This window comes from Streptococcus sp. CM6 (assembly GCF_000526095.1).
In the GTDB taxonomy this organism is placed as follows: Bacteria; Bacillota; Bacilli; order Lactobacillales; family Streptococcaceae; genus Streptococcus; species Streptococcus oralis_BW.
This window is the reverse complement of sequence record NZ_JATS01000018.1, coordinates 171,927-229,597: the sequence shown is the minus strand read 5'-3', so window position 1 is coordinate 229,597 and position 57,671 is coordinate 171,927. Positions and strand designations below refer to the sequence as shown.

The following is a 57,671-nucleotide window of genomic DNA, read 5'->3' as shown; positions in this document are numbered from 1 at the left end:
ATCACTACTAAGTTTACTGAGAGGTAGGCTTTTTTTATTTTAAGGATCTTAGTAAGTGAATTGAAGATAAAGTTTTTTGGAAAATGACAGATTTCCTAAGTTAAGAAATCAGTGAAAAATTTTAGTATAATAACTAGATTCTTGTCCCTTGAATCCGCTTTATAACTCTTATTTTGTGGTATAATCATGATAATATAGATTAAAAGGGGTATATATGAAAAATATAATGACGAGGATTCTTAATTTTTTTCTGAATTTCAAACCATTGAAATATTTATTGAAAAGACCATCATGGAGTAGTAATGTTAGAATTGTTGAGTGGTACAAAATATTTATAGCTAGTATATGGGTACTGTATCTTGCACTTGAGATTGAACAATTTAAACGCTTTGCTTTACCTATTTATAAATTTGTATCTAATTATAATTTTTTAAAAGATATTATTTCAATTTTGTATATGAATCGTGTAATAATATTGTTAGTACTGACTATACCAACAATACTATTCTGGTTTTTAAACATAATTTTTAAAAAAGTTAGTTATAAAAAACTGGATCCATATCTATTTCCAGAATATAACTTAGATGAATATCCTTATCAAGCTCATCTGGTGGAGTTTTTAAATAGTCCAGACTCTATTCATAATGTCTTCTGGTTGGATGGTTCTTGGGGGAGCGGGAAAACATTTTTTATAAAGACGTTTTTTGAAAATCAAATTTATAAAAAGAAAGAAATCTACTATATTTCCTGCTTTGGGATAAAAACAAGAGAGCAAGCCGAGAAAATATTGATCAATGAAATAGAAAAGCAATCCATACTCGGAAATTTGGACTTTATTCCACTTGTTGGAGGAGTTTTTAAATGGTTCTTTAAAACAGTTGGAACGGATTTGATGAAGCGAGATTCTATCATTATTTTTGATGACTTTGAACGGGTTTCATATGCGGAAACATCAGATAACCCTTCAGATTACAATGATTTATTGGGTTATATTGACTATCTTTCTGAAAATAAAAAGTTTAAAATTATTGTCATTTTAAATAGTGAGGAAATAGGGGCAGCAAAGAATCTCATTTATAGTAAATTTAAGCTAAATCAAAATAAAATGGTATCTGCAGAAGAAGTCATAGATAGTATTTTGAAAAAGAGTAAATTGAGAGATGATGACTTTGGGAAAATGTTATCATTGATTTTTAAAATTTATTATGTAGATATAGATGAAAAAGTCGTACAAAATAAGAAAAAAAACAGAAAAGTAGAGAAACCAAGTTTAAGAGAGTTCCAGAAGTCATTAGAAGAACTTTCGAATATAATTGAGAATAATCATATAGAGAAGGAAATGCTACCATTGTTTAACAATAATATATACGATTATATCGTTGATTATTTGAATGGTCGTTTGGGAACTGACAATATTATAGCATTATTTTCTGAATTTTTTAGTGATTTTTATGAAGTAGATGAGTATGACAAGTTATTTGAGTCAGATCCATATTTTCATTTTGAAATGTTACAGAAGATTGTAGGATTAAGTTCTGTGTATTCTTTACCTACTTCTGAGGAAGATATGTATTCTAATTTTGATTATTATTACACCAACGTACTTATATATTATTTTCAATTGTTATCGTGTTTATGGGAAGCAAGATTAAGTAATCTATTTATATCAAAAATAGGCAACAAAGTGTATTATGATGATACTGATGTATCTCTTGGAGGCTCAATGGGCTGCTTAGTTAAAATTTACTATGATATTTTGAATGATAGAATAAAAAATAATTATCAAATTGTTAATATAGATGAATTGGCGGAAGCGAGCTATCAGGACTTTATAAAATGCCTACCTTTAGAATCAAAAGGAAAAATTACAATTAATAATATTCCACTAGATAAATTAATACAATAGAGTTTTGAAGTAGATGGCTCTTTGTCTAAATTTCAATAGAAACTCTTCAATTTGGGTTTGTGGAAATCGGTTTTTTATGATAGAATATTAAGGAATGTATGTCATTCGATAAACAAATTTAATGAGGTAAAAACATGGAAATCATGACACTTGCGATTGCTGTTTTTGCCGTCATCATTGGTTTAGTCATTGGATATGTCAGCATCTCAGCTAAGATGAAATCATCTCAAGAGGCTGCAGAGTTGATGCTTCTAAATGCTGAACAAGAAGCAACTAATTTACGAGGACAAGCTGAGCGCGAAGCGGATTTATTGCTAAATGAAGCCAAGAGCGAAAGCAAGTCTCTTAAAAAAGAAGCACTATTGGAGGCCAAAGAGGAAGCCAGAAAATACCGTGAAGAAGTGGACGCTGAATTTAAGTCAGAACGTCAGGAGCTCAAGCAAATTGAAAGTCGTTTGACGGAGAGAGCTACGAGCCTTGACCGTAAGGACGACAATTTGACGAACAAAGAAAAAACACTTGAACAAAAAGAACAAAGTATTTCTGATAGAGCAAAAAACCTTGATGCACGTGAAGAGCAATTAGAGGAAGTCGAAAGACAAAAAGAAGCTGAACTTGAACGTATCGGCTCCCTTTCCCAAACTGAGGCTCGAGATATTATCTTGGCTCAGACAGAGGAAAACTTGACCAAGGAAATTGCTAGCCGCATTCGTGAGGCTGAGCAAGAAGTCAAGGAACGTTCAGACAAGATTGCGAAAGATATCTTGGTTCAGGCTATGCAGCGTATCGCTGGTGAGTATGTAGCGGAGTCAACAAACTCTACAGTTCACCTACCAGATGATACCATGAAGGGACGCATTATCGGACGCGAAGGTCGAAATATTCGTACCTTTGAAAGTTTGACAGGGGTTGATGTCATCATCGATGATACACCGGAAGTGGTAACCTTGTCAGGATTTGATCCGATTCGTCGTGAAATTGCTCGTATGACCATGGAAATGTTGCTCAAGGATGGCCGTATCCACCCAGCTCGTATCGAGGAATTGGTGGAGAAAAACCGTCAGGAGATTGACAATAAAATCCGTGAATACGGTGAGGCTGCTGCCTATGAGATTGGTGCGCCAAACCTCCATCCAGACTTGATGAAGATCATGGGACGTTTGCAGTTCCGTACTTCTTATGGACAAAATGTCTTGCGTCATTCGATTGAGGTTGCTAAGCTATCTGGTATCATCGCCAGTGAACTTGGTGAAAATGCAGCTCTTGCCCGTCGTGCTGGATTCCTTCACGACATTGGGAAAGCTATTGACCGCGAGGTTGAAGGTAGCCACGTTGAGATTGGTACGGAATTGGCTCGTAAGTACAAGGAACACCCAGTTGTGGTGAATACCATTGCTAGCCACCACGGCGATGTCGAAGCCGAAAGCGTCATTGCAGTGATCGTTGCCGCAGCAGATGCCTTGAGTGCAGCGCGTCCAGGTGCTCGTAGTGAATCTCTTGAAAGCTATATCAAACGTCTCCATGATTTGGAAGAAATCGCCAATGGCTTTGAAGGAGTGCAAAATAGCTTTGCTCTTCAAGCAGGACGTGAAATACGTATCATGGTTAATCCAGGACAAATCAAGGACGACAAGGTCACAATCTTGGCTCACAAAGTTCGTGAGAAAATTGAAAATAATCTCGATTACCCAGGAAATATCAAAGTAACCGTGATCCGCGAACTTCGTGCAGTAGATTATGCTAAATAAATAAGAAAGAGCAGTTGAAATATTACTGCTTTTTTGTTACACTAGATAGAAAGACTGTAGAAGGATCACTGACGCTATCATCAGTATCCGAGAGAAATTTTACTTTATTTCACAGACTAACTAAAGGAGACATAATGGCAGACCGAGGCTTGCTAATCGTTTTTTCTGGTCCTTCAGGAGTTGGGAAAGGAACGGTTAGAAGAGAGATTTTTGAGAGTTCTGAGAATCAATTTCAATACTCTGTATCGATGACGACACGTGCGCAACGTCCTGGTGAAGTGGACGGAGTGGACTATTTCTTCCGTACTCGTGAAGAGTTTGAAGAGCTGATCCGTCAAGGCCAGATGTTGGAATATGCAGAATATGTCGGTAACTACTATGGAACTCCTCTGACCTATGTCAACGAAACCCTAGATAAGGGAATCGATGTCTTTCTTGAGATTGAAGTGCAAGGAGCTCTTCAGGTTAAGAAAAAGGTTCCAGACGCTGTCTTTATCTTTCTAACGCCACCAGATTTGGATGAATTGCAAGATCGTTTGGTAGGTCGTGGAACAGATAGCGCTGAAGTGATTGCCCAACGAATCGAAAAAGCCAAGGAAGAAATTGCTCTCATGCGTGAGTATGATTATGCCATTGTCAACGATCAGGTGCCCCTCGCTGCTGAACGTGTCAAGCGTGTGATCGAAGCAGAACACTTCCGTGTGGACCGTGTCATTGGTCACTACCAGGAGATGTTGCCAAAATCTCCAACTACTCGATAAACTATAGGAAATAGGTACAAGCAAATGATGTTAAAACCCTCTATTGATACCTTGCTAGACAAGGTACCATCAAAATATTCACTCGTAATCTTGGAAGCAAAACGTGCCCACGAACTAGAAGCAGGTGCGCCAGCTACTCAAGAGTTTAAGTCTGAAAAATCAACTCTTCGCGCTTTGGAAGAAATCGAGTCTGGAAACGTTACGATTCACCCAGATCCAGAAGGAAAACGTGAAGCGGTTCGTCTCCGTATCGAAGAAGAAAAACGCCGCAGAGAAGAAGAAGAAAAGAAAATCAAAGAGCAAATTGCTAAAGAAAAAGAAGATGGTGAAAAAATTTAAGGTTGGGGGGACTCAATCTTATTTTTTCTATTGCAAGAATTTACTGACAAGGAGGAGGTGAGAAGATGGCTATCGCAAAGATTATCGTGGATGTTCCCCTGATGCAAACGGACCAGCCCTATAGTTATAAGGTTCCAGAGGAATTTGTAGAGATGCTGGAAGTCGGTATGCGGGTCCATGTCCCCTTCGGCAAAGGCAATCGTTTGATACAAGGGATTGTGTTGGGCTTGGAGTCCCAGTCGGATGAAGAAGTGGCTGATCAGGGCTTGAAAGAGATTGCGGAGGTGCTAGACTTTTCTCCCGTCTTGACTCAGGAGCAACTCTGGCTGGCTGAGGAATTACGTAAGTCTGTCTTTTCTTACAAAATCTCCATCCTAAAAGCCATGTTGCCGGGATTTTTAAACTCCAGCTATGATAAGATTCTCTATCCTCTGGAAGGTCTGAGTCAGGCAGACCGAGAGCGTCTGTTTGGTTCAGAAGATTCGCTAGCCTTTTCTTCTCTAGACTTTGCTAAACAGGCAGAAATGATGCGCTTGACCAGAAAAGGGCTGCTCCGCTTAGAATACCAGGCAGTCGATCAAAAGAAGGTCAAGACCCAGTCTTGGTATGAGATTGATGCTACTCGACTAGAGCAGATTGAGATTTCTGCGCGTGCTAAGAAAAAGGCAGAGCTGAGAGACTATTTGCTGTCTCATTCTGAAAGTGCTCCTCTGGCTAGCTTGTTAGAGTCTTATTCGCGGGAGCAAGTCAACTTCTTTGTGGAACAAGGAGCTCTAACCCTAGTCCAAAAGGAAGTGCAACGCTCAGCTGCTTATTTCGAAGGCATTGAGGCCAGTCAGCCTTTGTCTCTGAACCCAGAGCAAAGACAAGCTCGCGATGCCGTTGTCAGTGCTATTGGTAGTCAACAGCCTCCATTCCTCCTTCAAGGGATTACAGGAAGTGGGAAAACGGAGGTTTACTTACAGATCATCCAAGGAGCCTTGGACAAGGGGAAGACAGCTATTTTACTGGTTCCTGAGATTTCTCTGACGCCACAAATGACGGAGCGTTTTATTGCTCGATTTGGTGAGAAAGTGGCTATTCTTCACTCAGGCCTGTCCAATGGTGAAAAGTACGACGAATGGCGCAAGGTTGAGCGTGGCGATGCCCAAGTTGTTGTTGGCGCTCGATCAGCTATCTTTGCTCCTTTGAAAAATCTAGGTGTTATAATTATCGACGAAGAGCATGAAGCTAGCTATAAGCAAGACAGCAATCCCCGTTATCATGCTAGAGAGGTCTCCATTTTACGGGCTCAGTACAATCAAGCAGCCCTAGTCCTTGGTTCGGCAACACCGAGCTTAGAGAGCCGTGCGCGGGCTGGAAAAGGCGTCTATCAACACTTACGTCTGACCCAACGGGCCAATCCTTTAGCCACCATTCCTGAGGTTCAAGTGATTGACTTTCGGGACTATATCGGGCAGAATGAGACGTCAAACTTTACGCCTCCTTTGCTAGAGGCCATCCAAGACCGTTTGGATAAAAAAGAGCAGGTAGTCCTCATGCTCAACCGTCGGGGCTATTCTAGCTTTGTCATGTGTCGGGAGTGTGGGACGGTGGATACTTGTCCCAACTGTGACATTTCTCTGACTCTCCACATGGATACAAAGACCATGAACTGCCATTACTGTGGCTTTTCGAAGGGGATTCCTCGTGTCTGTCCCAACTGTCAGAGTCGCAGTATTCGTTACTACGGGACGGGGACTCAGAAAGCCTACGATGAGCTAGCAGAGCTCTTTCCTCAGGCACGCATTCTACGGATGGATGTGGATACGACTCGCAAGAAAGGCAGTCACCAAGCTCTTCTTGACCAGTTTGGCCAAGGGGAAGCAGATATATTGTTGGGAACTCAGATGATTGCTAAGGGCTTGGATTTTCCAAATGTGACCCTAGTCGGAGTGCTCAATGCGGATACAGCCCTGAACTTGCCTGATTTTCGTTCTTCCGAGAGAACCTTCCAGCTCTTAACTCAGGTGGCAGGCCGTGCAGGTCGTGCAGAAAAGGCTGGGCAGGTCTTGATCCAGTCTTACAATCCTGAGCATTATGCCATTCGTTTTGTCAAAGACCAAGACTATGAAGGTTTTTATGCTTATGAAATGAGTATCAGACGCCAACTCGGCTATCCGCCTTATTATTTCACTATTGGGATTACCCTCTCTCACAAGAACGAAGAAGAGGTTGTCAAACGCGCCTATGAAGTTATGGGAATTTTACGCTCAGGTTTATCGGAAACTAGTAAAATCCTTGGACCAACGCCAAAACCCATCGCCCGTACCCACAACCTTTATCATTACCAGATTTTGATTAAATACCGTTTAGAAGATGAGCTGGGACCAACTCTCAATCGAGTTTTGGCCTTGACTCAAGAACGGGAAAATAGCGAGCTCCGTCTCAGCATTGACCATGAGCCACAGCAATTTTTATAAGAAGGAGAAGAAATGACAAAACTAATCTTTATGGGGACTCCCGATTTTTCAGCGACAGTTTTGAAGGGGTTGTTATCAGACGACCGTTACGAGATCCTAGCTGTTGTGACCCAGCCAGACCGCGCTGTCGGCCGTAAAAAAGTGATCCAAGAAACCCCAGTCAAGCAGGCTGCCAAAGAAGCAGGCCTTCCTATCTACCAACCTGAAAAATTATCTGGAAGTCCAGAGATGGAAGCTATTATGAAGCTAGGAGCAGATGGGATTATCACCGCTGCTTTTGGGCAATTTCTCCCAAGTAAACTCCTTGATAGTATGGATTTTGCGGTCAACGTTCACGCCTCCCTTCTTCCCCAACACCGTGGTGGCGCGCCCATTCATTATGCCTTGATTAAAGGGGATGAGGAAGCTGGTGTGACCATTATGGAAATGGTTAAGGAGATGGATGCAGGGGATATGATTTCCCGTCGCAGCATTCCTATCACAGATGAGGACAATGTCGGCACCTTGTTTGAAAAATTAGCGATTGTTGGTCGCGATTTGCTTTTGGATACGCTACCTGGCTACCTAGCAGGAGAAATCCAACCTGAACCACAAGATCCTAGCCAGGTCACTTTCTCGCCAAATATCAAACCAGAGGAAGAAAAATTGGACTGGAATAAGACTAACCGTCAACTCTTTAACCAAATCAGAGGGATGAATCCATGGCCTGTTGCCCACACTTTCTTTAAAGGCGATCGCTTTAAGATTTATGAAGCCCTTCCAGTAGAAGGTCAGGGAGCTCCAGGGGAGATCCTGTCTATTGGCAAGAAAGAATTGATCGTTGCTACGGCAGAAGGGGCTCTGTCTCTCAAGCAAGTGCAGCCAGCTGGTAAGCCTAAGATGGATATTTCTTCCTTCCTCAACGGTGTTGGACGCACATTGACAGTAGGAGAACGATTTGGTGACTAAAGTAGAAACGGCTAGAAGTCTAGCTCTAGCAGTGCTAGAGGATGTTCTAGTCAACCAAGCATACTCCAATATTGCTTTAAACAAACACCTCAAGGGGAGTCAACTCTCAGTAGCAGATAAGGGTTTGGTGACAGAGATTGTCTACGGTACGGTAGCCCGAAAACTGACTCTGGAATGGTACCTGTCCCACTTTATCGAAGACCGGGATAAGCTAGATAACTGGCTCTATATCCTGCTCCTTCTGAGCGCTTACCAACTTCGGTATCTGGATAAGATTCCTAATCACGCTGTGGTCAATGAAGCAGTGGAACTAGCCAAAGCGCGTAAAAAAGGCAGTGAAAAATTGGTCAACGCCGTCCTTCGTCGTATCTTGCGAGAAGGCTGGCCAGACATTGACAGTATCAAACGCAAAAACAAGCGTGATTCCATTGCTTCTTCTCTCCCAGTTTGGCTAGTATCTAAACTTAAGGAAGAATACGGTGAAGAGCGAGCACAAGCCATCTTTAAAAGTCTCTTGGTGCGCAACAAAGCCAGCATCCGGGTGACCAACTTGAGCCGAAAAGAGGAAATCAAAGCTTTGTTAGAGGCGATCGATTCCCCTTTGGCGGCCACTGGTCTGGTCAAGGAGCAAGGCCACTTTGCAGGCCATGATTTGTTTGCGGATGGAGCCATTACCATCCAAGACGAATCCAGTCAATTGGTTGCTCCGACTCTTGATCTACAAGGTGATGAACAGGTCCTGGATGCCTGTGCCGCTCCGGGTGGGAAAACAGCCCATATGGCTTCGTATCTCAGGACAGGTCAGGTTACTGCTCTGGACTTGTATGACCATAAGTTGGACTTGATCCAAGAAAATGCGGAGCGTTTAGGTGTGGCAGATCGAGTGCAAACGCAAAAATTGGATGCCAGAAAGGTACATGAGTTTTTTGAAAAGGACTCCTTTGATAAGATTTTAGTAGATGCCCCCTGTTCTGGGATTGGACTTTTACGTCGCAAACCAGACATCAAATACAATAAAGAAACAGCAGATTTCACGTCCTTACAGGAAATTCAGCTGGAAATATTAGGTAGTGTTTGTCAAACACTACGTAAAGGTGGTATAATAACGTATAGTACCTGTACTATTGTCTCTGAGGAGAACTTTCAAGTCGTTGAGGCGTTTTTAGAAAGTCATCCCGAGTTCGAGCAGGTTAAACTAGAACACGAATGTAAAGATATCCTGAAAGATGGCTGCATCCTGATCACTCCTGAATTGTATGGAAGTGATGGATTCTTTATCAGCCAATTTCGCAAGATATCAGAATAGGAAGGAACTGACACAATGGAAATAGCATTATTAACAGATGTTGGTCAGAAACGGACAAATAATCAGGACTATGTCAATCACTTTGTCAACCGAGCAGGACGCACTATGATCATCTTGGCTGACGGAATGGGAGGACACCGTGCAGGAAATATCGCTAGTGAGATGGCGGTAACAGACCTCGGTGTGGATTGGGTGGATACCCAAATTGACTCAGTCAATGAAGTTCGTGAGTGGTTTGCCCACTACCTGGAGATTGAAAATCAAAAAATTCATCAACTAGGTCAGGACGAAGCCTACAGAGGCATGGGAACAACGCTAGAAGCTGTTGCGTTTATTGACAACCAAGCCATCTATGCTCACATTGGAGATTCTCGTATCGGTTTGATTCGTGGAGAAGAATACCACCAGTTGACGAGTGACCATTCTTTGGTCAATGAATTGCTCAAGGCTGGTCAATTGACTCCAGAAGAAGCAGAAACTCACCCTCAAAAGAATATCATCACCCAGTCTATCGGACAAAAAGATGAAATCCAGCCAGATTTTGGGATGATTACACTGGAGTCAGGAGATTATCTCTTGCTCAATAGTGATGGTTTGACCAATATGATTTCGGCAAGTGAGATTTATGATATCGTAACTAGCGATATTTCCCTAGCAGACAAGGCGGCAACCCTCATTCGTTTTGCTAACAATGCAGGAGGTTTAGACAACATTACGGTTGCCCTTGTTTACATGAACGAGGAGGCGGCAGAATGATCCAAATCGGCAAGATTTTTGCCGGGCGGTATCGGATTGTCAAGCAGATTGGTCGAGGAGGCATGGCAGATGTTTACTTGGCCAAGGATTTGATCCTAGATGGGGAAGAAGTGGCAGTTAAGGTCCTGAGGACCAACTACCAGACGGACCCGATTGCTGTGGCACGTTTCCAGCGGGAAGCGAGGGCTATGGCGGATCTGGACCATCCTCATATCGTTCGGATAACAGATATCGGTGAGGAAGATGGCCAACAGTACCTAGCTATGGAATACGTAGCAGGACTTGACCTCAAGCGTTATATCAAAGAACACTATCCTCTTTCAAATGAAGAAGCGGTTCGGATTATGGGACAGATTCTTTTGGCTATGCGTTTAGCTCATGCTAGAGGAATTGTTCACCGAGATTTGAAACCTCAAAATATCCTCTTGACGCCAGATGGAACTGCTAAAGTCACGGACTTTGGGATTGCCGTAGCCTTTGCGGAAACCAGCCTGACCCAGACAAACTCAATGTTAGGCTCTGTTCATTATTTGTCACCTGAGCAAGCGCGTGGTTCTAAAGCGACTTTCCAGAGTGATATCTATGCAATGGGGATTATCTTCTATGAGATGCTGACGGGACATATCCCTTATGATGGAGATAGCGCGGTTACGATTGCCCTCCAGCATTTCCAGAAGCCACTTCCGTCCGTCATTGCTGAAAACCCATCTGTCCCTCAGGCTTTGGAAAATGTTGTCATCAAGGCAACTGCTAAGAAATTGTCTGATCGCTATCAGTCTGTTTCAGAAATGTATATGGACTTGTCAACTAGCTTGTCTTATAATCGTCGAAATGAACCGAAACTGATCTTTGATGATGCGAGTAAGGCAGACACGAAGACTTTACCTAAAGTTCCACAAAGTACACTGACCTCGATTCCAAAAGCTCCGGCGCAGGAAGAACGTCCTCAGTCAAAGAAATTAACACCAGAGCAAGCACCTACGCAAAAGCCAACTAAAAAGCGGAAGTTTAAGGCTCGCTATATGATTCTTTTAGCTAGTCTTCTATTAGTTGCAGCCTCTTTGGTCTGGATTTTATCTAGAACACCAGCAACGATTGCTATTCCTGATGTGGCTGGACAAACTGTTGCAGAGGCAAAAGAAGCTCTTAAAAAATCCAAGTTTGAAGCCGGTGAAGAAAAGTCAGAAGCCAGCGACACAGTAGCGGAAGGACGCGTTATTCGAACCGATCCGGAAGCTGGTAGTGGCCGAAAAGAAGGGACCAAGGTCAATTTGATTGTTTCTTCTGGGAAGCAATCCTTCCAATTGAGCAATTACGTCGGACGCAAGTACACGGAAGTTGTAGCCGAACTCAAGGAGAAGAAGGTTCCTGAGAATCTAATCAAGATGGAAGAGGAAGAATCCAGCGAAAGCGAACCTGGAATTATTCTCAGACAAAGTCCTGCGGCAGGTACGACTTATGATCTTTCAAAAGCCAGCACAATTACTTTAACAGTTGCTAAGAGAGTAACAAGTGTTTCTATGCCAAGTTATATTGGTTCAAGTCTCGAATTTACAAAGAATAATTTGACTCAGATTGTCGGTGTAAAAGAGGCCAATATTGAGGTTGTCGAGGTTTCGACTGCTCCTGAAGGAACAGCAGAAGGTACAGTTGTAGATCAAACACCAAAAGCGGGTGAACAGGTTGACCTTGCTAGCACGCGTATCAAACTTTCCATCTACAAACCGAAAACACCACCATCAACTTCATCTTCTAGTTCTGCACAACGTGGGAACCAAGGTTCTTCTACAACTCCAAATCAGGGGAACCAACAAGGAAACACTCCTTCAACTAGTCAATCAAATAGTGAAGGAACCCGTGAAAGTTCTCGAGATTAAACGAATCTTTGTCATGATTTCATGACAAAGATTTTTTTTCATTGATTTTTGTGATAAAATATAGGAAACAGAAAAGGAGGAGAAAATGGACGAATCGAGAGAGTTGAATGCCGTCATTGATGTGATTATGCTAGCTGGAACCATTCTCTTAAAAAGCGGTTCGGAGATTTATCGGGTGGAGGACACCATGATCCGTATCGCTCATTCACAGGGAATAGTGGATTGCAACGTTCTTGCCATGCCAGCAGCTATTTTCTTTTCTATTGAGAATACCAATATTTCTCGTATGAAACGAGTAACTTCTTCCTCCTACAACATCGAAAAAGTCTGCGATGTGAACCAAGTATCACGGGAGCTTGTCGGAGGGCAGATCGATCTCTCTACGGCTTTTGAAAGGCTAAAGGAAATCAGAAATCAAGCTCTTCCTTATACCAAGTTCCAAGTGACTATTGCAGCAACTCTCAGTGCCCCTTTTTTCTCGATTATGTTCGGGGGGAATACCTATGATGCTTTTGGTGCAGCCATTGCGACCTTACTTGGTTTTGCTTTTTCTCTCTATGTAGAGAAGTTTGTCCGCATTCCTTTTGTAACCGCCTTTGCGGGTGCCTTTGTTTTTGGATTGATTGCCCAGTTCTGGGCCCGCTATACAGGATTTCCTTCGACGGCAGACTTGATCATAGCGGGAGCCGTCATGCCTTTTGTTCCAGGGATTGCTCTGACAAATGCAGTTCGGGATATCATGACCAACCATATCAACTCTGGTATGAGCAAGATGTTTGAATCCTTGCTCATTACCCTCGCTTTAGGGGCCGGCACCTCCGTCGCCCTGGTTTTGATGACATAAGATGACTCTAACAAGTATTTTACTCCAAGCAGTGGCGAGTTTACTCGCCATTATCACCTTTCTAATCGTACTAAATGTTCAGCGTTCCATGCTCCTACCTGGTGGTGTTCTGGGAATGGGTGTCTGGCTCCTCTACCTCGTGCTCAAAGAACCAACCAATGTTATTCTTGCGACCTTTATTGCAGCGGTGGTTGGTTCTTGTATCAGCCAAATTTTAAGTATTGTATATAAGACGCCAGCAGTGGTCTTTGTCTTGGCCATTCTTGCCCCCTTGGTGCCCGGTTATCTATCCTATCGAACGACAGCCTTCTTTGTGACAGGCGATTACAGTCATGCCCTTACCAGTGCAACACTAGTAGTTATGTTGGCTCTGGTCATTTCTATCGGGATGGCAAGTGGAACAGTGATTCTGAAACTTTATTACTATATCCGAAAACAGCGAGGCATATCCTCCTAATGCTGTCAAAGCAAAGACTTGATTTGTTGAATCAAGTCTTTTTTCTCTCATTTGTTCCTATTTGTGATAAAATAGAATAGAACGATTTTTTACAATGAATGAAAAAACAGAGGTAAATATGACAATCGGTATTGATAAGATTGGTTTTGCGACCAGTCAATATGTCTTGAAATTACAAGACCTAGCAGAAGCAAGGGGAGTTGACCCCGAAAAATTTAGCAAGGGACTCTTGTTAAACGAAATTAGCATTGCACCATTGACTGAGGATGTTGTCACCTTAGCTGCCAGTGCAAGCAACTCTATTCTAACAGACAAAGAAAAAGAAGAAATCGACATGGTCATCGTGGCGACCGAGTCAGGGATTGACCAGAGTAAGGCGGCGGCGGTCTTTGTTCATGGCCTGTTAGGCATCCAGCCTTTCGCTCGTAGCTTTGAAATCAAAGAAGCCTGCTACGGAGCAACAGCTGCCCTCCATTATGCCAAGTTACATGTGGAAAATTCTCCAAAGTCCAAGGTCTTGGTCATCGCTAGTGATATTGCCAAGTATGGTGTGGGGACTCCGGGTGAGCCAACTCAGGGTGCTGGAAGTGTGGCCATGTTAATCACAAAAAATCCGCGTACCATGGCCTTTAACAATGATAATGTTGCCCAAACGCGTGACATTATGGATTTCTGGCGCCCGAACTATTCAACCACTCCTTATGTAAACGGCTTGTACTCAACTCAGCAATATCTTGACAGTCTTACGACGACTTGGGATGAATACAAGAAACGTTATGATTGGACTATGAATGATTTTGCGGCCATCTGCTTCCACTTACCTTACCCTAAGTTGGCCCTAAAAGGCTTGCGCAAGATGATGGATAAGACTTTGTCTCAGGAAAAAAAGGATAGTCTGCAAGAAAACTTTGACAAATCCATTCTCTACAGTCAGATGATTGGGAATATCTACACAGGTTCCCTCTTCCTTGGGCTTCTCTCCCTTTTGGAAAATGCAGAAAATTTGAAGGCTGGAGATAAAATTGTCCTCTACAGTTACGGAAGTGGAGCGGTTTCAGAGTTCTTTAGTGGAGAACTGGTAGAAGGTTATGAAACTTACCTTGATAAGGATCGCTTGAGCAAACTCAAGCAACGTACAGCATTGTCTGTTGCAGACTATGAAAAAGTCTTCTTCGAAGAGGTGCAGTTGGATGAGTCTGGCTCAGCCCAATTTGCAGGCTATGAACATCAAGACTATGCCTTGGTGGAAATTGTCGACCACCAACGCCGATATAGCAAGGTTGAAAAATAATGAAGATAAGTTGGAATGGATTTTCTAAAAAATCATACCATGAGCGCCTTGAGTTGTTACAAGCTCAGGCGCTCCTTAGTCCTGAAAAGCAAACGAGTCTCGAGCAGGATGAACAAGTCAGCTTGGCAGTTGCAGACCAGCTGAGTGAGAATGTGGTGGGAACTTTTTCTCTGCCTTATTCCATCATTCCAGAGCTTTTGGTGAACGGTCAGGACTACACAGTTCCCTATGTGACAGAAGAACCCTCAGTGGTTGCTGCGGCCAGCTATGCCAGCAAAATCATCAAGCGGTCAGGTGGCTTTACTGCTCAAGTACATGAGCGCCAGATGATCGGTCAAGTAGCCCTTTATCAAGTTGCTGATCCTGAACAAGCGCAAGAGAAGATTGCCAGCAAGAAAGCCGAGCTCTTGGAACTTGCCAATCAAGCCTATCCTTCTATCGTCAAACGTGGTGGTGGGGCGCGTGATTTGCATGTAGAACAGATCAAAGGTGAAACAGACTTTCTCGTTGTCTATCTCCATGTCGATACCCAGGAAGCCATGGGAGCCAATATGCTCAACACCATGCTGGAAGCCTTGAAGCCAGTCTTAGAAGAACTCAGTCAAGGACAGAGTCTCATGGGGATCCTGTCTAACTACGCGACAGATTCTCTGGTGACTGCAAGCTGTCGTATCGCCTTTCGCTACTTGAGTCCTCAAAGGGACCAAGGACGAGAAATTGCGGAGAAAATATCCTTAGCTAGCCAGTTTGCGCAGGCTGATCCCTACCGAGCAGCTACCCATAATAAAGGGATTTTTAATGGTATTGATGCCATTTTAATCGCCACGGGTAATGACTGGCGTGCCATCGAAGCTGGGGCTCATGCCTTTGCCAGTCGAGATGGACGCTATCAAGGTCTTAGTCAATGGAAGCTGGACATGGAAAGAGAAGAATTGGTTGGTGAGATGACATTACCCATGCCGGTAGCTACAAAGGGTGGTTCTATTGGACTCAACCCACGTGTAGCCCTCAGTCATGAACTACTAGGAAATCCTTCAGCCAAGGAATTAGCTCAAATTATCGTGTCCATCGGTCTTGCCCAAAACTTTGCGGCCCTCAAAGCCTTGGTAAGTACGGGCATCCAGCAAGGCCACATGAAATTGCAGGCCAAATCGCTAGCTCTCCTAGCAGGTGCTAGTGAGTCTGAAGTTGCTCCCCTCGTTGAGCGCCTCATCGCAGATAAAACCTTTAACTTAGAGACAGCCCAGCGCTATCTCGAAAACTTAAGATCATAAAAAACTCAGACGAAGCAGTCTGAGTTTTCTTGTGTTTATACTCAATGAAAATCAAAAAGCAAACTAGGAAGCTAGCCGTAAGCTGTACTTGAGTACGGTAAGGCGACGCTGACGTGGTTTAAAGGAGATTTTCGAAGAGTATTAAATACTTTTTCCAGGTAATAGGGTGACGGGTAAGAAGTAACCAGTTGTCGCGACCTCTTTGCCTTCAATCTTCTGCAAGAGAAGATCGACAGTGAGGTGGGCAATCTCTTTCATAGGTTGCTTAATCGTTGTCAAATGAGGATAGTAGTTCTCGATAAAGTAAGTCCCATCATAGCCGATGACCTTGAGCTCTTCAGGAACAGAAATTCCCAGCTCTTGAGCGATTTTGATCACCAGGATAGCTGTCAAATCATCCGAAGCAAAAATCGCATCTGGTTTCTGATGGGTCAAGATATTCTTGATTTCCATTTCTTTTCGGACGGGAGAAAAGTCACTCGAAACATTGATAATAGGCGCTTTTGGGAGAACAGAGGCAAAACCAGCGTGGCGCAGTCCAGTCGGTGAGTTGGAATTGTCATTTCCTGTAATCATGATGATAGACTGAGCTCCTGTCTTGACCAAGGTTTGGGCTGCGAGGACCCCGCCGCCGTAGTTATCAGAGGAGACAACAGGGATGTCTGGAGACAAGTTTCGGTCAAAGGAAATGATCGGTGCAGTCACGCGATTGTAGTCTTCGATTCCCAAGTTGTGACTTCCAGAAATGATACCATCGACCTGATTGGCCTCCAGCATTTCAATGTACTCCCGTTCTTTTTCAGAGTCGTGTTCGCTGTTACAGATGATGGTCTTGTAGCCATTCTTGAAGAGCTGGTGTTCCAATTTGTCAATCAACTCCGCATAAAAGACATGACTGATGTTTGGAAAAATAAGTCCAATCAACTTGGCAGATTTTCCTTGGAGGCTTCGAGCCAGATTATTAGGCTTGTAGCCCAATTCTCGCATGGCTTCATTAACCTTTTGAATGGTTTTCTCAGATAGATAACCCTTTTTATTGATGACCCGTGAGACGGTAGTGGGGCTGACGCCTGCAAGTTTTGCGACATCAGTTAGTTTTGCGACCATAATCTAATTCATAGTAAGTCCCAGTTGGGTTTCCAGACTTGATGAGGATCCCATTTTGGTCCGCATGTGGGAAGACACGACCAGAAAATACTTTTTCTCCTTTATTGATGAAAATTTCAAAGACTGACTTATCGATGAAGATAGTGGCAGTAGTAGCTTGGTTATTGATAGGGCAAGAACGAGTGGTACCAAATTCTTGAGCGTACTGTTCACCAGCCTGACTACGATCCACTGTCATCTGTCCATTGACAAGGTCAAAGTTGATTGAAAGCCCCTTGCCTTCTTTATCAGCGAGCAAGACAATCTCGCTTTGGCTATTGGCCTCCAAGTTGAGCTCAAGTTCATAGGTGTTATTGGTTTGAGTACGATTTGAGAAGACCTCTTCAGAAGAACGAAGTTCTTTGACGGCTGAGACAGGATATTGGTAGAGTTTGCCATCTTTGATAGTGAGTTCTTTGACTAATGAGAAGGTTCCTTGGTGGTCAAAACGGTCAGATGGGTAAGAAACATCTGGTAGTCCAAGCCAACTTACTGCCAATGCACGTCCATCTGGAGCGTTGAAGGCTTGAGTTGCATAGGCTTCGAAACCATAGTCTAGATTTTGTAATGGAGACACATCGACCATTTTGGCATTTTCAGGATCAAAGGAAGCCCCGATTTTGTACATGTTTGGATAGATATTATCATAGTCTAGAACACTCTTATCCAATCCTTGTGGACAGTAGAGAAGGACAGGTTGTTCGCCGATAAAGACTAGATTTGGACATTCCATCATATAGGCAGTACGGTCGTTAGCAAAGTCAAGGTCGCCAACTGCGTGCCAGTTTGTATAGTCATTATCCACAGCCTTGTAGAGACGGACGAAGCCTTTTTTCTCCAAGTCCTGTCCACCGACGATGGCATAATATTGACCTTTAAAGTTAAAAATTTGCGGGTCGCGGAAGTGGTCTGTAGAGTCTGCTGGCTGGTCAATCAAGATCTTGTCAATCTTTGTAATCTTGCCATCCTTATCCATCAAAGCGCCAATCTGGTAAGGGTGACGGATCCAATTATCATCACGGACATTTCCAGTATAAAATAGGAACAACTGATCGCCGAACTGCATGGCAGACCCAGAGTAGGCACCGTGGCTATCTAATGGAGTATCTGGCAAAACTTTGACTCCAGTTTCTGTAAAGTGCACTAAATCATCACTTTCAAGCTGCACCCAAGACTTCAACCCATGGGCTGCACCAAAGGGGAAGTTCTGGTAAAAGAGAATCCATTTGCCATCAAAATAAGAAAAGCCATTTGGATCATTGAGAAGTCCTGTTTTTGGCTCGACATGGTAACGAGTATGCCAAGGAGATTGTGCCATCTTTTCCTTGATTTGCTTGATTTCATCATCTGTCCAATCTTCATAGCGTCTGTAGCGACGCTCTGTTGTCCATTCCATTTTATCTTTCCTCCTAAAGTTCTACTATCTTAATAGTAAACGTTTTCGGCAAAAAAAGCAAGTCTTTTATGTTGAAAAAGAGAAAAAAATGTCAAACGATTGCCATAAATCAAGTAAAGGAAATCTGGCAAATTTTCACGAAAAAATGAAAGAAAATGTAAATAAAAACCTTGATTCCTCAAGTTTAAAGATATTTTTTGAGGAAAAAGAGAATTTCCCTCAAAAACGAGTAAAAATAATCAGAGAAAAAAGAAAGGAAATAAAAAATCCTGCAAAACGCTTGACATATTTTAGAAACATGATAAAATAATAGTCGTAGGGCGAATAAAATCGCTTTCAAACAAGAACAAAGTTTTTATAAGGAGATTATTGCTATGGATTATAATAAAGTAGCTTCCGAGGTCATTGAGGCTGTTGGAAAAGATAATCTAGTAGCTGCAGCACATTGTGCCACTCGTCTTCGTCTTGTATTAAAAGACGAATCAAAAGTGAATCAAGCAGCTCTAGATAACAATGCTGATATTAAAGGTACATTTAGTACAAACGGACAATACCAAATTATTATTGGTCCCGGAGACGTTAACTTTGTATATGCAGAAATCATCAAAAAAACAGGTTTGAAAGAAGCTTCTACAGATGATTTAAAAGAGATTGTGAATAAAGACAAAAAATTTAATCCATTGATGGATTTGATTAAGCTTTTGTCAGATATCTTTGTTCCGATCATTCCTGCATTGGTTGCGGGTGGTCTTTTGATGGCATTGCGTAACTTCTTGACCTCACCAGACTTATTTGGACCTCAATCTATTGAAGACATGTACCCTGCTATCAAAGGGATTTCAGCGATGATTCAATTGATGTCTGCTGCCCCATTTATGTTCTTGCCTGTTTTAGTAGGGATTTCAGCGGCTAAACGCTTTGGGGCAAACCAATTTCTTGGTGCGGCCATCGGTATGATTATGACCACACCAGATTTGGGTGGTAAAGAAGCTTTTTGGGATATTTTAGGTTACCATGTTACACAAACAAACTATGCTTACCAAGTTATTCCAGTTCTTGTGGCTGTCTGGTTATTGGCGACTCTGGAAAAATTCTTCCACAAGAAATTGCCATCTGCAGTTGACTTTACTTTCACACCGCTCTTGTCTGTTATGATTACAGGATTCCTAACTTTTACAGTTATTGGTCCGGTGATGTTGGTAGTATCTGATGCGATTACCAATGTGATTGTATGGCTATACAATACTACAGGTGCCTTTGGTATGGGTCTCTTTGGTGGAACCTACTCATTGATCGTTATGACTGGTCTTCACCAATCATTCCCTGCGATTGAAACACAGTTGCTATCAGCCTACAATAATAACGGTACTGGATTTGGTGACTATATATTTGTTGTTGCCTCAATGGCAAACGTGGCGCAAGGTGCAGCCACACTTGCTATCTACTTCTTGACTAAAAATGCTAAAACTAAAGGCTTGTCAGGTTCAGCAGCTGTTTCAGCCTTCCTTGGTATCACTGAGCCTGCTCTCTTTGGGGTAAACTTGAAATACAAATTCCCATTCTTCTGTGCTCTTGCTGGTTCAGCAGTTGGTGCCTTTGTGGCAGGTTTGACCCATGTCATTGCAGTTTCTTTGGGAGCAGCTGGCTTTATCGGATTCCTTTCCATTAAAGCAAGTTCAATTCCTATGTATGTAGTTGCAGAAGTGATTTCATTTGCCGCAGCCTTTGCCTTGACTTATTTCTATGGTAAAACAAAAGCAGCAGGTGTCTTTGCTGATGAGGCCGCAACAGTAGCGGCTGCAAGTGTAGCTGAAACTAAAGTTGAAGCAACAGCTGAAGCATCAGTATCTGAAGAATCAGCTGCTATCAAAAACGAAACAATCCAAACTCCTATCGTTGGTGATGTCGTAGCGCTTGCTGATGTCAACGACCCAATCTTTTCAAGTGGTGCAATGGGACAAGGTATCGCTGTTAAACCAAGCCAAGGCGTGGTTTACGCACCCGCTGATGCAGAAGTATCTATCGCCTTTGCCACAGGACATGCCTACGGTTTGAAGACAGCCAACGGAGCTGAGATTTTGATCCACGTTGGTATCGATACGGTGACTATGAACGGTGAAGGCTTTGAACAAAAAGTTGCTCAAGGTGACAAGGTCAAAGCAGGTGACGTTCTCGGAACTTTTGACTCAAGCAAAATCGCTGCTGCAGGTCTTGACGACACAACAATGGTTATCGTAACCAACACAGCAGACTATGCTTCTGTGACACCAGTCGCAAGCGGTTCAGTTGTCAAGGGTGACGCTATCATCGAAGTGAAAGCCTAGTCCTCTTCAAAAATCAAATCTAAAAACAAAACGAACAAATATCATGTTTGTTCGTTTTTACTTGGATGGTAAGATTTACAGAGGAAAATCTAAAATATTGAGAAATCTAGCCTTTTAAAATGTGCTATAATAGAGAAAACAAAGATAAGAGGTTTATCATGACAAAATTATATGGAAGCTTAGAAGCGGGCGGTACAAAGTTTGTCTGTGCTGTCGGAGATGAAGATTTTAACGTTGTAGAAAAAACACAGTTTCCTACAACAACTCCTATCGAGACCATCGATAAAACCATTGAGTTCTTCTCAAAATTCGATAATCTTGCAGGTCTTGCCATCGGTTCCTTCGGTCCCATCGATATCGATAAAAACTCAAAAACCTATGGCTTTATCACAACGACTCCAAAACCTCACTGGGCAAATGTGGACCTACTTGGTGCCCTTCGTCGTGCCCTCAACGTACCCATGTATTTCACAACTGACGTAAATAGCTCTGCCTATGGTGAAGTGGTTGCTCGTAACAATGCTGGTGGCCGTATCGAAAACTTGGTTTACTACACGATTGGTACAGGTATCGGTGCAGGTGTTATCCAACGTGGTGAGTTTATCGGAGGTGTCGGTCACCCTGAAATGGGTCACTACTATGTAGCCAAACACCCAATGGATATTGAAAAAGAATTTAATGGCGTTTGTCCTTTCCACAAGGGCTGTTTGGAAGGCTTTGCGGCTGGTCCAAGTCTCGAAGCCCGTACAGGTGTTCGTGGTGAAAACATCGAACTCAACAACTCTGTCTGGGACGTCCAAGCCTACTATATCGCTCAAGCTGCGGTCAATGCTACAGTGACTTTCCGTCCAGATGTGATCGTCTTTGGTGGTGGAGTTATGGCCCAACAACACATGCTGGACCGTGTGCGTGAGAAATTCACAGCCCTCCTCAATGGCTATCTACCAGTACCAGACGTGCGTGACTACATTGTCACTCCAGCAGTCGCAGGAAATGGTTCCGCAACACTTGGGAACTTTGTTCTCGCTAAAAGCGTCGCAAAATAAAAAAACATCCGCTTGGGAAACCAAACGGATGTTTTCTTTGAAGACAATTTTTTTTGAGCCTTTCCGAAAGTGATTACGGACGGTAGCGACTTTCTTCGAAATTCCATACCTAAACTTTGAGCCTAAAGTCTCAAAGTTTCCGAACACCTGAAACCATTAGATTTCAGGTGTTTCTATCACGGCGGAAAGTCTAGGTAAGTCCTCGCTTTACTCGCGAAAAAGGGATGAATTGCATACCAAAGTATAGTTAGTATCAAGAGATAGTTTATCTATGCTCTAAAAATCCGTTTGGTTTTCCAAACGGATTTTTCTATTCTCAAAACATCTGCCAGAAGAAATCAATGATATAGGTCAAACCATAAGTATAAACCACTAGGGTAAAGGGCTTGGTCAAAATGATAATAATCATATAGCGCTTGAAGGTCATCTTGGTCAGTGCTGCCAGCATACAGAGAAAGTCAGCTGGACTGACAGGCCAGATCATCATAAAGATAAAGAAACGATCGAAGCGATTGCCCTTATCTAGCCAACCGATGTACTTATCATAGGTGCGCTTGCTGACGACGGACTGGACAAAGGCAGCTCCGTAGAGGCGCACGAGGTAAAAGATAATGGCACAGCCAATCACGATGCCAATATAGTTATAGATAGTTCCGATGATGTGGCCGTAAATAAAGACCCCAGCCACTGAGGTCAAAGCTCCCGGAATGATCGGAACAACGGTTTGTAGGATCTGTAAAAAGATAAAGAGTGGTGGTCCCCAAACCCCAGCTTGCTGGATAAAGGCCGATAGGGTTTCCTTGGACTGTAAAACACCCGCCTGATAGGCCCAAATACAGAAAATCAAGGTGCCGACTCCCCCGACGATAGATGAAATATTGATGACTTGCTGTAGAAGGGGAGAAACAGCTTTCATTTGCTTATCCTGTGACATGTAAACTCCTCATAGATAGTATGATTCTACTATACCATATTTTGATAAAAGAAGGGGGAATTAAAGATAAACATGTTATAATAAAGAAAGTAGAACATCGTTAAAGGAGAAAATGATGCAGGTAAAACCAGAACTGGAGATAGAAAAACAACTCATTGACCAGCTGGTGACTGGTGAAAGTCAATGGACTTATCGAGAAGACCTAAAAACAGAAGAACAACTATGGGAGAACTTCTTTACTAAACTAGCCCAAAATAACGTAGCCCTGCTAACAGACCATCCTTTGACAGAGCAGGAAAAACGCCAAATAAAAAACCAACTCAACTTTGTCAGCTACTATGATGCTGCCAAGTGGTTGGTCGGTGAAAACGGCATTACCAAAGTCGAGGTTCAAAGAGAGGATGCAAGCCTAGGAACCATCCGCTTATCCGTCATCTGGCGAGACAATATCGCAGCTGGTAAGTCTAGCTATGAAGTTGTCAATCAAGTCGAGAGAGACAGGGCCAATCCCCTAGATCAAGACCGTAGGCTAGATGTGACCCTCCTCATCAATGGCTTGCCCATGATTCAAATTGAACTTAAAAGTCCTAGAGTTCCCTTTTTAGATGCCTTTCATCAGATTAAAAAATATGACCGCGAAGGCAAGTTCCGTGGCATCTACTCTAGCTTGCAGATGTTTGTTGTGACCAACAAGATCGATACTCGCTATATAGCTGCAGCTCGTGAAAATAAACTCAACAAGCAATTTCTAACCAAGTGGGTGGATAAGGACAATCATCCTGTGACAAACCTGACTAGCTTTGCCCACGAAGTCCTTTCTATCCCTCGTGCGCACCAGATGGTCATGCAGTATTCTGTCATTGATGATAGCAAGAAATCTCTCATTCTCTTGCGCCCCTACCAGATCCATGCCATCGAAGCGGTGCAGGAAGCTTCTCGCTGTCAGGAGTCTGGCTATGTTTGGCATACGACAGGTTCAGGGAAGACCCTGACTTCTTATAAGGTGGCTCGGAATCTCCTCCAGATTCCATCTATCCAAAAGACGATTTTTGTCGTTGACCGCAGGGACCTTGACCAACAGACCACATCATCCTTCCTCTCCTATGCGACCAATGATGTCATTGATATCGACGAGACGGATAATACCCATGACCTAGTCAAGCGACTAGAAAGTAATGATAAGCGTGTCGTGGTGACCACCATCCAGAAAATCACCACCATGATGCGCAAGTTTGACCAAGGACTTTACCAGCGTGATGCGGACAAAATCAAGGGACTCCGAGTGGCCTTTGTCGTGGATGAATGCCACCGTGCCGTGACTCCACAGACACAAAAAGACATTAAAGCCTTTTTCCCTCAGTCTCTCTGGTATGGCTTTACAGGAACGCCTATCTTTAAGGAAAATAAACGCCAGCAGGTCGGAGACCTTGCCCAAACCACCCAGCAACAGTATGGTGACCGTCTACATGAGTATACAGTCAAGGAAGCCATCCACGATGGAGCTGTTTTAGGCTTTAAGGTGGATTATCGCAATACCCTCATTACAGATCAGGCTGAAAATGAAATACCGGATACCGTCTACGAGAATGAGGAGCACATGCTGGAAGTCTTGGATGCCATTATCAATAAATCTCGCCAACAGCTAGGCTTCCAAAAGGGAGTAGGTAAGACCTACAATGCCATCCTAACCGTTAAGTCCATCCCTCAAGCCCAAGCCTACTATGACCTACTCAAACGAGTCAAGGCTGGTCAGACACGTGTCAAGGTATCGGAAAGGGTCAAGCAGGTCCTTCCAGACTTTCCAAAGGCGACCATCACCTACTCTGTCACTGAAAATGAAGAAGAGTCAAGAGCCAACCAAGACCACATGAAGCAGGTCCTAGAGGACTATAACCAAGAGTTTGATACTCATTTTACCATGGCGGATCTTCGTGGCTTTAATACGGATGTCAATAACCGTCTAGCTCGAAAACAGGATAAATACCTCTATCGCAAGGAGCAGTTGGACTTGGTCATCGTGGTCAATCGTCTTTTAACAGGATTCGATGCTCCTTGTTTATCGACTCTCTTTATCGACAGAAAGCCTATGCAACCGCAGGACTTGATCCAGGCCTTTAGCCGAACCAATCGGATCTTTGACTCCAGTAAGACCTATGGTCATATCATTACCTTCCAAAAACCTCTAGCTTTTAAGGAAGCAGTGGATAATGCCCTCAAGCTTTACTCAAATGGTGGTGAAAACGAGGTTTTAGCTCCTAGTTGGGAAGAGGAAAAGAGGAACTTTTTACGGAGTTGCAGTGATTTCCAAAATCTCATCACCGATGATCCTGAGGAAGGACTCCAAATCGAGCAAATCTCTACACCTGAGTTGAGAAAGCTCGCCAAGGCCTATCAAGTCTTTGATAAATATCTAGCTTCTATCCGAGTTTATAAAGAGTATGATGAAGAAGAAATCTACGCCCAGACAGGACTAAGCGCAGAAGAATTGGAAACCTATCTTGGCTTTTATCAAAATATCCTGGCAGAATTAAAAAGTCGAAGAGATGATGGTGGTGAGGACGGGGAGCCCCTTGATATTCACTATGAACTAGAGTCTATCCAAGTGGATGAAATCAACTATGCCTATATCCTAACCTTGATCCAAAGCCTGATCGAGCAAGGTCAGAGTCAAGAAAAGAACCTAAGCTCTCAAGATAGAGAAGCAGTGGATAGCTATATTGAGAGCCTTGAGAAGACCAATCCAAATCTTGCCCAGATCATCACGGAACTATGGAAGGAAGTCCAAGCAAATCCAGAAAGCTATCGTGGTCAGTCCATTGCCAATATCTTGGATCAGATGATCGAGGCGGTTATCCAGCAACATATCCAAGTCTTCAGCAAACGTTGGTATGTCGGAGAGGATGAACTCCGTTACTATGTCGAGCACTACCGCAAGGGAGCCAAGAAACAACTGGGAGAGAGCCAGCTGACCAAGAGCCAGCGCTATCAGGACTATAAGATAGAGGTGGCAGACGCCCTCAATCCCCTCCTCTATAAAAAACAAATCAAGGAAGCTTGTAAGCAACTTGTCGAAGAAGTCATTGAGCCACTCAGAGTGGGGAGGTAAAAATTTATGGAAAAGTTAAATTTTAAAACATATACTTTAGATAAATCGTTTGAAATCAAAGGTTATTTTTCAGATATTTGTGAGGAGTTAGAAAGTGATAAAGCGATTAGTGGGATTTTATCTTATAAACATGACCAAATCGTTTTAGAATTATTTGGGAGTTTAGGTTCGCTTGAAGATGGATTGTTAGGTTTGGTAAATGCCCCTGAAATTATTTATGGATATTCGAGTGATGGAAAATTACTGATTTTAAATTGTTATGGTTACGTATTTGGAACGGATCATTATCCTGGATTTTCACTATCAAAATTTCATATAAAAAATTTTAAAATTTATGATGTATATTATGATCAGTTACAACAAAAAATACCGGATATAATTAATTTTTTATCTGATGATCCAGTTATCTATTATGACTTTTCTTTTGAAAATATAGAGCAATGGGTAGATAAAGCAATTTTTAGAGCAGGAGAAATAAATGGTGAATTGACCATTGCAACAAATGTTACTAATTATCAGCCTACAAAAGTTTATATTACAAATAGAGAATTATATTTAGAAGATCATGCGATTGCAAGTGCAAATGATGACTATTTAAATTTATCAAGTAAGTACTATCTTCGTTTATCAAATCAAAATAACGAACTAGAATTTTCTCCGTGTCATGAAACAGCGTGTCAAATATTAAAATATATTGAGGTAGTTTCGGAAAGTCCTATTTCATTTACTGAAATTTCTTTTTTAAGCAAATATAAAAACGTGGATGATGGCAAAAGACTTCCACTAATAAGAGGTAAATATTTTTTCCAACATTCTAGAGAAGGAAAAAATTGGAGTAAACTTGAACACAAAGAAATTACATTAAATGCCCTACATGAAAGGTTCGAGAGAATTTTAGGACACTGGTTTTCAAAAAGTGAGAAATTAGATTTCATTATCAATCAATATACTAAGAGTTTACACTCTGTTCCTTATATCGAGGATAATTTATTATCTACAATTAGAAATTTAGAGGTTTATGCTAGAAGTTTTCATGAAAAAAAATAAGAAAATATGAGCGCGAAAATAAAATTTTAAAAAAGAGTAATAAAGAATCTTTTTTGAAGAGTAAGTTAAAATTTTTATTTGAAAATTCAGATTCAGGGTTTGAAAGTTTAATTTTAGAAAGTTTTAATAATTCTTCCCATTTTATTGATAGTATAGTACAAACACGCAATTATTATACACATGGTGATAAAAAAACTAAATATCCTAGGCTGATGACAGACTATAATGATCTATACAAGGCGAATATGATTTTACAAAAGTTATTACATTATTATTTGTTTAAAGAGCTAGAAATGGAATATAGTTTTAACAAATATTAGAAAAAATCTTAGATATAATAAATAGGAAAAGTATTTTTATGAAACAAATACCGATAATTAGGTTTTCCCAATTTGATAATAAATGGAGTTCGATTGCAATTGGGAATTTAGCGCAGATAAAAAGAGGAGCATCTCCAAGACCTATTCAAGCCCCTAAATGGTTTGATAAAAATTCAGATATTGGATGGTTACGAATTTCTGATGTTACTGAACAAAATGGAAGAATCAAATATCTAGAACAAAAAATCTCAAGACTTGGCCAAGAAAAGACAAGAGTTTTAAATACGCCTCATTTATTGTTAAGTATTGCAGCCACTGTTGGAAAACCTGTTGTAAATTATGTAAAGACTGGTGTGCATGATGGTTTCTTAATTTTTGAAAATCCTAAATTTGATAGAGAATTTATGTTTCAGTGGTTTGATATGTTTAGGCCAAAATGGAATAAGTATGGACAACCGGGGAGTCAAGTAAACTTAAATAGTGATATCATTAGAAATCATAAAATGATGATTCCCTCTCTCCCTGAACAACAAGCCATTGGCTCTCTCTTCCGCACCCTCGACGACCTTCTGGAGAGCTACAAGGATAATCTTACCAACTACCAATCTCTCAAGGCGACCATGCTCTCCAAGATGTTTCCCAAAGCTGGACAGTCTGTTCCTGAGATATGTCTGGATGGATTTGATGGGGAGTGGGAGAAAACTACCTTAGAAAAATCTACAGAACGAATTAAATCCTACTCTCTGTCAAGAGATGTTGAAACGAGTCAAGATACAGGTCTGAAGTACATACATTATGGTGATATTCATCTAGGGAAAGTTTCTCTGATAGACAATGGAAATTCAATTCCATACATTAGATCGGATACAAAAATGAATGAATTCCTACAGCAGGGAGATCTAATTTTTGCGGATGCTTCAGAGGATTACAAAGGAATTGCAGAAGTTGCAGTTGTTGCTACGGATTTATCAGAAAAAATAGTTGCAGGACTACATACAATAGCTGTTCGACCTTACTCAATTTTTGATTCTATTTTCTTATATTACATGTTTAAAACTCAAACGTTTAGAAAATATGGTTATAAAGTTGGTACAGGTATGAAAGTTTTTGGAATAAGTCCATCAAACTTAATGAAATATGAATTTTTCTACCCTGATAAAAAAGAACAACAAGCTATCGGTGCTTACTTTTTAAACCTCGATAACCTCATCAATTCTCATCAAGAAAAAATTTCTCAGTTAGAAACACTGAAAAAGAAACTCTTGCAGGATATGTTTATATAGAATTTTGTTATGAAAAAATTTAAAAGATTATGTTTGTCGTTTTGTTTATCAATTTGTTCTTTTTCGCCAGGTTTAGTCTTGTATCTATTTACTATAGACATTTTTCCCTCACATGATTCTTATGTATGTAGTTTTCTAAAAATAGGAGTGTTAATTTTCCTGATGCTTTCTTTTTCTTTTGGAGTCTTACAGTATGTGATAAGATTTAAAGAAGCAAATGATACTGCTCAAGTTGAAAGTATACAACCAGTAGAAAATGAAATCATTCCAACTTACCTAGGCCTTTTTGTAATTATGCTGGGTTTAGGTGAATTAACATTCTTATATCAGATTGTAGTAATAGTCCTCATTTTTCTAATATGGTGGATTCTGATGGAGAGATCGTATTATTTTAATTTGATATGGTTACTTTCTTATCGTTATTACAGAGTCACTGATAAAAACGGCAATGTCTTTATTATTTATAGCAAGAAAAAAGATGTTAAAGAAACTGGGACTATAAAAGAACTAGTTAGAATAAATAATTTTACTTTTTTGGAGAAGGAATAGTATGTTTTTAGTAAAAGTTGGTCGGACATATAGAAAATTGGAGAACTCGGATGATATTTCAGAATTAGTTGCTCCGGAGATTAATCCTGAAAATAGTAGAGAATTTGATCCAGAAATAAAATTAGAACATGATGAATGGTTCTATGTTGAAATTGATGATGAACATATGTCTATGGTCAAAGAATATGAAGATAAGTTTTTAAATACTGTGGGTCTAAATGATGTGAATGAAGCAGAGTTCTCAAAAATTGACTTGATTTTTTGTAAAGTTGAAAATGATGGGTTAGTTTTTCAAAAAATTACACAATCAAAGAGACTGGTTGATAAGTCAATCTTAAAATTGAGACATAGAAGAGCTGAAAGAACAATTATTGAAAATGGTATAGAATTAAAATCTGAGAACGATGCCTATTATGATGGAAATAATAAATTGTACTTTAGAAGTTTTAGGACGATTCATAGTCTATTCAAAGGTATTGATGATTATTACCGTATAGCTAGTCTCGCAGAAGTTGATGAATTAAAAAGAATTGATTTAGTTACTTTCTCAGATTTTGAAATTAAATCTAATAATTTAAAGATGGTAGCAATTCTAAAAGATGATGAAATTGATTTATCTAAGACCTCAATAATTAGCACCTTATTAACATCATATGAACAATACCCAGAGCAAGATTTTAAGGTCTCAGAAGGAAAATTTATTATTGATACCAACAAACGATTGACAAGTTTTTTAAAATTGGCGTTAGGAAGATTATATACTAATCCAATTACAAGTCATCAGATGGAAGCCAGCTCTGCTAGGCGATTACGGAAGAAGGAAAACTGAAGTAACATTCTTTAAAAAATTATCTATAAATAAAAAGGAGAGTTCATGGTATCTGTAACACAACGTATCAAAGGGATTAACCAACCTCGAGGTGGTTATCTGCCCATCAAGTTATTTTCAGTAGAGCAGTTCGAAGATCACAGAGTTCTGCACCCTGTAGAGTCTGTATCTCCTAGTTTAGTGGGGATTTGTGTGGACTACTTGACTCGATTTATGAAAGGGGCAGAAGCCCGTGATGCTTTCAGAATATCTCTCTTGGGAGCTCAGATGGTGGGCATGGGAGACCTGGCAGAAGCACTTCTTGATTTGGTTACAGGATTGGATGATTTATCGATAGAAAGTGCTTGTCGTTTGGTTTCTTTTGATGTCGTTTTTCGTGCGGGGGAACAGTATTATAAGCCTTTTGAGGAAATTACAGTGGATGCCGAAACGATAGAAAATATTCGCATCATGGTGGAACGAAGTCTTTGCTTTTTCGACCTCTATGGTCCTTTAGTAAAAGATGGCTTTAACTTTTTGGGAGGCTATACAGATACGATTGATAAGGGGGATGGAGATTTTCTAACCAAGGATACATTATGGGATTTTAAGGTGACTAAAACAGCTCCTAATAAAGACCATACACTACAAGTCCTTATATACTATATCATGGGGTTACATTCCTTTGACCCTGCCTTCCTTTCTATCGAAAATCTTGGATTTTATAACCCTCGAAAAAATATCGTTTATCAACTTCCAGTCTCTTCTATTCCTTTAGATTTGATTCGAACGATTGAGAATGAAGTGATTTGTTATAAATGATTGCTTGTTTAAAAAAATTAATTGCAAAACTTAGAAAGAAACATTATGGAAACAACACAAACTTCCCAGTCGCTCTACCAAGCCCTGTGGAACTCAGCGGATGTTCTCCGCTCTAAGATGGATGCCAATGACTACAAGTCCTATCTTTTGGGCATGGTCTTTTACAAGTACCTATCTGACAAGATGCTCTTTTTCGTGGCTGAGACCATGGAAGAAGGGACAGATAGTCTCGAGGATGCCCTTGAGGTCTATCGCAACTACTATGAGGATGCGGACACTCACGAGGATCTGTTATCAGTTATGAGCGACGAGCTCAACTATATCATCAAACCAGACTTGACCTTCACTGCTCTGGTAGCTCGTGTCAATGAGGGGACTTTCCAGCTGGAAGATCTAGCTCAAGGTTTTCGTGATATCGAGCAAAGCGACGACCTCTATGAAAATCTCTTTGAAGATATCGACCTCTACTCTAAAAAGTTAGGGGCAACTCCGCAAAAGCAAAACCAAACGGTGGCGGCAGTCATGAAAGAGTTGGCTGTGCTAGATGTGGCTGGTCATGCTGGTGATATGCTGGGGGATGCCTATGAGTATCTGATCGGTCAGTTTGCAACAGACTCTGGGAAAAAGGCTGGTGAGTTCTACACGCCTCAGCCCGTTGCCAAGCTCATGACTCAGATTGCCTTTTTGGGTCGTGAAGACCAGCAAGGCTTTACCATCTATGATGCGACCATGGGTTCTGGCTCTCTCTTGCTCAATGCCAAGAAATACTCTCATAAACCGCAGACAGTGGTCTACTTTGGTCAGGAGCTCAATACCTCCACTTATAACTTGGCTCGGATGAACATGATCCTACACGGCGTTCCTGTTGAGAATCAATTTCTCCATAATGCTGATACACTAGACGAAGACTGGCCGACACAGGAACCGACCAACTTTGATGGGGTTCTCATGAACCCTCCATATTCAGCCAAGTGGTCTGCAAGCTCTGGCTTCCTGAATGATCCTCGTTTCTCTCCTTTTGGGAAACTGGCGCCTCAGTCCAAGGCTGACTTTGCCTTCCTTTTACATGGTTACTACCACCTCAAGCAAGATAATGGAGTCATGGCTATCGTCCTTCCCCACGGTGTTCTTTTCCGAGGAAATGCGGAAGGAACCATTCGTAAGGCCTTGTTAGAAGAAGGAGCCATTGACACGGTTATCGGTCTTCCTGCCAATATCTTCTTTAATACCAGCATTCCAACCACGGTTATCATTCTCAAAAAGAACCGAACCAATCGTGATGTCTACTTTATCGATGCTTCTAAGGAGTTTGATAAGGGGAAAAACCAGAATATCATGACGGATGCCCATATCGAGAAGATTCTGGAAGCCTACAAGTCACGTGAGGAGATTGACAAGTTTGCCCATCTAGCAAGCTATGAAGAAATCGTCGAAAATGACTACAACCTCAATATTCCTCGTTATGTAGATACCTTTGAGGAAGAAGAAGTCGAGCCACTGACAGACATCGTCAGCAAGATTAACGACACAAATAAAGCTATCGAAAGCCAAACAGCTTCTCTACTCGAAATGCTGAACCAACTCCACGGAACCACACCAGAAGCCGATGCCGAACTCAAAGAGTTTTTGAAAAACTTTAAAGGGTGATGGGCTTAATTGATTCGCTCATAATTCGCTCATTTTTTAGATACAACTTTGTTTCCATATTTCCTGGAAACTGATAAAAAGCAAGGAGAAAGATGGAACAAACTAATCAAAAATCCCAGTGTCAACAACTCTGGGCTAGGAACAAATACCTCGTTTTGAGTCATTCCAGCAATATTTACAATGAGATTCGCCAATACTTGAAGCATGAACAGGTGGAGGTGAGTGAAGTTCAAGAGATGATTGACCGAGCTTGTCAAATCCCAGAACACAGGGGTCAGGTTTGCAATGCCTTTCAGCATGTTTGGGGCTATTTCAAAAAGAAAGCGACAGATGCTGAGCGCAAGGACTATATGCTCTTGCTGGATCGCTACCGCTCTGGTCAGGTTTCCAAGGAAGACTTGATTGCTAAGACTCGAGACTTGCTTGATCGCTATCCTAATACCTACTTGCAACATTCGACTTTACTGAAAGGAGCCCCCATGAGACTTTGGCATGAGGCTTTGATTTCACAACTTCCACGTCCGCAGCTTTTGGGGCAACATCGAGAGTGCTGCGCCCTGCGTGGCAATGGCTGGGGCAGAAAGCATGCGACGGTGAACTATGTCTTTACCCACTCGCCTTATCGTCTCTATGCCTATCATTGCTTGATCATGGAGGAGATGGCTGACCGTGGCTACAATGTCAGTCCAGAGTGGCTGGACAAGAACTATCGTGGCAAGACCTGTCCTCCTTATGAAGACTTAGCAGAGGAGAAGCTAGGCAATCCTATCTATAGTGAGCATGATGCAGGATACTATGAGGAGTGTCTGGCTAATCTCCGTGAGAAGGGGATTGAGCTGGAGTAAGAGTCAGGATTAGCTCCACATTATAACTCTTCTCATAAATTTTTTCGAATAATAAAGATGAGACCTTTAGAATGATTCTAAGGTCTTCTTTTTATGGGTATTAGGATTTACTTTTAATAACTTATAAGTTATAATTAAATTGGAAAGAGGCTACTTGGTGCATACGATTTACTTCTATAAGGACAAAAATGGAAATGAGCCAGTCTTAGATTATATGAGAGAATTGGCTAGAAAGAAGAGTAAGGACAGTCGCATCAAACTGAATAAACTAAACGACTATATCGAGTTGCTTAGTCAGCATGGGACTAGAGCTGGTGAACCCTATATCAAACATTTGGAAGATGAGATTTGGGAACTAAGACCTCTGAGGGATAGGATTTTATTTGTAGCGTGGCTTGATGGGAGTTTTGTTCTCTTACATCATTTTGTCAAAAAGACTCAGAAAACTCCTAGAAGAGAAATTGAAAAAGCCAAGCGTGAACTGAAGGACATAAAAGAAAGAGGGTTAAGTGATGAAGAATAGTGCCATTGGAAGTAATTGGAAGGATGTCCGAACAGAACTCTTTACCAAGGAAGAAATTCTTGAAAGTGATATGCGAGTGGCTATTATGAGTGAGTTGATTGAGGCTAGACATGAGCAAGGTATCAGTCAGAAAAAGCTAGAGGAACTCAGTGGAGTAAGCCAGCCTGTCATAGCTAGGATGGAAACAGGAAAGACTAGTCCTCAGTTGGATACGGTCTTGAAAGTCTTAGCCAGTTTAGGCAAGACACTAGCAGTCGTCCCACTTGAACAGGAAAAAAGTTGATTAAACTAACCTATAGTCTTTTCTAATACCAAGCCATAGTCACTGATGAGAATCATCAATAGCTCGTTTGAGCATTCCAACTAAAATAGAGCCACAAAAAAAGCGATACAAAGGATTTGAGACACTGGTCTCAAGTCTTTTTCTTTTGTCCAAAAGAGCGATATAGTTTCAAACTATATCAAAGCCTAATTATTTACAATTATACAGACCCTTTCTTTTCTGTTAAGATAGTTTCAACAACAAATTTTGGAGGACACATCATGTCAACTACGATCATCGGTTTCCCTCGTTTGGGCGAATTTCGCGAATTAAAATTTACAACTGAAAAATACTTTAGAAAAGAAATCTCAGAAGAAGAACTACTTGCAGCCGCAAAAGAATTGCGTGCTAAACACTGGAACATCGTCAAAGAAAAAGGCATCACTGAAATCCCATCAAATGACTTTTCTCACTATGACAACTTCCTAGATGCAGCTTTCCTCTTCAACGTGGTGCCAGCTTCTGTTCAAAACTTGGATTTGTCTGACCTTGAGCGTTACTTTGCTTTGGCGCGTGGTTACCAAGGTGAAAAAGGGGATGTTCGTGCCCTTCCGATGAAGAAATGGTTCAACACTAACTACCACTATATCGTTCCTAAGTTTGAAAAAGACACTCAAGTAAAATTGGCTGGTCACAAGATCTTTGATGAGTTCCAAGAAGCAAAAGAACTTGGTCTCAACACTCGTCCAGTCCTTGTAGGACCATTCACTTTCCTTCAATTGTCAGACTTTGAAGAAGGCGTGAAAGCAGAAGACTTCGTAGACAGCTTAGTGGCTGCTTACCAAGAAGTTTTTGCAAAATTGGCTGAACTTGGTGCGACTCGTATTCAACTGGACGAAGCGGCTCTTGTTAAAGATTTGACAGCTGAAGAAAAAGCTCTCTTCTTGAACCTCTACAACAAACTTTTGGCTGATAAAAAAGGTCTTGAAGTCTTGCTTCAAACTTACTTCGGAGATGTCCGTGACGTTTACGCTGACCTTGTGAACTTGCCAGTAGATGCCATCGGTCTTGACTTCGTTGAAGGTAAGAAAACTCTTGAACTTGTTAAAGGTGGTTTCCCAGCTGACAAGACTCTTTATGCAGGGATTGTCAATGGTAAAAACATCTGGCGCAACAACTACGAAAAGAGCTTGGCTGTTCTTGAGCAAATCCCGGCTGAAAACATTGTTTTGACAAGCTCATGCTCACTTCTTCATGTGCCATTTACAACTGCTAACGAAGAATTTGAACCAGCTATCTTGAACCACTTTGCCTTTGCAGTTGAAAAATTGGAAGAACTTCGTGACTTGGATGCTATCCGCAATGGTCAAGGTGCAGAAGCTCTTGCAGCTAACAAAGAACTCTTTGCGACTGAACGTGTGGGTGAAAATGCGGAACTTCGCGCTCGTATCGCTGGATTGACAGACGCTGACTACACTCGTTTGCCAGCCTTCGCAGAACGTGAAGCCATCCAAGAAGAAGCCTTTAAACTTCCAGCTCTTCCAACAACAACTATCGGTTCATTCCCTCAAACTAAGGAAGTCCGCGCCAAACGTTTGGCTTACCGTAAGGGTGAATTGTCACAAGAAGAGTACGACGCTTTCCTTGCTGAAACTATCGATGAATGGATCAAATGGCAAGAAGAAGTTGGATTTGACGTGCTTGTACACGGTGAGTTCGAGCGTAACGACATGGTTGAGTACTTCGGTCAAAACTTGTCAGGTTACCTCTTCTCTAAGAATGGTTGGGTACAATCATACGGTATGCGTGGGGTGAAACCACCAATCATCTGGGGTGATGTGACTCGTCTCAACCCAATCACTGTGAAATGGTCTAGCTACGCACAAAGCCGTACAGACAAACCTGTCAAAGGTATGTTGACTGGGCCTGTTACCATCCTCAACTGGTCATTCCCACGTGAAGACATCTCTATCAAGGACTCAACTCTTCAAATCGCTCTTGCCATCAAGGATGAAGTTCTTGACCTTGAAGCTGCAGGTGTGAAAATCATCCAAATCGACGAGGCTGCTCTTCGTGAGAAATTGCCACTCCGTCGTAGCGACTGGTACGAAGACTACCTTGACTGGGCTATTCCAGCCTTCCGCTTGGTACACTCTACAGTTGCGCCAGATACTCAAATCCACACTCACATGTGTTACTCAGAATTTACAGATATCATCCCAGCTATCGACAACATGGATGCGGACGTTATTTCCTTTGAAGCAAGCCGTTCAAACCTTGAAATCTTGGACGAACTCAAAGCGAAAAACTTCCAAACAGAAGTGGGACCTGGGGTTTACGATATCCACTCTCCTCGTGTGCCAAATGAAGGCGAAATCGACCACACAATCGATGCTATTCTTGCTAAAGTTCCAAGCAAGAAAGTTTGGATCAACCCTGACTGTGGTTTGAAAACACGTGGTATTTCAGAAACAAAAGAAAGCTTGATCCGCCTTGTAGAAGCAGCTAAAGCTGCGCGTGAGAAATTGTAAGATTAGATTTCTCGCTTGATACTGACTGATCAAGGGACTTGCTTAGTCTTAGTCGGCTAAGCAATAATGAAATCAAAAAGAAAAGGATAAGGACTATGTCACGCCAAACACCGTCACTCTCATTTGAAGTGTTTCCTCCAAACCCAGCTGTGGGTAATGATAAAATTATTTCAGCTTTGCAGGATATGCGGGAGCTGACACCGCACTTTATCAGTGTGACTGCCAGCAATAATAAATTTAATATCAAGGAAACAACGGTTCGTTTGGCTGACTTTATCCAGAATGATTTGGCGATTCCAACCATTGCCCACTTGCCAGCTATCTATCTGACTAAGGAAAAGGTTGCTGAAACCATTGCTGACTTGGACAAGGTAGGTGTACAGAAAATCTTGGCCTTGCGTGGGGATATTATCCCTGATGTGGAACCACAAAAGGATTTCCGCTATGCAACGGATTTGATCGAGTTCATCAAGGAACAAGCTCCTCACTTTGATATTGTTGGTGCTTGTTATCCAGAGGGGCACCCTGACTCGCCAAACCAGATCTCGGATATTCAAAATCTCAAGAAGAAAGTGGACGCAGGCTGTTCAAGCCTCGTAACGCAACTTTTCTTTGACAATGAGCGCTTCTATGATTTTCAAGACAAGTGTACCTTGGCAGGTATTGATGTTCCCATTCATGCGGGGATTATGCCAATTCTGAATCGAAATCAGGCTCTTCGTCTCTTGAAAACGTGTGAGAATATCCATCTTCCAAGAAAATTTAAAGCCATTTTAGACAAGTATGAGCATGACCCTGAGTCGCTCAGAGCAGCAGGACTTGCCTATGCCGTGGATCAGATAGTGGACTTGGTGACCCAGGATGTCGCAGGTGTCCATCTCTACACCATGAACAATGCTGAAACAGCCAAATACATCCACCAAGCAACCCATGCCTTGTTTAATCATCAGTCTTTAGGATAATAAAAAGCAAACCATTCTTCTCAGTTGAGGGGAATGGTTCCTTTTTAATAGAAAAGCCCGCACTTTTTAAGAAAAATATGATAAAATAGACTCTGTACGTACTTGATACAAAGATGAGGGTATTGACTAATACAATGCATTCAAACTGCAAGGTTTAGCGACACGAGCGAGTCAAATCGATATTATTTGACGAGGGAATTAGTAAAGTATTTAGCTAGTCATATGATAGCGATTAGCGTGAAAGGCTTAGATGATTTAGCATCAATCCTTTCTAATGATTTAGCATCAATCTTTTCTAATGATTTGTATCTTAAGTAATTGAACCCGGCCGAAAAGCTGTGTAAAAAAGATAAACTGTCTTGTCTTCATCGAAGACTTCGTCAGTTTCCTATTTTTACTTTGCTTTTGACGTCCTTGGTATCTTGATCTTTGTAGGCAAGGCGTATAATATTTTCAATCCAAAGGGGATTAACATGACAAAACAAGTGTTTCAAACGACTTTTGCGGGTCGTGAGTTAATCGTAGAGACTGGTCAGGTTGCTAAGCAAGCAAATGGCGCTGTTGTCGTGCGTTACGGTGAGTCAACTGTCTTGACTGCTGCCGTTATGTCTAAGAAAATGGCAACTGGGGATTTCTTCCCACTTCAAGTCAACTACGAAGAAAAAATGTATGCGGCTGGGAAGTTTCCTGGTGGCTTTATGAAACGTGAAGGACGTCCTTCAACAGATGCGACCTTGACAGCGCGTTTGATTGACCGTCCAATCCGCCCTATGTTTGCGGAAGGTTTCCGTAATGAAGTGCAAGTCATCAATACGGTTCTTTCTTATGATGAAAATGCATCTGCACCAATGGCTGCTATGTTTGGTTCATCCTTGGCGCTTTCTATCTCAGACATTCCTTTTGACGGACCAATCGCTGGGGTACAAGTGGGTTATGTTGATGGCCAAATCATCATCAACCCTACTCAAGAACAGGCAGAGCCATCTCTTCTTGAATTGACAGTAGCTGGTACCAAACACGCTATCAACATGGTTGAGTCTGGTGCTAAAGAATTATCAGAAGAAATCATGTTGGAAGCTCTTCTTAAAGGCCACGAAGCAGTCAAAGAATTGATTGCCTTCCAAGAAGAAATCGTTGCTGCGGTTGGTAAGGAAAAAGCAGAAGTGGAATTGCTTCATGTAGATGCTGAATTGCAAGCTGAAATCGTCGCAGCCTACAACAGCGACCTCCAAAAAGCGGTTCAAGTGGAAGAAAAATTGGCTCGTGAAGCTGCAACTCAAGCAGTTAAAGACCAAGTAACAGCAGTTTACGAAGAAAAATATGCAGACCATGAAGAATTTGAACGCATCATGCGTGATGTGGCTGAAATCTTGGAACAAATGGAACATGCTGAAGTGCGCCGTTTGATTACAGAAGACAAGGTGCGTCCTGATGGGCGTAAGGTCGATGAGATCCGTCCTTTAGATGCGCAGGTTGACTATCTTCCTCGTGTGCACGGTTCTGGTCTTTTCACTCGTGGACAAACGCAAGCCCTCTCAGTCTTGACCTTGGCTCCGATGGGAGAAACTCAAATCATCGATGGTTTGGATCCAGAGTACAAGAAACGCTTTATGCACCACTATAACTTCCCGCAATACTCAGTAGGGGAAACAGGTCGTTACGGTGCGCCTGGTCGTCGTGAAATTGGTCACGGTGCTCTTGGTGAGCGTGCTCTTGCTCAAGTCTTGCCAAGTTTGGAAGAATTTCCATACGCGATTCGCTTGGTAGCTGAAGTCTTAGAATCAAACGGTTCATCTTCTCAAGCTTCTATCTGTGCGGGAACTCTTGCCCTTATGGCTGGTGGTGTGCCAATCAAGGCGCCAGTAGCTGGTATTGCCATGGGTCTCATCTCCGACGGAAATAACTACACAGTATTGACAGATATCCAAGGATTGGAAGACCACTTTGGAGACATGGACTTCAAGGTTGCCGGTACTCGTGACGGGATTACAGCCCTTCAAATGGATATCAAGATTCAAGGGATTACTGCAGAAATCTTGACTGAGGCCCTTGCTCAAGCCAAGAAAGCGCGTTTTGAAATCCTTGATGTGATTGAAGCAACCATCCCAGAAGTGCGTCCAGAATTGGCTCCAACTGCTCCGAAAATTGATACCATCAAGATTGATGTAGACAAGATCAAGATTGTCATCGGTAAGGGTGGAGAAACCATTGACAAGATTATCGCTGAAACAGGCGTTAAAATCGATATTGACGAAGAAGGTAATGTGTCCATCTACTCTAGCGACCAAGATGCCATTAACCGTACCAAAGAAATCATTGCTGGTTTGGTTCGTGAAGCCAAAGTGGATGAAGTTTACCATGCTAAGGTTGTTCGTATCGAGAAATTTGGTGCCTTTGTCAACCTCTTTGATAAGACAGATGCACTTGTGCACATTTCTGAAATGGCTTGGACTCGTACCAACCGTGTCGAGGACTTGGTAGCTATCGGTGATGAAGTCGATGTTAAGGTTATCAAGATTGATGAAAAAGGCCGTATCGATGCCTCTATGAAAGCTCTTCTTCCTCGTCCGCCAAAACCTGAGCATGATGAAAAAGGCGAAAAGTCTGAGCGACCTCACCGTCCACGTCATCACAAGGACCACAAACCTAAGAAAGAATTTACAGAAACACCAAAAGATTCAGAATAAGAAAAGGAGAAATGTATGGGATGGTGGCGCGAAACCATTGATATTGTAAAAGAAAATGATCCAGCGGCCCGCAACAGTTTAGAAGTCTTGCTGACCTATCCAGGTGTTAAGGCCTTAGCTGCCCACCGTCTCTCGCATTTTCTATGGAAGCATGACTTCAAACTCCTGGCTCGTATGCACAGCCAGTTTTGGCGTTTTTGGACGCAGATAGAGATTCATCCGGGTGCCCAGATTGACTCAGGTGTTTTTATCGACCATGGTTCAGGCCTGGTGATTGGAGAGACAGCGATTGTTGAAAAAGGTGTTCTTCTCTATCACGGAGTGACTCTTGGAGGGACTGGTAAGGATGTTGGCAAACGCCATCCGACTGTGCGTAAAGGAGCTCTCATATCAGCCCATGCCCAAGTCATCGGACCGGTAGAAATCGGCGAAAATGCCAAAGTCGGTGCTGCTGCAGTAGTAGTGGCAGACGTACCTAGTGATGTGACAGTTGTCGGTATTCCGGCCAAGATTGTCCGTGTTCATGGTGAGAAAGACGAGCCAACCATTCACGAAGTCGAAGAAAAACGGGAGTACTATGTCAATAAACTAGAGCAGGCTAGAGAAGCCAGCCACAGATCGTCGGGGTTGTAGAGGATACCTATATGATTCAAGCAAGAAACAAGTTAAGCCAAGAGGAGTTATCTGAGGCGAAAAAACTCATTAACTGTTGCCAAGCCTATGACGGTACCTATCGTGATCCCTATCTTTCTAACATGCTTAATTTTGACCCAAACATGCCCGCCTTTTTCCTTTATTATGAAAAAGGCGAACTTGTTGGTTTATTAACTGTCTATGCAGATGACCAAGATGTGGAAGTGACGATACTGGTTCATCCAGATCATCGCCGTCAGGGGATTGCGCGTGCATTGTTTACTAGTTTTGAGAAAGAAACGGCTTCTTTCTCTATTCGTTCAGTAACTTTTCAGACAGAGAGTGTTTTTTTAGATCGCCATCCTGATTTTGTTAGCAACTGGGAATTGGTCGAGGATGAAGAGACAGAAACTTGGTTAGGTAAGGATCGAAGACCTTATCCGTTAGCAAAGCTTTCCAATCTTGAAGTTTTGTTAGCAGATAGTTCGTATCAGGAGCAAATTAGTCAGTTAAAATTTCAGGCATTTTCAGAGGAACATGAATCTAGAGAAGTTGTGGATAGATATGTCGCTGAAGCTCTGAAAGATCCAGAAAGCTGCCTATATATTTTATTAAAAGACGGTCAGGTTATTGGAACTTGCACGGTTGATTTATCGAGTCATACGAATTACTTCTACGGTTTAGCAATATCGGAACCTGAACGTGGAAAAGGCTATGGAAGCTACTTAGCAAAATCCCTTGTTAACCAACTAATTGAGCAAAATGATAAGGAATTTCAGATTGCCGTGGAAGATAGCAACGTAGGTGCCAAGCGCTTGTATGAAAAAATTGGCTTTGTCAAACAGACACAGGTAGTTTATCTGAATGAGAAAGAGTAGAAAAATGCTATTAGAAGAATTCGAAAATGTACCTGCGGTTATCGAACCAACTGATCGAAGTATTTGTGGTGGTGGAGAAGTCTGTGACACGATTATTTTATCTTTTAATGGAGAAATCGTTGAACGAGTAAAGCAGTTTGAAGATGTTTATGAAGGTGGCTATCTAACCAATCTAAATGGTAGATTTCCATGGTATATCTATGAAAAAGATGGGAGTAAGGTAGCAGTTGCTATAGCTACGATTGGAGCCCCGGTGGTTGTTGGACTCTTAGAAGAACTCAAAGCAAGAGGATTTAAGAACTTTATTGTTTTGGGTTCTTGCGGAGTTCTAGATCAGTCTATTCAGGCAGATAAGATTATCCTACCAAGTTCAGCTCTACGTGATGAAGGTACAAGTTACCATTACGCTCCTCCAAGTGATGAGATAGCTTATGATGAAACTTTGCTCTTAACTATGGAAGAAGCTTTGAACAAATCTGGTATTGAGCACATTCGAACAAAGGCTTGGACCACAGATGCTTTCTATCGTGAAACAGCCGATAAGGTCAAACGTAGATTAGCAGCAGGTGCGACTGTTGTGGATATGGAAGCTTCTGCAATCATGGCTTGGACGCAATTTCGACAAGCAAAAGTCTATCAATTTTTTTATACGGCTGATTATGTTGACCATCACAATCATGAGTGGGATGCAAGACATGAAGAAAGAAAAGCAGATGCTATGACTTTCTTTGAGATAGCCTTAGTAATTGCTAGAGAGTTGGATTGAAATGACTCTTTACGATAAACAAGAAACAGAAAGGAGACAGTGAGTGATTAAAATCTATGACACCATGTCTCGTGATTTGCGAGAATTTGTCCCAATCGAGGACGGTAAGGTTAAGATGTATGTCTGTGGGCCAACCGTCTACAACTATATCCACGTGGGGAATGCCCGATCGACGGTAGCCTTTGATACCATTCGTCGCTACTTTGAATACCGTGGCTACGAAGTTGCCTATATTTCAAATTTCACGGATGTGGATGATAAGATTATCAATCGTGCCAAGGAAGAAGGCATCACGCCTCAAGAGGTTGCGGACAAGTACATCGCTGCCTTTCGTGAGGATGTGACGGCCTTGGGCGTCAAACCTGCAACTCGTCATCCGCGTGTAGTGGAGTTTATGGCGGACATCATTCGTTTTGTCGCTGACTTGATTGAAAAAGGTTATGCTTACGAGAGTCAAGGGGATGTCTATTTCCGTGTAGAAAAATCCCACAACTATGCTAAGTTGGCCAATAAAACCTTGGAAGATTTGGAGCTAGGTGCATCAGGTCGTACAGATGAAGAGACAGCTCGCAAGGAAAATCCTGTAGACTTTGCTCTCTGGAAGGCAGCTAAACCAGGCGAGATTTCATGGGATAGTCCTTGGGGGCCTGGTCGTCCGGGTTGGCATATCGAGTGTTCGGTCATGTCAACAGAGATTTTGGGCGATACCATTGATATTCACGGTGGTGGAGCCGATCTGGAGTTTCCTCATCATACCAATGAAATTGCCCAGTCAGAGGCCAAAACAGGTAAGACATTTGCTAACTACTGGATGCATAATGGCTTTGTCAATATCGACAATGTCAAGATGTCTAAATCCTTGGGGAATTTCATCACCGTCCATGATGCTCTTAAGACCATTGATGGTCAAGTATTGCGATTCTTCTTTGCGACTCAGCATTACCGTAAACCAATCAACTTTACTGAAAAGGCAGTGCGTGATGCAGAGACCAATCTCAAATATCTGAAGAACACTTACGAGCAACCATTTTCTGGGACTGTAGATGCTCAAGAATTGAAAGCCTTTAAAGACAAGTTTGTAGCAGCTATGGATGAGGATTTCAACTCCGCCAACGGTATCACAGTTGTCTTTGAAATGGCCAAGTGGATCAACTCTGGCAACTATGATGCAAGTGTTAAGAAAGCTCTTGCAGATATGTTGGAAGTCTTTGGGATTGTCTTTGTCGAGGAAGTTTTGGATGCGGACATTGAAGCCTTGATCCAAAAACGCCAAGAAGCGCGTGCAAATCGTGACTTTGCGACAGCAGACCAAATCCGTGATCAATTGGCGGCTCAAGGAATTAAGCTCCTTGACACCAAGGATGGAGTGAGGTGGACTCGTGATTGATGTCAATCTCATTAACGGGATTGCGCTGGCTTTTGAGGGAGATGCAGTGTATTCTATGTATATTCGCCGCCACCTCATCCTCAAAGGCATGACCAAACCCAATAAACTCCACCAAGAGGCGACCAAGTATGTGTCAGCTAGGGCTCAAGCTCGCCTGATTGCCCTCATGTTGGAGGAGCAAGTCCTGACGGAAAAAGAAGAAGAAATCTACAAACGAGGTCGCAATACCAATAGTCACACAAAGGCTAAAAATGCTGATGTGGTGACTTACCGTATGTCTACAGGTTTTGAAGCAGTGATGGGCTATCTCCATCTGACTGAAAATGTGGAGCGGCTAGAAACCTTAATTTCTTGGTGCATCCAAAAAGTGGAGGGCTAGAATATGATTGCAAAAGAACTACAGGACTGGTTTCCTGAAGCTCAGATTTCAGATCAGCCAGTAGAGAAACCGGGCTATCTCACTCTCCCTTTAGCTTCTAAGCAGTGGATTTTACTGGAGGAAGCTGGGCTCAGCGAGCGTGAAAAGCAGCTGGTTGCCCTTTTGACCCAGCAGGAGCAGGCTCGTTCGCTCAATCCTTGGTATCCTTATCTGATTGAGGGGAAGGGGCAGGCGCCTCAAACTTTTAAAAAGATTCAGCTGGTTTATTGCCATCTGTCTTATTTCCAACAGGAAAATCTATCCTCTTGGCTAGACATGATGCGGACTCTTTTTCCCAATTGCCAGACAGTGCTACAGGTCGGTGCTCAGGACTATGTATTTGTGCTTCAACAAGATAAGTACAGCTCTGTCCGCTCAATCCTATCTGATACGATTGAAGCGGTTGAGTATGACTTTGGTCTTCGTCTATCCATCATGTTGGGGCAGGTCTGGTCTCAGACAGGTCCTCAAGCCCTATCAGACTTAATTAAAGCGGAGCGAGATTTGTTTAAGACATGGTGGCGTCAGGGGCACCAAGGTGTACACACCTTTTCACAACTCTATCTTTGGAGTATGGGAGAAAGGATTGTGGACCTGAGAGTCATTAAAGAATGTCTGCACCAGATGATTTTGGATCAGGATCAGATTCAGGAAATTATCCTTTCTCTCTGGGAAAATAGTGCTGTCCTAACTAAAACAGCCCAGCAACTCTATCTGCACCGCAACTCTCTCCAATACAAGATTGATAGATGGGAAGAATTGACAGGACTTCAGTTGAAGGAGTTGACGGATCTCACTCTTTGTTATCAGTTGATTTTACCAGATATTCTTTAAAGTTTTGTGCAAGTTGCACAGAACTTTTTTATTTTTTTGGTCACCTTGCCATAGAAAAGTAAAGCGTTTTCATCTATAATAAAACTATCAAAAGACAAAAGGAGTTCACCTCGATGGTAGAATTAAATCTTAAAAACATTTACAAAAAATATCCAAACAGCGAACACTACTCAGTTGAAGACTTCAACTTGGACATCAAAGACAAAGAATTTATCGTTTTCGTAGGTCCTTCAGGATGTGGTAAATCAACAACTCTTCGTATGATTGCTGGTCTTGAAGACATTACAGAAGGTACTGCATCTATCGATGGCGTGGTTGTCAACGACGTAGCTCCAAAAGACCGTGACATCGCCATGGTATTCCAAAACTACGCTCTTTACCCACACATGACTGTATATGACAACATGGCTTTCGGTTTGAAATTGCGTAAATACAGCAAGGAAGATATCGACAAACGTGTACAAGAAGCAGCAGCAATCCTTGGTTTGAAAGAATTCTTGGATCGTAAACCTGCTGACCTCTCAGGTGGTCAACGTCAACGTGTTGCCATGGGTCGTGCCATCGTCCGTGATGCAAAAGTGTTCTTGATGGACGAACCTTTGTCAAACTTGGATGCCAAACTTCGTGTATCGATGCGTGCTGAAATTGCGAAGATTCACCGTCGTATCGGAGCTACAACTATCTACGTAACCCACGACCAAACAGAAGCGATGACTCTTGCAGACCGTATCGTTATCATGTCAGCAACTAAGAACCCAGCTGGTACAGGTACTATCGGACGTGTAGAACAAATCGGTACACCTCAAGAAGTTTACAAAAACCCAGTTAATAAATTCGTAGCAGGATTTATCGGAAGCCCAGCTATGAACTTCATCAATGTGAAATTAGAAGGCAATGAAATTGTTTCTGACGGTTTCCGCTTGAAAGTGCCAGAAGGTGCTTTGAAAGTTCTTCGTGAAAAAGGATATGAAGGTAAAGAATTGATCTTCGGTATTCGTCCAGAAGACGTGAATGCAGAGCCTGCTTTCCTTGAAACATTCCCAGAATCAGTTGTAAAAGCAACTATCTCTGTATCAGAATTGCTTGGTTCAGAATCTCACCTTTACTGTCAAGTTGGTAAAGACGAATTTGTTGCCAAAGTGGATGCTCGTGACTACTTGCAAACAGGTGCAACAGTTGAACTTGGATTTGACTTGAACAAAGCACACTTCTTCGACGTAGAAACTGAAAAAACAGTCTACTAAGCAAATGAAATGTCAAAACACTGCTAGAGAAATCTGGCAGTGTTTTTCTTTTAAATGCTTGTTATTGGTATAAAAACGGTTTTTTCTAGTTTTCATATCCTTAAAAAAGTGATAAAATGGTAGGAAGAATTGGAGAGTATAGATGCCGAAAGAAGTGAATTTGACGGGCGATCAGGTAGTCGCTTTAACGAAAGAATATTTAACAAAGGAAGACGTTGCTTTTGTACAAAAAGCATTGATTTACGCAGTTGATTGTCATAGTGGGCAGTTTCGGAAATCAGGTGAGCCCTATATTATCCATCCCATTCAGGTAGCAGGCATTCTGGCTAAGCTCAAGCTGGATGCCGTAACCGTTGCCTGTGGTTTTTTGCATGACGTGGTTGAAGACACAGATGCGACACTGGATGATTTGGAAAGAGAGTTCGGTCATGATGTTCGGATTATCGTTGATGGGGTGACCAAGCTTGGTAAGGTTGAGTACAAATCACTCGAGGAACAATTGGCTGAAAATCACCGCAAGATGCTTATGGCCATGTCAGAGGATATCCGTGTTATCTTGGTTAAATTATCGGACCGTTTGCACAATATGCGGACTCTCAAACACCTTCGAAAGGACAAGCAAGAACGGATCTCCAGAGAAACCATGGAAATTTACGCACCACTTGCTCATCGTCTAGGGATTTCCAGTGTCAAGTGGGAGTTAGAAGATCTATCTTTCCGTTACCTCAATCCAACTGAGTTTTACAAGATCACCCACATGATGAAGGAAAAACGCAGAGAACGTGAGGCTTTGGTCGATGAAGTCGTAACCAAGTTGGAAGAGTACGCTACCGAACGCAATCTCAAAGGAAAAATCTATGGTCGTCCTAAGCATATCTATTCGATCTATCGCAAGATGCAGGATAAGAAGAAACGCTTTGAGGAAATTTATGACCTGATTGCCATTCGCTGTATCTTAGATACCCAGAGTGATGTTTACGCCATGCTGGGTTATGTGCATGAACTTTGGAAACCCATGCCAGGCCGCTTCAAAGACTATATCGCTAACCGCAAGGCCAACGGTTACCAGTCTATTCATACGACTGTTTATGGGCCAAAAGGGCCGATTGAATTCCAGATTCGGACCAAGGAAATGCACGAAGTGGCTGAGTACGGGGTTGCGGCTCACTGGGCTTATAAGAAAGGCATTAAAGGGCAGGTCAACAGCAAGGAATCTGCTATTGGGATGAACTGGATCAAGGAGATGATGGAGCTCCAAGACCAGGCTGATGATGCCAAGGAATTTGTGGACTCTGTTAAAGAAAACTATCTGGCGGAGGAGATTTATGTCTTTACTCCCGATGGTGCGGTTCGCTCCCTTCCAAAAGATTCAGGACCGATTGATTTTGCCTATGAAATCCATACCAAAGTCGGTGAAAAAGCGACTGGTGCCAAGGTCAATGGCCGTATGGTTCCACTGACAACCAAGCTCAAGACAGGGGATCAGGTTGAAATTATCACCAACCCCAACTCCTTTGGTCCGAGTCGTGACTGGCTCAATATGGTCAAGACCAGCAAGGCACGCAACAAGATTCGTCAGTTCTTTAAAAATCAAGACAAGGAATTATCCGTTAACAAGGGCCGTGAAATGTTGATGGCCCAGTTCCAAGAAAACGGCTATGTAGCCAATAAGTTTATGGACAAGCGTCATATGGACGAGGTCCTTCAAAAGACCAGCTACAAGACGGAGGAGGCTCTCTACGCAGCCATTGGTTTTGGAGAAATTGGCGCTATTACCGTCTTTAACCGTTTGACCGAAAAGGAACGCCGAGAGGAAGAACGTGCCAAGGCCAAGGCGGAAGCAGAAGAGCTTGTCAAAGGTGGCGAAGTTAAGGTCGAGAACAAAGAAACCCTCAAGGTCAAGCATGAGGGTGGTGTGGTCATTGAAGGGGCTTCAGGTCTCCTAGTTCGGATTGCCAAGTGTTGCAATCCAGTGCCGGGTGACGACATTGTCGGCTACATTACTAAGGGACGCGGTGTAGCTATTCACCGTGTGGACTGTATGAATCTCCGTGCCCAAGAAAACTACGAGCAACGCCTCCTTGATGTGGAATGGGAAGATCAATTCTCAAGCAAGGAATACACTGCTCACATCGATATCTATGGTCTCAACCGTACAGGTCTTTTGAACGATGTTTTACAAGTTCTTTCAAACACTACCAAGAATATCTCAACCGTTAATGCTCAACCAACTAAGGATATGAAATTTGCTAATATCCATGTCTCATTTGGTATTTCCAACCTCTCTACACTGACTACAGTCGTGGACAAGATTAAGAGTGTGCCAGAGGTCTACTCTGTCAAACGGACCAATGGCTAATTGAATAGAAAGGCGCTTATGAAAATCATCATTCAACGAGTCAAGAAAGCCCAAGTCAGTATCGGAGGTCAGGTACGGGGAAAAATTAATCAGGGACTCTTATTACTGGTCGGTGTTGGCCCAGAGGACCAAGAGGAAGATTTGGACTATGCTGTGAGAAAGCTTGTTAACATGCGAATTTTTTCAGACGCAGAAGGCAAGATGAACCTGTCTATCAAGGATATTGAGGGGGAAATCCTTTCTATTTCCCAGTTTACCCTCTTTGCAGATACCAAGAAAGGCAATCGTCCCGCTTTTACAGGTGCAGCCAAGCCGGATATGGCAACTGCCTTCTATGAGGCTTTCAACCAAAAGCTAGCTCAGGAAGTCCCTGTTCAGACCGGTATTTTTGGAGCGGATATGCAGGTGGAGCTGGTCAATGATGGACCGGTCACCATTATCCTAGATACTAAAAATAGATAAGAAAGACCAAGCCAGCCGGCTTGGTTTTTCTTATCAATCATAAAATACTCCAAAAAGAAATCGGTTCTTGATAGGCCTTGGGAGAATCTTGTTTCAGGCTTTGGCTTATGCGATAGGAAGGAATGAGATGACCTAGGATTAGGAGAATTCCCTTGAGGAAAAGTGGGACACCACTTAAACAGATCAAGGAGAGAATCATCAGGCTATCCCATAGGAGGATTTGTAAGGCAAAACGCCAAAATCTCGGTCTAATCTGGGAATAGAGTTGACTAAAGTGGTCACAAAGTTGGTTAGAAAGATAAGTCAGTAGCACAGGATGAAAGAAAATGAGCCAACTGCTATAAATCAAAATCCAATCCCAAGTAAGCCCCTCTTTAAATGTCAAAAATGCCAGCATGATTCCATCGATGACAAGGACTTGAATGGTTTTGATATAGATGATTTTTTTCATGCTAAAACCTCCTTTTTCTTAGAGGCACTCCCATAAAGAGATGTGTTTGTCATAAAATTCAGGATAGTTTTCTCTTAGGTAGTTAGTCGTCGTATAATAAAAAGTAGAATGGAAAGCAGTGACAATGGCATAAGAGATGAAAAACGATGAGAACTAACGAAGGCTAAAAGGACAAAAAATAGAAAATCAATGGAGAGAACCCCTAAATAGTAGAAGCGAATCTTTTTATCGATTTGAGGATAAATCTCAGCGAATTGATGTTTGAGTCGGTTGAACAAGCGAAATAGCAGGAGTCCTTGAGCAAGGAGGAAAATAAAACCAGAGAGCAAGAGGCAGTCCAAAGATATCTCGGGTCTAGTTGTAAAAAATACAAATAGTAGCAAATCGCTGACTGCAATGGCTGCGAAGTGTAGTCTAAAGAGCTTTTTCATAGGAAAACCTCCCTCTTTTATCTAGCTTCATTCTACACCAAACGAATGAGAGTTACAACTAATACTCAATGAAAATCAAAAAGCGAACTAGGAAGCTAGCCACAGGTTGCTCAAAGCACTGCTTTGAGGTTGTAGATAAGACTGACGAAGTCAGTTACATATATCTACGGCAAGGCGAAGCTGACGTGGTTTGAAGAGATTTTCGAAGAGTATAAAATGATAATAAATAGTAGAAGGAAGATTCTATTAAGTCGTCTTGCTTTCTTTATTTGAGTTTCCTTCTGTTATCTATCTTCTTTGTCATTCCAGACAAATAAAGCTCCGATTGCATTGAGGATATAAAAGATGTATTTACCGATATTAGCGAAGTTGCCTTGAATGCCAGCCTTTGTCAGCTGCACAAAATTGTAAATCAACCAAAATCCCCACTGAGTTGTCAGTTTTAATGCGTTTAAAGCATTGGCAATGAGGGACAGTGCAAAGGCAATAGTTGTCACGTAGGCAAGGAGATTCATCTTTCCTCCATAGCCGATATAGTTGGTCACAAAGGCAAAGAGGAAGGCGATGATTGAAATGATGATGGCTGCCAATTTTACCTGTTTTTGGCTCATTTGGTTGGGTCTACCTTCTTTCGAAGCTTCCCATTTCTTAATAGCAAAGGTATAGATGAGAAAGGTAACAGGATAGGTGATAATGGCCGCCTTATTTCCAAGGATATAATCAATGGTACCAGACAAAATCGTATTGACAATGCCAAAGTAATTTCCCCATTTGCTTAATTTTCCCGTGAAACGAGTGGACAACATGGAAATCCCAACGTTGGTTACGGAAATCAATCCAAAGGGAACAAGTGCAGTCCATGGTCCCCAGTCTACAAATTTGTCGAGACGTGAGTTGAGGTAACCAGATGCAATCGCAATCCCAACGACCAAAGCAACCCCGAAAAGGTCAAACCATTTGGATGTCGCAAAAATTTTTAGTGATTTTTTCATATGTTAAACTATCTTTCTTTTTTTTAACAAATATTCTACAACTAAATGAAAGCAAAATCAAATGATAGAAATAAAACCCTGAAAATAAAATTTTCAGGGGTGGTTGGGGTACTTGAGAAATTAGTTGATTTTTTCGACATAGAGTTGTTTGGCGATATCCATACTAACTTGGAGGTCTTCGTCTTTGTTGACCAGAGTAAAGCTATTGGAAAAGCTATCAAACTGCTTGACTTGGAGTTGGTCACCGATATGAATCTCATACTTTTCTAAGTATTTAAGCAAGTCAAAACTATCGTGAACCCGAGTCAGGAGATAGGTTCCAGCTTCTTGGACGTCTGCCAGTGGTAAGTTGTTGATTTCAACCAAGAGCTCTCCCTTGGCTGGGATGGTTCCTCCGTGGGGACAGGTTTTAGGGAAACCCAGCAGTTTATCCAGTCTCTCTACGAAGAGGTCGGATACAGTGTGCTCTAGAACTTCAGCTTCCTCGTGGATTTGATCGCTGGTATAGTCAAGATGGTGGACTAGAAAGACTTCAATCAACCGGTGTTTACGATAGAGCTCAGAGACCAGTTTGAGGCCAATATCTGTCAATAGATAGCCGTTCTCCTTGTCCTTGAGGATGAGGTTTTCACTTTTCATGCGTTTGATCATCTCTGTTACAGCAGGTGGAGAGACCTGCATACGGGCAGCAATTTCTTTATTGGTGATTTTCTGCATCTCCGTACCGATTTCATAAATACATTTTAGATAGTCTTCTTTATTTGGCGTCATTCGTTTCCTCTTGTCTTTTCTCTCCATCTAGTATATCAAAAAAAGCTAGATTTCTCTAGCCTTCTGCCCTAATGGCTTTGATTTTAGTCCAGTTCTTTCACTGCAGCAATGGCAGCTTCAAAGTCTGGTTCCGTGTTGATGTTGTCAACGTATTCTACGTAACGGATGACATTGTCAGTATCGAGAACAAAGACGGCACGTGCAAGGAGATGCCATTCGTTGATCAAAAGGGCATAATCGCGTCCGAAAGAATGGTCAAAGTAGTCTGAGAGCATGATGGCATTGTCAAGGCCTTCAGCCCCACACCAGCGTCCTTGGGCAAATGGTAGGTCCATAGAAACAGTAAGAACGACGGTGTTGTCAAGGTTGGCAAGTTCTTGGTTGAATCGACGTGTTTGCGTTGAGCAGACACCAGTATCGATAGAAGGGACAACACTCAAGACTTTTTTCTTTCCATCAAAGTCATCTAGCGTTTTTTTAGAGAGATCGGTTGTCGTAAGAGAAAAGTCAAGTGCCTTGTCTCCGACTTGCAGTTGTTTACCTGTAAAGGTTACAGGGTTTCCTAGAAAAGTGGTCATGAAACTACTCCATTCTTTTTTCTTTTATTTTACCGAGAATTGTCAGATTTTTCCAATGATTTGACTGGAAATTAAGGGACAAAAAAACGTCCATTCACGTGAGAACGACGTTTTTTTAATGGATTACTTAGACAAACCTTCAGCAATCTTGTCAAGGTTGTATTTCATCATGCTGTAGTAGCTGTCGCCTTCTTTGCCTTCTTCAGCGATTGAGTCAGTAAAGATTTGTGCGTAGATTGGGATGTTTGTGTCTTGTGAAACAGTCTTCATTGGACGGTCATCGACACTTGATTCAACAAAGAGTGATGGAACTTTTGTTTGGCGAAGTTTTTCAACCAAGGTTTTGATTTGTTCAGGAGTCCCTTCTTCTTCCGTGTTGATTTCCCAGATGTAGGCACTTGGAACACCGTAGGCTTTAGAGAAGTATTTGAAGCATCCTTCGCTGGTTACGATGAGTTTCTTCTCAGCAGGGATATTGTTAAATTTCTCTTTGGCTTCCTTGTCCAGTTTGTCTAGTTTTTCAGTATAGTCTTTGAGATTTTTTTCGTAGAATTCCTTGTTGCTAGGGTCCTTGGCAATGAGCTGTTTAGCGATATTTTTAGCATAAATCATCCCATTTTCAAGGTTGAGCCAAGCGTGTGGGTCTTCTTTGCCTTTCTCGTTTTGGCCTTCAAGGTAGATAACATCAACGCCTTCGCTGACTGCAAAGTAGTCTTTGTTTTCAGTTTTCTTGGCATTTTCGACCAATTTGGTAAACCAAGCATTGCCACCAGTTTCAAGGTTGATACCGTTATAGAAAATCAAGTCAGCTTGAGAAGTTTTCTTAACGTCTTCAGGAAGTGGTTCGTATTCGTGTGGGTCTTGACCAACAGGAACGATACTATGAAGATCAATCTTGTCACCAGCGATATTTTTGGTAATATCAGCGATGATTGAGTTTGTAGCAACAACTTTTAGTTTTTGACCAGAAGCCGTATCTTTTTTTCCGCTAGCACATGCTACAAGAGCAATGACGGAAAGAAAGAGTACAAGCAATGTACCTAATTTTTTCATTAGATTCCTCCAGAAGGGTTTCCCCGTTATTTAATGATTTTTTTGTTTTTCAGTTTCAAGTATCGTTGCTTAGGAGAGATAAAGAAACTGATTAGAAAGAAGCTGGCGGATGTGAGCACGATGCTCGATCCTGCTGCGAGATTGAAACTATAGCCGATAAAGAGCCCTACAACAGAAGCCAGAGCTCCTAGGCCTGATGAAAGAAAAATCATGCTCTTTAGGCTATTAGCATAAAGGTAAGCCGTCGCAGCTGGGGTGATCAACATGGCCACGATAAGAATGGTTCCAACACTTTGCATGGCGGTGACGGATACAAGGGTCAAGAGCACCATGAGTAGATAGTGGTAGAAATTAACGGGCATTCCCATTGCTTTAGCCAGGAGCTCGTCAAAGGATGTAATCAATAGTTGTTTAAAGAAAATCCCAATAATCAAGAGAATCAATGCCCCCACACCAATGGTAATCCACATGTCCGTATCTTGGACAGCGAGGATATTCCCAAAAAGGATATGGAAGAGGTCTGTCGAACTCTTGGCAACACTAATCAAGATGACACCTAGGGCTAAGAAAGATGAAAAGGTAATACCAATGGCAGTGTCACTCTTGATGATAGAGTTTCCCTTGATGTAGGTAATGATGATGGAGGCCATCAAGCCAAAGATAATGGCTCCAATAAAGAAATCAATTCCCAGGATAAAGGAAAGGGCTACGCCGGGCAAAACTGCGTGAGAGATGGCATCTCCCATGAGAGACATACCACGTAGGATGATAAAACATCCCACAGCACCAGCAACAACTCCGATGACAATAGCTGTGATCAAGGCGTTTTGTAGGAAATGGAAATTTTGCAATCCATTGATAAATTCTGCTATCATAGGCCACCTCCATTGAAAAAGAGTTTGCTACCGTAGGCCTTTTTGAGATTGGCCTCGGTAAAGGTTTCTTCGGTCGGACCAAGGTCTATTAATTCTCGATTGAGAAGCAAAACTTGGTCGAAATAATGGGGGACTTTGCTGAGGTCATGATGGACGATGAGAACTGTTTTACCAGCTTTTTTAAGATCTCTCAGTGTATTCATGATAATCTCTTCACTAACCGAGTCAATCCCGACAAATGGCTCATCTAGAAAGATGTAGTCTGCCTCCTGCACTAAGCAACGGGCAATCAACACACGTTGGAATTGTCCTCCTGAGAGCTGGCTGATTTGGCGATCAGCATAGTCTGAAAGTCCAACGATTTCAAGTGCATCTGCCACTTTTTTCCAGTGGCTGGCTTTTAAGGTGTGAAAGAGTGGGATGGATGGATAGAGTCCCAGAGAGACGCATTCCTTGACCTTGATAGGGAAATTGTAGTCGATATGGATTTTTTGCTCGACATAGGCAACTCGATTTAAAGATTTCTTGACTTCTTTATCGTCGAGAAAGGCCTGACCTTCATGTGGGATAATTCCCAACATACCTTTTAATAAAGTTGATTTTCCAGCACCATTTGGACCAATAATTCCGGTAATAGTTGGTCCGTGGAGCACTAGTGAAATATCCTTTAGTGCCAGCGTTTCTTTGTAGGAGACACTGAGGTTTTCGATACGTATCATACAGTTGTATTCCTCCTATCTTTTAATATACCTTAAAAAAAAAATTAAGTCAAGTTAATTTTTGAAAAATTTAAAATAATAACTGAAAAATGAGAGACCGTTTTTAATTGCATTCCCAAGTGTTTTCTGCTAAGCTAAGAATAAGTGAAAAAATGAAAGCGAGAACAAGATGACACGTTATCAAGATGATTTTTATGATGCAATCAATGGCGAATGGGAAAAAACAGCTGTCATTCCGGCTGACAAATCTCGAACAGGTGGGTTTATTGACCTTGATGAGAAAATTGAAGAGTTGATGCTGGCGACTACGGACAAGTGGTTGGCAGGTGAGGATGTTCCAGAGGATGCTATCCTCGCCAACTTTGTTAAGTACCATCGTATGGTACGTGATTTTGACAAGAGAGAAGCTGATGGGATCAAGCCTGTCCTTCCTCTACTTAAGGAATACCAAGACTTGGAGAGCTTCGCAGATTTTACCAGCAAACTGGCAGAGTTTGAACTAGCAGGGAAGCCAAACTTCCTTCCATTTGGAGTATCACCAGACTTTATGGATGCCAGAACCAATGTTCTCTGGGCCAGTGCTCCAGGAACTATCTTGCCAGATACAACCTACTACGCTGAAGACCATCCTCAGCGTGAGGAGTTGTTAGGTTTGTGGAAGGAAAGTACTACGAATCTTCTCAAAGCCTATGATTTTTCAGATGAGGAAATCGCAGATTTACTAGAGAAACGATTGGAATTGGACCGTCGCACTGCGGCTGTAGTGCTTTCTAACGAAGAAAGTTCAGAATATGCCAAACTCTACCATCCATACGCTTATGAAGATTTCAAGAAATTTGCCCCTGCCCTACCTCTGGATGATTTCTTCCAAACAGTTCTTGGACAAACTCCAGACAAGGTTATCGTAGACGAGGAACGTTTCTGGCAAGCAGCAGATCAATTTTATAGTGAAGAAGCGTGGCCTCTACTCAAAGCAACCTTGATTTTGGGTGTGGTCAATCTCTCAACCAGCTATCTGACAGATGAGATTCGTGTTTTGTCAGGTGCTTATGGTCGTGCCCTTTCAGGTGTGCCAGAAGCTACGGACAAGGTCAAGGCAGCTTATCACTTAGCCCAAGGTCCTTTCAAGCAAGCTCTTGGTCTCTGGTATGCGCATGAAAAATTCTCCCCAGAAGCCAAGGCAGACGTAGAGAAAAAAGTAGCGACTATGATTGATGTTTATAAGGAACGCTTGGCTAAGAACGACTGGCTCACACCTGAAACGCGAGACAAGGCCATTGTCAAACTCAATGTCATCAAGCCTTATATCGGTTATCCAGAGGAATTGCCAGAACGCTACAGGGACAAAGTAGTGGATGAAACTGCCAGTCTCTTTGAGAATGCTCTAGCCTTTGCGCGTGTGGAAATCAAGCACAGCTGGAGCAAGTGGAACCAACCGGTTGATTACAAGGAGTGGGGTATGCCAGCTCATATGGTCAACGCCTACTACAATCCTCAGAAGAACTTGATTGTCTTCCCAGCGGCTATTTTACAGGCTCCATTCTATGACTTGCATCAATCGTCTTCTGCCAACTACGGTGGGATTGGTGCTGTTATTGCCCACGAGATTTCTCATGCCTTTGACACAAATGGTGCTTCCTTTGATGAAAATGGTAGTCTTAAGGATTGGTGGACAGAGAGTGACTATGCTGCCTTTAAAGAAAAAACGCAGAAAGTTATCGACCAGTTTGATGGACAAGAATCTTACGGTGCAAGAATCAACGGGAAACTAACCGTCTCTGAAAACGTTGCTGACTTGGGAGGAATTGCTGCAGCCCTTGAAGCTGCTAAGAGAGAACCAGACTTCTCAGCTGAAGAATTCTTCCACAACTTTGCTCGTATCTGGCGTATGAAAGGCCGTCCTGAGTTGATGAAACTCATGGCCAGTGTCGACGTGCACGCGCCTGCCAAACTCCGTGTCAATGTGCAAGTGCCAAACTTCGATGACTTCTTTACAACATACGATGTCAAAGAAGGCGATGGTATGTGGCGTTCACCAGAGGACCGTGTGATTATTTGGTAAAGTAAGTCCCTAACCAAGTATCATCTTGGAATTAATGGTTCATTTTTGAAGTTTATCAATCTGAAAATGCAATGCTATCGAGGTAAACATGAAGAAATTTTTAATAATGCTATCAGCTATTCTTTCGATTTCAGTTCTAGCATCTTGTAGTCTCGATAAAAATAGGAACAATACAGAACCTTCATCCGCACTATCATCTGTCTCCAAAGACGATAAGACTAGTGTATCAACAGAAGCAAAGGCTGAGAATACTAGTGAATCGTCAACCAAGGCATCACAATCAACTGCTGAAAATAAGAAAGAAACTGGACAAGATTTATATAAAGAAGTGATTGAACGCTATAATCACTTTACAGACCTTTTAAAAAAAGGTAATAGAGAAGATTTATACAAGGAGAATAAACAAGATAAGATTACTTCAGAAGAATATAGCCTGGTTTTCTCTCGAATGGATTATCAAAATGCACCCGATTGGAAATACGCAATGGTTGATTTGAATAAGGATGGTCAAGACGAGTTGCTTATTGGCGATGAAAAATTTGTTTCAGCCA

General features: G+C 42.0%; 52 protein-coding genes and 2 pseudogenes (2 of these 54 cut by a window edge). 43 read left to right on the top strand and 11 right to left on the bottom strand.

Annotation, left to right across the window (positions count from 1 at the left end; all coding sequences use genetic code 11):
* The 14 genes from HMPREF1516_RS05695 to HMPREF1516_RS05630 form a co-directional block, all read left to right on the top strand.
* Positions 1-11 carry the 3' portion of a Txe/YoeB family addiction module toxin gene (locus tag HMPREF1516_RS05695; RefSeq protein ID WP_033606010.1) on the top strand. 244 nt of this gene lie to the left of the window's left edge, so only the last 11 of its 255 coding nucleotides appear in the window; the start codon falls outside the window, past its left edge; its stop codon occupies positions 9-11.
* A 203-nt stretch (positions 12-214) separates the two neighbouring features.
* Positions 215-1,906 carry a P-loop NTPase fold protein gene (locus HMPREF1516_RS05690; RefSeq protein ID WP_033606009.1) on the top strand — a complete coding sequence of 564 codons (1,692 nt, stop codon included), beginning with the start codon at positions 215-217 and terminating at the stop codon, positions 1,904-1,906.
* Between the two features lie 134 nt (positions 1,907-2,040).
* Entirely contained in the window at positions 2,041-3,654 is a 1,614-nt protein-coding gene (locus HMPREF1516_RS05685; RefSeq protein ID WP_033606008.1) for a ribonuclease Y, read from the top strand.
* 134 nt (positions 3,655-3,788) lie between these two features.
* Entirely contained in the window at positions 3,789-4,415 is a 627-nt protein-coding gene (gene gmk, locus HMPREF1516_RS05680; protein ID WP_000775041.1) for a guanylate kinase, read from the top strand.
* Positions 4,416-4,439: 24 nt separating this feature from the next.
* A complete protein-coding gene (rpoZ, locus tag HMPREF1516_RS05675) occupies positions 4,440-4,754 on the top strand; it encodes a DNA-directed RNA polymerase subunit omega (protein ID WP_002875802.1) in 315 nt (104 codons plus the stop codon).
* A 65-nt stretch (positions 4,755-4,819) separates the two neighbouring features.
* Positions 4,820-7,216, top strand: a complete 2,397-nt coding sequence (locus tag HMPREF1516_RS05670; protein ID WP_033606007.1) for a primosomal protein N' — start codon at positions 4,820-4,822, stop codon at positions 7,214-7,216.
* Between the two features lie 12 nt (positions 7,217-7,228).
* Positions 7,229-8,164, top strand: a complete 936-nt coding sequence (gene fmt / locus HMPREF1516_RS05665) for a methionyl-tRNA formyltransferase (RefSeq protein ID WP_033606006.1) — start codon at positions 7,229-7,231, stop codon at positions 8,162-8,164.
* A complete protein-coding gene (gene rsmB, locus HMPREF1516_RS05660) occupies positions 8,157-9,470 on the top strand; it encodes a 16S rRNA (cytosine(967)-C(5))-methyltransferase RsmB (RefSeq protein WP_033606059.1) in 1,314 nt (437 codons plus the stop codon). The genes fmt and rsmB overlap by 8 nt, the downstream gene beginning before the upstream one ends.
* A 15-nt stretch (positions 9,471-9,485) precedes the next feature.
* A complete protein-coding gene (locus tag HMPREF1516_RS05655; protein ID WP_000401532.1) occupies positions 9,486-10,226 on the top strand; it encodes a Stp1/IreP family PP2C-type Ser/Thr phosphatase in 741 nt (246 codons plus the stop codon).
* Positions 10,223-12,103: a Stk1 family PASTA domain-containing Ser/Thr kinase gene (gene pknB, locus HMPREF1516_RS05650; protein WP_033606005.1), complete on the top strand. Its 1,881-nt coding sequence runs from the start codon at positions 10,223-10,225 to the stop codon at positions 12,101-12,103. The genes HMPREF1516_RS05655 and pknB overlap by 4 nt, the downstream gene beginning before the upstream one ends.
* An 85-nt stretch (positions 12,104-12,188) precedes the next feature.
* Positions 12,189-12,947, top strand: a complete 759-nt coding sequence (locus HMPREF1516_RS05645) for a threonine/serine exporter family protein (protein WP_000344546.1) — start codon at positions 12,189-12,191, stop codon at positions 12,945-12,947.
* A gap of 1 nt (position 12,948) precedes the next feature.
* Entirely contained in the window at positions 12,949-13,404 is a 456-nt protein-coding gene (locus HMPREF1516_RS05640; protein WP_033606004.1) for a threonine/serine exporter family protein, read from the top strand.
* A gap of 118 nt (positions 13,405-13,522) precedes the next feature.
* On the top strand, positions 13,523-14,695 hold the full coding sequence (locus HMPREF1516_RS05635) for a hydroxymethylglutaryl-CoA synthase (protein WP_033606058.1): 1,173 nt from the start codon (positions 13,523-13,525) through the stop codon (positions 14,693-14,695).
* The gene (locus HMPREF1516_RS05630; RefSeq protein ID WP_033606003.1) at positions 14,695-15,969 is read left to right on the top strand and encodes a hydroxymethylglutaryl-CoA reductase, degradative; all 1,275 of its coding nucleotides are present in this window, start codon (positions 14,695-14,697) and stop codon (positions 15,967-15,969) included. Before HMPREF1516_RS05635 ends, HMPREF1516_RS05630 begins: the two co-directional genes overlap by 1 nt.
* 141 nt (positions 15,970-16,110) lie before the next feature.
* Here the strand turns inward: HMPREF1516_RS05630 and HMPREF1516_RS05625 are convergent, their stop codons facing one another.
* Positions 16,111-17,076, bottom strand: a complete 966-nt coding sequence (locus HMPREF1516_RS05625) for a LacI family DNA-binding transcriptional regulator (protein ID WP_033606002.1) — start codon at positions 17,074-17,076, stop codon at positions 16,111-16,113.
* The gene (locus HMPREF1516_RS05620; protein WP_033606001.1) at positions 17,057-18,511 is read right to left on the bottom strand and encodes a sucrose-6-phosphate hydrolase; all 1,455 of its coding nucleotides are present in this window, start codon (positions 18,509-18,511) and stop codon (positions 17,057-17,059) included. Before HMPREF1516_RS05620 ends, HMPREF1516_RS05625 begins: the two co-directional genes overlap by 20 nt.
* A gap of 88 nt (positions 18,512-18,599) precedes the next feature.
* On the opposite strand from HMPREF1516_RS05620, the gene HMPREF1516_RS10000 reads away from it, so the two are divergent.
* The 3 genes from HMPREF1516_RS10000 to scrK all read left to right on the top strand — a co-directional run bounded on the left by HMPREF1516_RS10000 (position 18,600) and on the right by scrK (position 21,881).
* Positions 18,600-18,821: a hypothetical protein gene (locus HMPREF1516_RS10000; RefSeq protein ID WP_033606000.1), complete on the top strand. Its 222-nt coding sequence runs from the start codon at positions 18,600-18,602 to the stop codon at positions 18,819-18,821.
* A gap of 64 nt (positions 18,822-18,885) precedes the next feature.
* Positions 18,886-20,835: a sucrose-specific PTS transporter subunit IIBC gene (locus tag HMPREF1516_RS05610; protein WP_033605999.1), complete on the top strand. Its 1,950-nt coding sequence runs from the start codon at positions 18,886-18,888 to the stop codon at positions 20,833-20,835.
* 158 nt (positions 20,836-20,993) lie between these two features.
* Positions 20,994-21,881 carry a fructokinase ScrK gene (gene scrK / locus HMPREF1516_RS05605; RefSeq protein WP_033605998.1) on the top strand — a complete coding sequence of 296 codons (888 nt, stop codon included), beginning with the start codon at positions 20,994-20,996 and terminating at the stop codon, positions 21,879-21,881.
* Positions 21,882-22,197: 316 nt separating this feature from the next.
* Here the strand turns inward: scrK and HMPREF1516_RS05600 are convergent, their stop codons facing one another.
* Positions 22,198-22,815 (bottom strand): TVP38/TMEM64 family protein, encoded by a 618-nt coding sequence (locus HMPREF1516_RS05600; RefSeq protein ID WP_000076174.1) that lies wholly within the window; start codon positions 22,813-22,815, stop codon positions 22,198-22,200.
* Positions 22,816-22,927: 112 nt separating this feature from the next.
* Here HMPREF1516_RS05600 and HMPREF1516_RS05595 point away from each other — a divergent pair, with 112 nt between their 5' ends.
* From HMPREF1516_RS05595 to dtd, 24 genes and pseudogenes are all read left to right on the top strand, one after another.
* The gene (locus HMPREF1516_RS05595; protein ID WP_033605997.1) at positions 22,928-25,921 is read left to right on the top strand and encodes a type I restriction endonuclease subunit R; all 2,994 of its coding nucleotides are present in this window, start codon (positions 22,928-22,930) and stop codon (positions 25,919-25,921) included.
* A gap of 6 nt (positions 25,922-25,927) precedes the next feature.
* Positions 25,928-26,968, top strand: a complete 1,041-nt coding sequence (locus HMPREF1516_RS05590) for a hypothetical protein (protein ID WP_033605996.1) — start codon at positions 25,928-25,930, stop codon at positions 26,966-26,968.
* Positions 26,965-27,288 (top strand): HEPN domain-containing protein, encoded by a 324-nt coding sequence (locus HMPREF1516_RS10220; RefSeq protein WP_443030941.1) that lies wholly within the window; start codon positions 26,965-26,967, stop codon positions 27,286-27,288. Before HMPREF1516_RS05590 ends, HMPREF1516_RS10220 begins: the two co-directional genes overlap by 4 nt.
* Before the next feature lie 38 nt (positions 27,289-27,326).
* Positions 27,327-28,571 carry a restriction endonuclease subunit S gene (locus HMPREF1516_RS05580; protein WP_033605994.1) on the top strand — a complete coding sequence of 415 codons (1,245 nt, stop codon included), beginning with the start codon at positions 27,327-27,329 and terminating at the stop codon, positions 28,569-28,571.
* A 9-nt stretch (positions 28,572-28,580) separates the two neighbouring features.
* On the top strand, positions 28,581-29,120 hold the full coding sequence (locus HMPREF1516_RS05575) for a hypothetical protein (protein WP_033605993.1): 540 nt from the start codon (positions 28,581-28,583) through the stop codon (positions 29,118-29,120).
* A gap of 1 nt (position 29,121) precedes the next feature.
* The gene (locus HMPREF1516_RS05570; protein WP_033605992.1) at positions 29,122-29,949 is read left to right on the top strand and encodes a hypothetical protein; all 828 of its coding nucleotides are present in this window, start codon (positions 29,122-29,124) and stop codon (positions 29,947-29,949) included.
* Between the two features lie 45 nt (positions 29,950-29,994).
* A complete protein-coding gene (locus HMPREF1516_RS05565) occupies positions 29,995-30,750 on the top strand; it encodes a hypothetical protein (RefSeq protein WP_033605990.1) in 756 nt (251 codons plus the stop codon).
* Positions 30,751-30,795: 45 nt separating this feature from the next.
* Positions 30,796-32,397 (top strand): type I restriction-modification system subunit M, encoded by a 1,602-nt coding sequence (locus HMPREF1516_RS05560; RefSeq protein ID WP_033605989.1) that lies wholly within the window; start codon positions 30,796-30,798, stop codon positions 32,395-32,397.
* A 92-nt stretch (positions 32,398-32,489) separates the two neighbouring features.
* Positions 32,490-32,893: pseudogene (locus HMPREF1516_RS05555) on the top strand (YbgA family protein).
* Positions 32,877-33,242, top strand: coding sequence for a TIGR02328 family protein (locus HMPREF1516_RS05550; RefSeq protein WP_033606056.1), 366 nt, complete (start codon positions 32,877-32,879; stop codon positions 33,240-33,242). Before HMPREF1516_RS05555 ends, HMPREF1516_RS05550 begins: the two are co-directional and overlap by 17 nt.
* A gap of 157 nt (positions 33,243-33,399) precedes the next feature.
* Positions 33,400-33,765 (top strand): type II toxin-antitoxin system RelE/ParE family toxin, encoded by a 366-nt coding sequence (locus tag HMPREF1516_RS05545; RefSeq protein WP_033605988.1) that lies wholly within the window; start codon positions 33,400-33,402, stop codon positions 33,763-33,765.
* Positions 33,755-34,048: a helix-turn-helix domain-containing protein gene (locus HMPREF1516_RS05540; RefSeq protein ID WP_000797751.1), complete on the top strand. Its 294-nt coding sequence runs from the start codon at positions 33,755-33,757 to the stop codon at positions 34,046-34,048. The genes HMPREF1516_RS05545 and HMPREF1516_RS05540 overlap by 11 nt, the downstream gene beginning before the upstream one ends.
* 260 nt (positions 34,049-34,308) lie before the next feature.
* Positions 34,309-36,558 (top strand): 5-methyltetrahydropteroyltriglutamate--homocysteine S-methyltransferase, encoded by a 2,250-nt coding sequence (gene metE / locus HMPREF1516_RS05535; protein ID WP_033605987.1) that lies wholly within the window; start codon positions 34,309-34,311, stop codon positions 36,556-36,558.
* Between the two features lie 95 nt (positions 36,559-36,653).
* Positions 36,654-37,520, top strand: a complete 867-nt coding sequence (gene metF, locus HMPREF1516_RS05530; RefSeq protein ID WP_025168823.1) for a methylenetetrahydrofolate reductase [NAD(P)H] — start codon at positions 36,654-36,656, stop codon at positions 37,518-37,520.
* Between the two features lie 473 nt (positions 37,521-37,993).
* The gene (gene pnp / locus HMPREF1516_RS05525) at positions 37,994-40,207 is read left to right on the top strand and encodes a polyribonucleotide nucleotidyltransferase (RefSeq protein ID WP_033605986.1); all 2,214 of its coding nucleotides are present in this window, start codon (positions 37,994-37,996) and stop codon (positions 40,205-40,207) included.
* Positions 40,208-40,222: 15 nt separating this feature from the next.
* Complete coding sequence (cysE, locus tag HMPREF1516_RS05520; RefSeq protein WP_033605985.1) at positions 40,223-40,840, top strand: serine O-acetyltransferase; 618 nt, start codon at positions 40,223-40,225, stop codon at positions 40,838-40,840.
* Positions 40,841-40,851: 11 nt separating this feature from the next.
* A complete protein-coding gene (locus tag HMPREF1516_RS05515; protein ID WP_033605984.1) occupies positions 40,852-41,718 on the top strand; it encodes a GNAT family N-acetyltransferase in 867 nt (288 codons plus the stop codon).
* 4 nt (positions 41,719-41,722) lie between these two features.
* Entirely contained in the window at positions 41,723-42,484 is a 762-nt protein-coding gene (locus HMPREF1516_RS05510; RefSeq protein ID WP_033605983.1) for a nucleoside phosphorylase, read from the top strand.
* Between the two features lie 43 nt (positions 42,485-42,527).
* Positions 42,528-43,871, top strand: coding sequence for a cysteine--tRNA ligase (gene cysS / locus HMPREF1516_RS05505; RefSeq protein ID WP_033605982.1), 1,344 nt, complete (start codon positions 42,528-42,530; stop codon positions 43,869-43,871).
* Entirely contained in the window at positions 43,864-44,250 is a 387-nt protein-coding gene (locus HMPREF1516_RS05500) for a Mini-ribonuclease 3 (RefSeq protein ID WP_033605981.1), read from the top strand. The genes cysS and HMPREF1516_RS05500 overlap by 8 nt, the downstream gene beginning before the upstream one ends.
* 3 nt (positions 44,251-44,253) lie before the next feature.
* Positions 44,254-45,123 carry a helix-turn-helix domain-containing protein gene (locus HMPREF1516_RS05495; protein WP_033605980.1) on the top strand — a complete coding sequence of 290 codons (870 nt, stop codon included), beginning with the start codon at positions 44,254-44,256 and terminating at the stop codon, positions 45,121-45,123.
* Between the two features lie 113 nt (positions 45,124-45,236).
* Positions 45,237-46,367, top strand: a complete 1,131-nt coding sequence (locus HMPREF1516_RS05490; protein WP_000229937.1) for an ABC transporter ATP-binding protein — start codon at positions 45,237-45,239, stop codon at positions 46,365-46,367.
* Between the two features lie 142 nt (positions 46,368-46,509).
* Positions 46,510-48,726 carry a RelA/SpoT family protein gene (locus tag HMPREF1516_RS05485; protein WP_001123776.1) on the top strand — a complete coding sequence of 739 codons (2,217 nt, stop codon included), beginning with the start codon at positions 46,510-46,512 and terminating at the stop codon, positions 48,724-48,726.
* Between the two features lie 18 nt (positions 48,727-48,744).
* Positions 48,745-49,188, top strand: coding sequence for a D-aminoacyl-tRNA deacylase (gene dtd, locus HMPREF1516_RS05480; RefSeq protein WP_033605979.1), 444 nt, complete (start codon positions 48,745-48,747; stop codon positions 49,186-49,188).
* A gap of 37 nt (positions 49,189-49,225) precedes the next feature.
* Here dtd and HMPREF1516_RS09880 read toward each other — a convergent pair whose 3' ends face one another.
* From HMPREF1516_RS09880 to HMPREF1516_RS05430, 8 genes and pseudogenes are all read right to left on the bottom strand, one after another.
* Entirely contained in the window at positions 49,226-49,639 is a 414-nt protein-coding gene (locus HMPREF1516_RS09880; RefSeq protein ID WP_084647647.1) for a hypothetical protein, read from the bottom strand.
* A gap of 18 nt (positions 49,640-49,657) precedes the next feature.
* Positions 49,658-50,070 (bottom strand): annotated as a pseudogene (locus HMPREF1516_RS05465) (hypothetical protein).
* 284 nt (positions 50,071-50,354) lie between these two features.
* Positions 50,355-51,062, bottom strand: coding sequence for a nicotinamide mononucleotide transporter (locus tag HMPREF1516_RS05460; protein ID WP_195594533.1), 708 nt, complete (start codon positions 51,060-51,062; stop codon positions 50,355-50,357).
* A 120-nt stretch (positions 51,063-51,182) separates the two neighbouring features.
* Entirely contained in the window at positions 51,183-51,833 is a 651-nt protein-coding gene (locus tag HMPREF1516_RS05450; RefSeq protein WP_033605978.1) for a metal-dependent transcriptional regulator, read from the bottom strand.
* 83 nt (positions 51,834-51,916) lie between these two features.
* Positions 51,917-52,411, bottom strand: a complete 495-nt coding sequence (tpx, locus tag HMPREF1516_RS05445; protein ID WP_000206546.1) for a thiol peroxidase — start codon at positions 52,409-52,411, stop codon at positions 51,917-51,919.
* 123 nt (positions 52,412-52,534) lie between these two features.
* Positions 52,535-53,464, bottom strand: a complete 930-nt coding sequence (locus HMPREF1516_RS05440; protein ID WP_000733087.1) for a metal ABC transporter substrate-binding protein — start codon at positions 53,462-53,464, stop codon at positions 52,535-52,537.
* A 26-nt stretch (positions 53,465-53,490) separates the two neighbouring features.
* Positions 53,491-54,339 carry a metal ABC transporter permease gene (locus tag HMPREF1516_RS05435; protein WP_033605977.1) on the bottom strand — a complete coding sequence of 283 codons (849 nt, stop codon included), beginning with the start codon at positions 54,337-54,339 and terminating at the stop codon, positions 53,491-53,493.
* Positions 54,336-55,058, bottom strand: coding sequence for a metal ABC transporter ATP-binding protein (locus HMPREF1516_RS05430; protein WP_000619139.1), 723 nt, complete (start codon positions 55,056-55,058; stop codon positions 54,336-54,338). Before HMPREF1516_RS05430 ends, HMPREF1516_RS05435 begins: the two co-directional genes overlap by 4 nt.
* Before the next feature lie 169 nt (positions 55,059-55,227).
* Here HMPREF1516_RS05430 and HMPREF1516_RS05425 point away from each other — a divergent pair, with 169 nt between their 5' ends.
* Positions 55,228-57,120: a M13 family metallopeptidase gene (locus HMPREF1516_RS05425; protein WP_000199248.1), complete on the top strand. Its 1,893-nt coding sequence runs from the start codon at positions 55,228-55,230 to the stop codon at positions 57,118-57,120.
* An 88-nt stretch (positions 57,121-57,208) separates the two neighbouring features.
* Positions 57,209-57,671, top strand: the 5' portion of a protein-coding gene (locus HMPREF1516_RS05420) for a hypothetical protein (protein ID WP_033605976.1). The gene runs 302 nt beyond the window's last position; only the first 463 of its 765 coding nucleotides appear in the window; it begins with the start codon at positions 57,209-57,211; its stop codon lies beyond the right edge, outside the window.

What these genes read in the sequence shown, in the direction of transcription:
- HMPREF1516_RS05490 (WP_000229937.1), top strand. Translation starts at nt 45,237, where the DNA reads ATGGTAGAATTAAATCTTAAAAACATTTACAAAAAATATCCAAACAGC.
- HMPREF1516_RS05610 (WP_033605999.1), top strand. Translation starts at nt 18,886, where the DNA reads ATGGATTATAATAAAGTAGCTTCCGAGGTCATTGAGGCTGTTGGAAAA.
- HMPREF1516_RS05690 (WP_033606009.1), top strand. Translation starts at nt 215, where the DNA reads ATGAAAAATATAATGACGAGGATTCTTAATTTTTTTCTGAATTTCAAA.
- HMPREF1516_RS05430 (WP_000619139.1), bottom strand. Translation starts at nt 55,058, where the DNA reads ATGATACGTATCGAAAACCTCAGTGTCTCCTACAAAGAAACGCTGGCA.
- rpoZ (WP_002875802.1), top strand. Translation starts at nt 4,440, where the DNA reads ATGATGTTAAAACCCTCTATTGATACCTTGCTAGACAAGGTACCATCA.
- HMPREF1516_RS05460 (WP_195594533.1), bottom strand. Translation starts at nt 51,062, where the DNA reads ATGAAAAAATCACTAAAAATTTTTGCGACATCCAAATGGTTTGACCTT.
- dtd (WP_033605979.1), top strand. Translation starts at nt 48,745, where the DNA reads ATGAAAATCATCATTCAACGAGTCAAGAAAGCCCAAGTCAGTATCGGA.
- pnp (WP_033605986.1), top strand. Translation starts at nt 37,994, where the DNA reads ATGACAAAACAAGTGTTTCAAACGACTTTTGCGGGTCGTGAGTTAATC.
- HMPREF1516_RS05635 (WP_033606058.1), top strand. Translation starts at nt 13,523, where the DNA reads ATGACAATCGGTATTGATAAGATTGGTTTTGCGACCAGTCAATATGTC.
- HMPREF1516_RS05560 (WP_033605989.1), top strand. Translation starts at nt 30,796, where the DNA reads ATGGAAACAACACAAACTTCCCAGTCGCTCTACCAAGCCCTGTGGAAC.
- gmk (WP_000775041.1), top strand. Translation starts at nt 3,789, where the DNA reads ATGGCAGACCGAGGCTTGCTAATCGTTTTTTCTGGTCCTTCAGGAGTT.
- HMPREF1516_RS05575 (WP_033605993.1), top strand. Translation starts at nt 28,581, where the DNA reads ATGAAAAAATTTAAAAGATTATGTTTGTCGTTTTGTTTATCAATTTGT.
- HMPREF1516_RS09880 (WP_084647647.1), bottom strand. Translation starts at nt 49,639, where the DNA reads ATGAAAAAAATCATCTATATCAAAACCATTCAAGTCCTTGTCATCGAT.
- HMPREF1516_RS05640 (WP_033606004.1), top strand. Translation starts at nt 12,949, where the DNA reads ATGACTCTAACAAGTATTTTACTCCAAGCAGTGGCGAGTTTACTCGCC.
- HMPREF1516_RS05600 (WP_000076174.1), bottom strand. Translation starts at nt 22,815, where the DNA reads ATGTCACAGGATAAGCAAATGAAAGCTGTTTCTCCCCTTCTACAGCAA.
- HMPREF1516_RS05685 (WP_033606008.1), top strand. Translation starts at nt 2,041, where the DNA reads ATGGAAATCATGACACTTGCGATTGCTGTTTTTGCCGTCATCATTGGT.
- HMPREF1516_RS05440 (WP_000733087.1), bottom strand. Translation starts at nt 53,464, where the DNA reads ATGAAAAAATTAGGTACATTGCTTGTACTCTTTCTTTCCGTCATTGCT.
- HMPREF1516_RS05435 (WP_033605977.1), bottom strand. Translation starts at nt 54,339, where the DNA reads ATGATAGCAGAATTTATCAATGGATTGCAAAATTTCCATTTCCTACAA.
- HMPREF1516_RS05425 (WP_000199248.1), top strand. Translation starts at nt 55,228, where the DNA reads ATGACACGTTATCAAGATGATTTTTATGATGCAATCAATGGCGAATGG.
- HMPREF1516_RS05485 (WP_001123776.1), top strand. Translation starts at nt 46,510, where the DNA reads ATGCCGAAAGAAGTGAATTTGACGGGCGATCAGGTAGTCGCTTTAACG.
- HMPREF1516_RS05655 (WP_000401532.1), top strand. Translation starts at nt 9,486, where the DNA reads ATGGAAATAGCATTATTAACAGATGTTGGTCAGAAACGGACAAATAAT.
- metE (WP_033605987.1), top strand. Translation starts at nt 34,309, where the DNA reads ATGTCAACTACGATCATCGGTTTCCCTCGTTTGGGCGAATTTCGCGAA.
- HMPREF1516_RS05580 (WP_033605994.1), top strand. Translation starts at nt 27,327, where the DNA reads ATGAAACAAATACCGATAATTAGGTTTTCCCAATTTGATAATAAATGG.
- HMPREF1516_RS05450 (WP_033605978.1), bottom strand. Translation starts at nt 51,833, where the DNA reads ATGACGCCAAATAAAGAAGACTATCTAAAATGTATTTATGAAATCGGT.
- scrK (WP_033605998.1), top strand. Translation starts at nt 20,994, where the DNA reads ATGACAAAATTATATGGAAGCTTAGAAGCGGGCGGTACAAAGTTTGTC.
- HMPREF1516_RS05540 (WP_000797751.1), top strand. Translation starts at nt 33,755, where the DNA reads ATGAAGAATAGTGCCATTGGAAGTAATTGGAAGGATGTCCGAACAGAA.
- HMPREF1516_RS05590 (WP_033605996.1), top strand. Translation starts at nt 25,928, where the DNA reads ATGGAAAAGTTAAATTTTAAAACATATACTTTAGATAAATCGTTTGAA.
- metF (WP_025168823.1), top strand. Translation starts at nt 36,654, where the DNA reads ATGTCACGCCAAACACCGTCACTCTCATTTGAAGTGTTTCCTCCAAAC.
- HMPREF1516_RS05670 (WP_033606007.1), top strand. Translation starts at nt 4,820, where the DNA reads ATGGCTATCGCAAAGATTATCGTGGATGTTCCCCTGATGCAAACGGAC.
- HMPREF1516_RS05630 (WP_033606003.1), top strand. Translation starts at nt 14,695, where the DNA reads ATGAAGATAAGTTGGAATGGATTTTCTAAAAAATCATACCATGAGCGC.
- HMPREF1516_RS05550 (WP_033606056.1), top strand. Translation starts at nt 32,877, where the DNA reads ATGAGACTTTGGCATGAGGCTTTGATTTCACAACTTCCACGTCCGCAG.
- HMPREF1516_RS05515 (WP_033605984.1), top strand. Translation starts at nt 40,852, where the DNA reads ATGATTCAAGCAAGAAACAAGTTAAGCCAAGAGGAGTTATCTGAGGCG.
- HMPREF1516_RS05625 (WP_033606002.1), bottom strand. Translation starts at nt 17,076, where the DNA reads ATGGTCGCAAAACTAACTGATGTCGCAAAACTTGCAGGCGTCAGCCCC.
- cysE (WP_033605985.1), top strand. Translation starts at nt 40,223, where the DNA reads ATGGGATGGTGGCGCGAAACCATTGATATTGTAAAAGAAAATGATCCA.
- fmt (WP_033606006.1), top strand. Translation starts at nt 7,229, where the DNA reads ATGACAAAACTAATCTTTATGGGGACTCCCGATTTTTCAGCGACAGTT.
- HMPREF1516_RS05495 (WP_033605980.1), top strand. Translation starts at nt 44,254, where the DNA reads ATGATTGCAAAAGAACTACAGGACTGGTTTCCTGAAGCTCAGATTTCA.
- HMPREF1516_RS05595 (WP_033605997.1), top strand. Translation starts at nt 22,928, where the DNA reads ATGATGCAGGTAAAACCAGAACTGGAGATAGAAAAACAACTCATTGAC.
- HMPREF1516_RS05570 (WP_033605992.1), top strand. Translation starts at nt 29,122, where the DNA reads ATGTTTTTAGTAAAAGTTGGTCGGACATATAGAAAATTGGAGAACTCG.
- HMPREF1516_RS05645 (WP_000344546.1), top strand. Translation starts at nt 12,189, where the DNA reads ATGGACGAATCGAGAGAGTTGAATGCCGTCATTGATGTGATTATGCTA.
- HMPREF1516_RS10000 (WP_033606000.1), top strand. Translation starts at nt 18,600, where the DNA reads ATGTCAAACGATTGCCATAAATCAAGTAAAGGAAATCTGGCAAATTTT.
- pknB (WP_033606005.1), top strand. Translation starts at nt 10,223, where the DNA reads ATGATCCAAATCGGCAAGATTTTTGCCGGGCGGTATCGGATTGTCAAG.
- tpx (WP_000206546.1), bottom strand. Translation starts at nt 52,411, where the DNA reads ATGACCACTTTTCTAGGAAACCCTGTAACCTTTACAGGTAAACAACTG.
- HMPREF1516_RS05510 (WP_033605983.1), top strand. Translation starts at nt 41,723, where the DNA reads ATGCTATTAGAAGAATTCGAAAATGTACCTGCGGTTATCGAACCAACT.
- HMPREF1516_RS05620 (WP_033606001.1), bottom strand. Translation starts at nt 18,511, where the DNA reads ATGGAATGGACAACAGAGCGTCGCTACAGACGCTATGAAGATTGGACA.
- HMPREF1516_RS05565 (WP_033605990.1), top strand. Translation starts at nt 29,995, where the DNA reads ATGGTATCTGTAACACAACGTATCAAAGGGATTAACCAACCTCGAGGT.